This is a genomic window from Haloarcula sp. 1CSR25-25 (genome assembly GCF_032027985.1).
Classification (GTDB): Archaea; Halobacteriota; Halobacteria; order Halobacteriales; family Haloarculaceae; genus Haloarcula.
The window spans coordinates 54497-107268 of the sequence record NZ_JAHYBW010000003.1 but is presented as its reverse complement, the minus strand read 5'-3'; the positions used below and the strand labels follow the sequence as shown (position 1 = coordinate 107268).

The window sequence follows — 52772 nt, the reverse complement described above, 5'->3', positions numbered from 1 at the left end:
GACGACGGCGTTGAACAACGTCACCGTGTCGGCGACACTGAGTCGTCGGCGTACCTCGAAGCCCATGGTTCTCCGGTTGGCCACGGCGTATATGAAGGACTCGAAAACGAACGCCCCGCAGTCCCGACCGTTACTCCTCCGGGAGGTCGTGGCCGACGACGAGGCGAGCGGCGGTGGCGAACGTCCCGACCACCAGAATCACCAGCTCCCAGCCGCTCCGGGCGATGGGGAACACGCGGTCGACGTTGTCCGGTTCAGACTGTCCGGGATTGGGGTCGATGCCCGTACTCATCTGCACCTCGCTTGAGTTGCCCATCGACTGCGTGGTTGAACCGCCGCTGGCGCCAGTTCCACCGGTAGCGCCCTGGGATGTCGGCTGGGGCAGTTCGACGAACGTCTGGACGATTCCGCGCTGGCTCGACAGCTCCAGATGGCCGCTGAGCTGATAGAACTGGTCGTACAGCGGCCAGAACAGGTTCGCACCGCCTGTAATCAGGTCGAGGACGACGTGGCCCACCGCGTACACCACGACACAGAACCAACTGACCCGAACACCGTACGCCCCCCACCGGCCCCTGATATACGAGTCCTCCCGTGCGTACAGGTCGACCCCGATAAGGAGCGCCAGCACCGCCGGGATGACGAGGTTCGTCGTCGCGGCCCGGTGGCCGGCCTGCCAGTAGAGGCCGATGAACGCGTCCACGTCGGGGAACGTGACGACAAGTATCGACAGGAGGAGCGACCGCCTGTCGAATGCGGCGCCCAGCAGCGTCGCAGCGAGCAACCCCACGAAGGCGTAGTGAACCACCAGCGAAGGCATATGGACAGCACTACCACCACAGAAATGAGCGTTGTGGTGGGTGGTATCAGAATTAGAAACCACCCGGCTGATTAATAATGCCGGATAAGTACGTCTGTAATGGGGAGTCTGTGGGATGGTACGGCACCCAGCAGTACCTCTCTCTTCGCGACACATCGGGTCACACTGTGGGCTGTAACTGCTGTACTGTATCCGCCACCCCGGGGTGGCGCAGTTCGTCACAGACGGACAGCTGACACATCAGAAGAGCGGAAAACACGTACCGACGGCGTGCCGTTCAGTCCGCCGTTATCTCTTGCTGTGCGGTGGCGGCTTCGTCTTCAACCGGGGCGACGAGCCTGTAGCCCCCGTACAGGGCCAGGACCAGGATGCCTGCCAGGACCAGCCCGGTCCGGAGCGTCGGGTCGACCATCGGGGTCGCGATGACCTCGCCTGCGTCGTTCGTCAGCGGCGCCGCGCCGTATGGCTTACCCGCCAGTATCTCCACGATGCCGAGGACGACGACGCCCAGCAGCATCAGTCCGCCGCTGAGTGCCATCGCCGCTTTGTCGATGACGGTGGTTTGTTGTTGCATTGGTGGTCACCTCGTCAGCCGAGCAGGTACCTCAGTTTCGGGTTTCGTTCGACCAGTTTGGTCTTCTCGATGATGGCGTCGAGGCCGTAGTAGCGGCCGGTGGCCAGCACGATCATCGTCATGAACAGCAGCAGGCCCATGAAGTCGCTGTTGACCAGCCCGTGGCCGAAGCCCGCGTTGCCGATCCAGAACAGGGCCATGAAGAAGACCCCGAACACGGATGCGAGCCTGACCAGCGCGCCAACCATCAGTCCGAGCCCGATGAGCGTCTCGCCCAGCGGCACCATCGCCTGAATGAGCCAGCCGAGGTGTTCGCCCATCAGCACGGGGATCGGACCGAGTGCCGTGCCAGTCATCTGCCTGAGATACGCCGGCCCGTAGGTGTAGGCCAGCCCGTCCTCGATGAGCTTCGTTACGCCTGCGTGGAAGAACCACCAGCCGGTTACGACACGCAGGAACGCCAGCCAGTACGCGGTCCAGGCCCCGCCGAGCTCTAGCTCGAACTCGTCTGCCAGGGGGTTCGCCGCTTGATAGGACATCTGTGTCACCTCACATATGGAGTTCCGAGTCGGAATGACATATAAGGGAACGTGTGTTCCCAGAGAGTGAAAACACATCTCAACGCCTGAAAAGCCTAGTATCTGCGATTCAGCCTGTCGCCGCCCGTTCGGCTGTCGGTTTTTATTCCCCGTATGGGAGTGCCAGCCGGTCCCGGGCCACCGTGAGGTTCAAACCCTCCATGCGACTACGCTATGACAGCAATGGTACTCGAACTGTCGGGCGAACACACCACGGCGCGGGTGATGGTCGACGACGTATCGCTCGTCGAGGCGGGGTGTCGGGAGCAGATCGAGACGCTCATCGACCATCCCGCGTTCACCGAGCCGGTCCGGATCATGCCGGACACGCACTGGGGGGCCGGCGCGCCAATCGGCTTCACGATGCCGCTGGGCGAGCGCGTCGTCCCCAACATCGTCGGCGTCGACGTGGGCTGTGGGATGGCTGCGACGAACCTCGGGCCGGAGCTCCCGCTGGAGGACGCCGAGCGCGAGCGCCGCGTGCGCGAAGCGGTCCCGATGGGGCGGTCGGTCCACGACTACGACGACGCCGCCCATCTAGTCGAGGCGTTCCCGTTCGAGCGCGCGAACCGCGTCTTCGAGCAGCTCGACGCGGCGTACGCCGAGCGCTTCGGCGAGCACATCGACCCCGTCGAGTTCGACTTCGACGGCTACGACGGGGACTACTTCGAGTCGCTGTGTGACCGCGTCCTGGCCGACCAGCGCCAGGGCATGAGGTACATAATCAGGAGCGCGGGGACGTTAGGCGGCGGGAACCACTTCGTCGAGTTCGGCCGGGCGCGCGAGTCCGGCGACTACTGGCTGGTCATCCACAGCGGCTCCCGTTATCTGGGCAAGTCCGTTGCCGAGTACTGGCAGTCGACGGCGACGGACCGTCGGACCATCGGCGAGATACGCGAGCAGATCCCCGAGGAGTACGTCGAGTACCTGAAGTTCGACCCGGACACCGTCGAATCGCGAGACCTCTACGCCTGGGTCACCGGCGGCATGGGCGAGTCGTACATCCGGAAGGAGCGCCTCCGCCGCGAGCTGGACGGCAAGGAAATCGAGGACGCCTTCGACGCGCTGGGACAGGTCCAGGACGCCATCCACAGCAGCGACGACGAGGACCGCAACACGGACCTGGACTGGCTCGAAGGCCGCGAGTCCCACGGCTACCTCGTGGACATGCTGTTCGCCCAGCAGTACGCCCGCTGGAACCGGGAGCTGATGAGTGACGCTATCTGCGACGCCCTCGGAGTCGAGCCCGTCGACAGCTTTCAGAGCGTGCACAATTATATAGATTTCAGGGACCTCACCATCCGCAAGGGGGCGACTCCGGCACGCGAGGGCCAGCGGCTGCTGATTCCGTTCAACATGGCCGAGGGGTCGGTCATCGCGCGGGGGAAGGGCAACGACGAGTACCACCAGACTGCTCCTCACGGCGCGGGTCGCGTGATGAGCCGCCGGCAGGCACACAGCGATGTCGACATGGACGAGTTCGCCGCGGCGATGGACGGCGTCTACTCGGAGTCCGTCATCGAGGGCGTCCGCGACGAAGCGCCGATGGCGTACAAGGACGCCGAGGCCATTCTCTCGGCCATCCGACCGACGGCGGATGTCGTCGAGTACGTCGACGCAGTCCACAATCTGAAGGCGACGGAGTAGGCGAACCTGTTAGTCTGGCAGAAAGTGATTTGCGGGCGAAGGCCTTCTATCCCGTATGACCATTCTGGTGGCTATCGCCAACGACTCGGTCTCCGCGGCGGTCATCGATACCGCGGTGCGACTCGCCAACGGGCTCGACGAGGAACTGTACGTCGTCCACCTCGTCGACGAGGACACAGCCGACGGCACGGCCAAACAGCTCCGGGACGAGATGCGCGACCGGTTCCGCGGCGCCACCGTCGTCTCGACGGTCGCTATCGAACACGTCGGTCGGTCCGCGATGCGTTCCGGCACACGAGTCGGCAACGAACTGCTCGAACTCGCGGCCGACGTTGACGTCCGCCACATCGTCATGGGCCACGAGCCGAAGGGGCTGACCGGCAGAATCCGGGAGGGCGACGCGGCGGTCGCTGTCATCGATGCCGCCGACGTGCCGGTCACTATCGTCCCCGACACGCCTGACGACGTGTGAGCGCCGGTATCGTTACAGGCCCAGTTCCCGGCCGAGCACCATCCGCTGTATCTCGCTCGTCCCCTCGCCGATTTCCATGAGCTTCGCGTCCCGGTAGAACCGCTGGGGGGCGAAGTCCGTCGTGTAGCCGTAGCCGCCCAGCACCTGGACGGCGTCCTCCGCGACCTCCCGGCAGATCTCGCTGGCGTCGAGCTTCGCCAGCGAGGAGAGACGCGTCACGTCCGCCCCCTGGTCGTACATCGTTGCAGCCTTGTGAGTCAGCAGGCGAGCCCGCTCGATTTTGCGGTCCATCTCGACGATTTTGTCCCGGATGGCGTCGAACTTCGAGATGGGGCGGTCGAACTGTTCGCGTTCGGTGGCGTAGGATTTCGCGGCCTCGAAGGCCCCCTGTGCCAGCCCCGTCGAGAGCGCTGCGATGGAGATTCGTCCGCCGTTGAGCGTCTTCAGCGTCTGTTCCCAGCCGTCGCCCTCCTCGCCGAGCAGGCGGTCCGCGGGAATCCGGCAGTCGTCGAACTGGAGCTCGCAGGTCGGCGAGGCGTTCAGCCCCATCTTCTCCCACTCAGTCGTCACCGCCCAGCCGTCGTCTTCGGGGGCGACGATGAACGTCGAGATGCCGTCGTAACCGGCCTCGGGGTCGGTGACGGCCTTGACCAGCACCGAGCCGGCGACGGACGCGTTCGTGATGAACTGCTTGGTACCGTTTAGCACGTACTCGTCGCCGTCCCGCTCGGCCGTCGTGTCCATGTCGCTTGCGTCGCTCCCGCTGCCCGGTTCCGTCAGCGCCCAGGCGCCGAGTTGTTCGCCGGACGCGAGCGGTGTGAGCCACCGCTCCTTCTGGGCGTCCGTGCCGAACAGCTCTATGGGCTTGCTCCCGAGCGAGGTATGGGCCACGTACGAGAGCCCGATGCTCCCGGAGACGCGCCCGAGTTCCTCGGCTACGAGCGCATACATCAGCGTGTCGCCGCCCAGACCGCCCCACTCCTCGCTGATGGGCACACCCATCACGTCCAGGTCGCCGAGTTCCTCGAATATCTCCGCCGGAAACCGGTGTTCGTCCTCGATATCCTGGGCTATCGGCCTGATCTCGTTCTCGCAGAACTCGCGGACCGAATCTCGGATCATCCGGTGTTCGCCGGGAACCTCGAACTCCATACCGGTCGTAGGCCCCGTGTGACTAAATACCACGGGGGCAGACACAAGCCATTTGCCCGTCCGCGGCGTTCCTTAGGGGGAATGGCGTTCCGTCGACTTCTCCGCGGGACGGTCCCCTGGAAGCAACTTGAAGGCGTGGTGCGGGCGGTCATCGAGCGATACGACGAGCCCGCGGCTCACGTGGCGTTTCTGGAGGCGAACAACTGGCTCTCGACGCCGCTGGTCGTCAACGACCAGTGGTTCGTCAAAGTCATCACGGGGCAGAACTCGCTGGTCCACACGCTGCTTACTGCCGGCCGCAACATCGGCGCGTTCTCGTCGGGGACGGAGGGCTTTTTCGAGCACTTCGGGACGCCCTACGAGATGGCGGAACACGAACTGGCGGCGACCCGGCGGATGCGGGAGATCGGCGTCAACGCCCCCGAACCAATCGAGGCGTTCGAGTACGACGGGATGGGGGTGCTCGTGCTGGAATACATCCCCGACTTCGAGACGCTCGACAATCTCCCGGCCGAGACCGTCGAGCGACACAGCCCGACGGTGTTTGACTTCCTCCACCGGATGCACGAGGACGGCCTGGCCCACGGCGACTTCCGCTGTGAGAACGTGCTCGTGGCCCACGACGACCTGTACTTCATCGACGCTACGAGCGTCCGCGAGGCGGCGATAAGCGACGCCCGCGCGTACGACCTGGCCTGTGCGCTGGGCGCGCTGGAGCCGCTCATCGGTGCGCCGGCCGCCGTCGCCGCCGCCGCACGCCACTACGATACGTCGGAGCTGCTGGCCGCCGAGGAGTTCCTCGATTTCGTCAACATCCGCCCGGACCACGACTTCGCAGCCGCGGAGATCCGCGGGGCCGTAGAGAAGCGCGCGTAGGACGGCTGGACCGGTGTCAGTCCGTCGGCGTCGCCCCGACCGCCCGGCTTCTGGCGACGACGCCGATGCCGACGAGCACGACGGCCCCGCCGGCGACGGTCGACGGACCGGGCGTCTCCGCGAGCAACAGCAACGCAAGCAGCGCGCTCCCGACCGGTTCGCCCAGCAGCGAGACGCTGACCATGCTGGATTCGACGTGTGCCAGCGCCCAGTTGAGGACGGTGTGGCCGAACACGCCGGGGCCGACGGCCATCGCCAGAAACAGGGCCCACTCGCGGGGCGGGTAGCCGGTCACGGGGTGGCCCGAGGCGACGACGAAGACGAGGAGAGATATCGCGGCGACGCCGTAGACGACGGTCACGTAGGGTATGAGGGGGAACCGCTGGCGGAGCGAGCGCCCGGCGAGCACGTAGCCGGCGGCCATGACGCCGCCGACGAGGGCCAGGACGTTGCCGTACAGCGGGCGCGGGCCGACGGCCCCGCCCCCGAGCAGTTCGCCGATGGACATCACGACGATGCCCCCGATGGCGACCAGGATACCCACCGTCGTGCCGCGCGTGACCCGTTCGTCCAGCAGCGCCCACGCCCCAACGGCGACGAACAGCGGCTGACACTGGACCAGCGTGACCGACGCCGCGACACTCGTCCACGCCAAGCTCTCGAACCACGCGGCGAAGTGAACTGCGAGCGCAACTCCCGTCGCCCCGGCCGCCAGGACGTCCCGACGGGAGAGTCGCCCGAACGCCGACCGATGCCGGCCCAGCGCCAGCGGGGCCAGCAGCGCGGTGGTCAGCAGGACGCGGTAAAAGGCCGCGACCGACGCCGCGGCCGCGCTCCAGCGGACGAGAATCGCGCTCGTACTGACCGCGAGCACGGCGACGGCCAGCGCGATTCGCGGGTCAATTCGCGGCTCGGTCACGCCCATTTCGCCCCGTTGTGGCGCGGAGACACCACGGCCTCGTCAGTCACTGCGACGGCGCGTCCACTCATCCTGTGGCAGTATCCGACACGGGAATAAAGAGACACCGGAGACCATAGTCGGGGCCGCGCCGTCCCCGGGCGAGGGTGTGTTACCCTTCGAGCAGTTCCCTCGTCTTCCGATGGCGGTACCGGAACATCGGCTCCATCCCGAGACAGCCGAACGGGCCAAGCGCCCGGCCCAGCGGCCCGCCGGGCAGTTCGAACTCGACGTGGTCGTGGACGAGCGTCTCCCTGTCGCTCAGCGCCCGGAAGGTGTGGGTGTGCTCCCAGTGGGGGAACGGCCCCTCCTCCATCACGTCGCGGAACATCGCCTCGTCCTCGTCCTCGCCCTCCTCGCGCGCGACGATGTTCGAGACCCAGCGCTGGCGCGGCGGAATCCCGAAGGGCTTGATCGAGGAGACGACGACCGACCCGGCGGTCAGCTCTTCCGGGTCCGGTTCGCCGTCCGGCCCCCGCTCCTCCTCGATGCGGATGTTCATCCAGTCGGGGGTCAGCGCGACCAGCCCGTCGCCCGTCGCGTGGAACTTCCAGACCTCGGACAGCGGGGCCTCGACGCGAACCTGCCGCTCGTATACGTCCATACCCACAGTAGGGGAAGCGTCGGCAAAACACCCGCGATAGACGCGACCGATGCCGGGACCGAGTCAGGGCCAGATGCCGCCTTCCTCGGCGGCCGCGACGACGCGCTGGATGGCGACGACGTACATCGCCGTCCGGAAGTTCGGCGCGCCGGTCTCCTCGTAGGTCTCGACGAGGTCGTCGAACGCGTTCGTGATGATGGTCTCCAGTTCGCTGTTGACGCGCTCTTCGGACCAGTAGAACCGCTGGCGGTTCTGGACCCACTCGAAGTACGACACCGTGACGCCGCCGGCGTTGGCCAGGATGTCGGGGAACACGGCCACGTCGCGGTCCGTGAGGACGTCGTCGGCGTTCGGCGTGAGTGGGCCGTTCGCCGCCTCCACGACTATGTCGGCCTGCACGTCCCGTGCGAGGTCACCGTTGATGGCGTTTTCAAGCGCCGCCGGCACGAGCAGGTCCACGTCCATCGTCAGCAGGTCCTCGTTCGTCAGCTCCTCCGTCGCGCCCCCGTAGCCGGTCAGCGACCCGGTCTCGCTTTTGAACGCCTTCGCCTCGCGTGCGTCGAACCCGTCGGGGTTGTAGACGGCACCGGACGAGTCGGACGCTGCGACGATGTTCGCGCCGAGGTCCTCGATGAGTTTCGCCGACACGGAGCCGGCGTTCCCGTAGCCCTGTACGGCCACCGTCGCGTCCTCGATGTCCTTTCCGAGGTAGTCGAACGCCTCACGGGCGGTGAGCATCACCGAGCGGCCGGTCGCTTCGACGCGGCCCGCACTGCCGCCCGACTCCGGGGCTTTGCCGGTGATGACGCCGGGTTCGGTCGTGTTCTCCAGCGTCTCGTACGTGTCTTTGATCCAGTTCATCTCCCGCTGGCCGGTGTTGACGTCGGGCGCGGGGATGTCCTGGTCCTCGCCGATAATCGGCCGGAGCTCCTTCGCGAACGACCGCGTTATCCGCTCGATCTCGCTGGCCGAGAACTGGCGCGGGTCGATCTCGATGCCGCCCTTCCCGCCGCCGTAGGGGATGTTGACGGCGGCGCACTTGTACACCATCCAGCCGGATAGCGCTTTGACCTCGTCGCGTGTGACCTGCGGGTGATAGCGGATACCGCCCTTGTACGGCCCCCTGTCACCGTTGAACTGCGACCGGTAGGCTCGAAACACTTCGACGGAGCCGTCGTCCATCTCCACCGAGAGGTTCGTCTCCAGCACCCGCTCGGGGTGTTTCAGCCGTTCGAGGACGTCGGTCGAATATTCGAGGTAGTCCGCCGCGTCGTCGATCTGCTCCTGTAGACTTTCAAATGGGTTAACCTCGGGAGACATACGAACAATGACTCGCACTGTGGGCAAAAGGGTACCGCCGTCCATGGGATTGCCCAGCCACAGGAATACCCACAACGGAACTACGCCCTCACTCGCGGTCGATACCGGCGCGCTCGAGAACTCGTATCGCCTGTTTGATCTGTGGTGCGTCGACCATCTCTCCGTCGACGACGAACACGCCACCATCGGCGGCGTCTCGGGCATCGAGTATCCGCTTCGCCCACCTGACCCGTTCCTCGTCGGGCGTGAACGTCTCGTTGATGACCGCGACCTGGGCGGGATGGATAGCGAGCTTCCCGTCGTACCCCAGCTCGACGGCCTCCCGTGCGTCAGACCGGAGCCCGTCGAGGTCGTCGAACGCCGGGTAGTGGGTGTCGATGGGCGACACGCCGGCCGCCCGGGCTGCGAGGACGACGTGCTGGCGCGCGTGGCTCACTTCCCGCCCGCCGGTCGTCCGCGTCGCGCCGATGTCGCCGGCGAGGTCCTCGGCCCCGAACACCAGCGCGTCGGTCGCGGCTGCCGTCGCGATATCCTCGGCGTGCAGGACGCCCGCCGCCGACTCCACCAGCGCCAGCACTGGACAGTCGACGCCGCGGGACTCCAACAGCGATGCCAGTCTCCGGACGTCCGACCCGCTACTCGCCTTCGGGAGCATCACGCTGTCCGGGGCGGGCCCGTCGAGGACGACCGCGAGGTCGGCTTCGGCCCCTGACTCGACAGGATTGACCCGGACACACACCTCGGGAGACGCGGGCATCACGTCGGCCAGCGCCTCGCGGACCGTCTCTCGTGCCGCCGACTTGGCGTCCGGAACGACGGCGTCTTCGAGGTCGTACACGATCACGTCGGCCTCGCTCGCGGCGGCTTTCCGCAGTTTCTCCCCCTCATCGCCCGGGGAGAACAGGACACTTCGGCGGGCCATATCAATCCTACGTCCGCATCCGTAGTAAGTGATTGGCGCCTCGCCAGACACCGCAGGAGTCCACGGCGACTGTCACTGTGACGCGGGACGCCCCCACGGCTAAGAGCCGCCCGCATCTGTGCTCACCTATGCCCGGCAAATACTACGAGGAGTTCACTGCGGGGGAAACCATCGCCCACGAGAAGCGCCGGACCATCAGCGAGAGCGACAACCAGCGGTTCTGTGACCTGACGATGAACCAGCAGCCACTGCACCTCGATGCCGAGTTCGCCGCCGAGACGCAGTTCGGCGAGCGCGTAGTCAACGGCCTGTACACGATGTCGCTTGCAGTCGGACTGACGATACCCGATACGACCGACGGAACGATCGTCGCGAACCTCTCCTACGGCGACGTCGAGCACCCGGCACCGGTCGTCCACGGCGACACGATACGCGCGGAAACGACGGTCCTCGACAAGCGGCTGACCAGCGACGAGGACCGGGGAATCGTCACGATGCAGGTCGACGCCTACAACCAGGACGACACGCTCGTCTGTACGTTCGAACGGACGGCGCTGGTCCAGCGAGCGGACGAGTGAATCGCCGGGCGGGACACAGCCCGAACCGACTACAGGCTAAGCAGGAGCGCGGCGTTGATCACGACGGCCCCCGCCCACGGGAGCGCGATTCCCAGCGGAACGACGACACCGCGCTGTTCGCTCAGCTGCCGGCGTGTCAGCCCCGCCAGCCCCAGAACGCCGACCTTCGTCAGCCCGAGAGCGGCGATACCGAAGGTCTCTATCGCGGCCCGCATCACGGGATTGCCCTCGTGCAGGCCGTGCTGGAGGCCGATGTGTGTCAGCCACACGTCGACGACGAGCGTGGCGACGACGACCAGCCACAGTTCTCGCTCGACGGCCGCGATTTCGTCGAACAGGGCGTTACACCAGCCGTCGATGGTCCCTATCGAGACCGTTCGGTCTGTCGTGAACACGGCACCCTCCGCGACCACGCCCCCACGTGGTCTGTGTCGAAGTTTCCGGGAAGCGTATTAGCTACACACCGCGTACTGGTGAAACAGAGCGATTAGGGACTGTTTACTGCCCCAGAAGCGTGATATGCGGGGTCCGGGTCAGAGAATCGTGCCGTGTTTCTTCTCCGGTCGGTCCTTCTCGACGTCCTCGTACAGGTCGAACCGGGCCGCGACCTCGTCGCGCAGGTCGCCCGGCGGCACGATCTCGTCGACGACGACTTCGCTCGCCATCCGGTGAACGTCGATGTCCTCGCGGTACGACTCGCGGAGTTCCTGCTCCCGCCGGGCGCGCTCCTCCGGGTCGTCTATCGCGTCCAGCTTGTTCGCGTACACCGCGTTTATCGCGGCTTCGGGGCCCATGATGGCGATTTCGCTCCCCGGGAGCGCGAGGGTCGCTTCCGGGTCGTAGGCGGGGCCTGACATGGCGTAGATGCCCGCGCCGTAGGCCTTCCTGACGACGACGCACTGCTTCGGGACGGTGGCCTGCGAGGTGGCGTAAATCATCCGCTTGCCGGCCTCGAGGATGCCCTCCTTTTCGACCGACGAGCCGGCCATGAACCCCGGCGTGTCACAGAGGTACAGGAGCGGGATGTCGTAGGCGTCACAGGTCCAGACGAAGCCGGCGGCCTTGCGGGCCGAATCGGGGAATATCGCGCCGGCCCGCTGGCTGGGCTGGTTCGCGACGATACCGACCGGTCGGCCGTCGACCCTGGCGAACCCGGTCAGCACCTCGGTCCCGTACTGCGCCTGCAGTTCGAAGAAGGAGTCGGCGTCGACGACGCGTTCGATGACCCGGCGCATGTCATAGCCCTTGTTCGGCTCGGCGGGGATGACCGAGTCGAGACCAGCGGGGTCGACCGCGGGAGCGGTCCCCTCCCTCTGTGGCGGTTTCTCGTCGGCGTTGTCGGGCAGGTAGGTGATGAGCTGGGCGACCAGCTCCCGGGCATGTTCCTCGTCGTCGGCGACCAGGTCCGCACTGCCGGAGTGGCGGGCGTGCAGGTCTGGACCACCGAGTGTTTCGAGGTCGATATCCTCGCCGGTGACCATCTCGACCATCCGGGGGGAAGCGATCGCCAGCGCGCTCATGCCCCGGACCATGACGGTGAAGTCAGCGAACACCGGCGTGTAGGCCGCACCGGCGATACACGGGCCATAGAGCACGCATATCTGTGGGACCGCGCCCGAGAGCAGCGAGTGGTTGTAGTAGAACTTCCCGATGCCCTCGCGGTTCGCGAAGAAGCCCCGTTGCTGGTCGATCCGGCCGCCGGAGGAGTCGACCAGATACAGCAACGGCTGGCCGCTCTTCAGTGCACGCTCTTGTAGCCGAAGGAACTTCTCGACGCCGTGGCGGGCGATGGACCCCGCCTTGACTGTGTAGTCGTTGGCGGCGACGTGTACCTGTCGGCCGTCGAAAGTTCCCGCGCCGGTGACGAGGCCGTCGGCCGGCAACCGGTCGTCCTCGTCGTCGGCCACGTCGGGACTGTCGGGATGCCACGAATCGAAGTTCGCGAACCGCCCGTCCTCGAAGTCCAGGCCGCCGTCGCCGAACCAGAGCTCGAGCCGGTCGCGGACGAACAGTTTCCCCTGCTCGGCGAGGCGGTCCCGGTACTTCTGTGGGCCGCCCCGCTCGATGTCGTCGATTTCCTCCCGGAGACGCTTCTCACGTTCCGTTGGTGCGGCATTTGTTGTGTCCTCGTCTGCAGCCGTGTCCGGGTCCTGACCCTCGTCAGTTACCTCGCGGACGAGCGTCGGGGTCTCCTCGTCGCCGACGTACACTTCGACGGTTCGGCCGGTGTGTTCGGCGACGGCGGCCGCGATGGCCGATGCCTCGTCGCGCGTGGCCCCGTCCGCGATATGGACTCTCATGACAGGACCAACGGTCCCGGGGGTCACAGTAGTTGCCCCGCCTGCGATTATCACCTCTCGTAATGGTGGCGTACAATTGATAGTGGGTGCCGGAGTAGCCCCACGCGATGAGTGACACCGGCGACTCCCGGGAGACAGCTGTGTCGTTCGGGGGGCAGCGCCGGTGGCTCCCGCTTCTCGTTTTGCTCGTTGCGGTGCCGCTGGTTGCGTCGATGGCAACGGGGACAGTCGCGGCCGAAGACACCGAGCCGCCGGAGTGGGGGAACGCGACACGAGGCGACGACACGACCATCGAACTCACCCTGTACGACGACACCTCGGTAAACACGAACTCAATTCAGGCGGACGACTTCCGGCTGACTGCGGGACGCGTCGAGAACGTCTCTGTCAGCTCTATCAGCGCAGCGGAAGGCAACAAGAGCGGGGCGCGCGTGTCGCTTCTCCTCGCGGACAAAATAGACCAGAACAACGTGACCATCAGCCTCCGGGCCACCGGCAACATCACGGATGGCGCGGGCAACGAACTCCCGGACGAGTCGGTCACCGTGACCGGGATGGACGCCGTCACCCCGAAGTACAAGGATTTCAACGTCACCCGGGTCAACAGTTCGACCGCCGAGATCGTCGTCGAGACACACGAGCGGCTGGGCCAACTTCGTATCTCCGTCGGCGGGCCATCACTCGACACGCTCAACATCTCCGGGTTCACGGAGCGAACCGGTAACACGGCCACCTACACCCGGGAGTACACGTTCACCGAGGAGGGGGAGTACTCGCTGCTGCTGATGTCGGTGACCGACAGGAACGGGAACAACAACTCCTTCAGCCGACAGCGGACGTTCCTCTATGACGGGTCCGCCCCGAACGTCACCGTCGCCGGCCCGGGGAACGCGACCGTCGGGGAGCAGGTGACCTTCTCCGCAGCGGGGACGACGGACGACCAGGGCGTCGAATCTATCCAGTGGCAGGTGGGGGGCGACACGATTCTGACCGGCGAGAACATCACCGTGGCCTTCGCATCGCCCGGCAGTCACGAGGTCACGGCGACGGCCACGGACCCGTTCGGGAACACGGGGCAGGTGACCAGAATCGTGTCCGTGGGCGGGCCGGGAGCCGGCGGGAACGTGACCGTGCGGCGGGTGAACGCGACGACGGCGAACGTGTCGGTCAACGGGACCGGCCAGCCACAGCGTATCCAGCTCGATTCGGGCGCGCTCGTCAGCGGTCAGAACGGAACGCTACTCCGGATGGCGGCGGCGTTCCCGCGTAACGAGTCCGCTACGCTCACCGTCCGCTTCCGCCGCCCCGCGCCGTCGTTCGCGGCTGCGACCGGCCACACCGGCGTCGGCCGGTTCGACGTCGACCACGGCTCTGTCCCGGCCACGGACGCGACGTTTACTTTTACCGTGGACCGGCCCACGCTGGCAGCGGCCGGCGTGGAGCCCGCCGCCGTGACACTGTTCCGGAACGCCGGCGGGTGGACGCCACTGGCGACTGACGTGGTCGGTCGGACCGACTCACACATCGTCTACCGGGCCGACTCGCCGGGCCTCTCGACGTTCGTCGTGGGAATCGAACGGGAGACGGCGGAGGACACGGAGACGGAGACACCAACCGAGTCAGAGACGCCGACGCCCGAACCCGAGACGGCGACGGAAGCGGCCGGGCAACCGGACATCGTGGTCACGAACGCCACGGCCGTCCCATCGGCGCTCGGCCCGGGTGAACGGACCGTCATCACCGTCGAACTGGAAAACAGGGGCACCGCGAGCGGCGACCACCGGGTCGTCGTCTCGCTCAACAGGTCGGTACTGGCGACGCGAACGGTCACGGTCCCTGCCGGCGAGACACGAACGACGGAGTTCGCGCGCTCGGTGCCCGAGACCGCCACCGGGAACCTGACCGTCGACGGGCGACGCGTCGGGAACGTGACGGCCGCCGACGACGGCCTTCCGATTCCGGCGCTGCCGTCGGTCGGGGTTCCGAACCCGCTCTCGCTGTGGCCCGACGGCATCGTCGGAACGGTACTGGGCGGGTTACTGGGCGTCGCTATCGGGCTGTACGGCGTTCTCAAAGCGCTGGCGATCTATCTCGGGTACTGAGCCCCGCGCCGTCAGTCGGTAGTCGCCTCGAGCCGGTCGATGAGGTCGTCGTTTCCGAGATACAGCGGCGTCCGCTCGTGTAGCTCGTCGGGCTCGACCTCGAGTAGCGACGTGTCGCCGTTGGAGGACCGGCCCCCGGCGGATTCGAGGATGTAGGCCATCGGCTGGCCCTCGAACTGGATCCGGAGTTTCCCCTCGGGACGTGACTCCAGTGCGGGGTAGGAAAAGATACCGCCGTAGGTGAGTACCTGATTGATGTCTGCGACCATCGCCCCGCCGTAGCGGAGTTTCAGCTCGTGGCGGATCTCCTCGGCGTAGGACTCGAACTCCTCGGTCCAGGAGTCGACGCCGCCGCCGAACCCGAACACTGTGGGGTCGTCCGGGACCGTCACTTCGTCGTCGACGACCCGCTTGTCACCGTCTTCGAGGATGTACTCGCGGACGCGGCCCTTCCGGGCGACGACCATCGAGGTGATCGGGCCGTAGATGACGAAACCGGCGGCGAGCAGGTTGGTGCCGACCGTCGGCGGTCGCTCGCTGTAGACGCCGAAAATCGTCCCCATCCCGCTGTTGGGCTCGAGGTTGCTCGACCCGTCCAGTGGGTCCATCGCGACGTGGAGACGACCGTCTGTCGTTTCCACGTCCGCGCGTTCCTCGCTGGCGTAGCTGGCAACCCCATCGACGTCCAGCAGCCGCTGCTCGAACAGTTCGTCGGCTCGCAGGTCTGCCGCGAGCTGGTCGTCGCCGGTGGGGTTGACGGAGTCGCTCTGGCCACGGTGGTCAGCGATAGCGCGGCGGACGTCCGGTGTCGTCGCGGCGATGGTTTCGATGACTTCCGTGACTGTCTGCTCGGCTTCTGTGGTCGAGATGTCGAGTGACTTACTCATTTGTCAGATGTAGGGGCAGAGACTGGCCATTCGGTGACCAGTCGAATTTGTCTCCGAGCCTGCTGCCCGCAGGGTCTTTCATCATCAGTCCGTTCTCCGGCACACCATAAGTATCTTTTTGCTGACATTTACTACATTTCGAGTGAATCTTCGGCCTGGCAGGCGTCGTTTGCCGCTAAGTGTGTGACCGGCTCGCTCGGCGGAATCCCGCTACCCGCGACGGGCCGCTTCCGTCGGCAGACTTACACGACCGCCGGACGAAAGTGGGACCATGCACCTCGAAGCAGTCGATACCGTCGGCGTCGTGGGGGCCGGGACGATGGGCAACGGCATCGCCCAGGTGGCGGCGACGGCCGGCTACGACGTCGTCATGCGCGACGTGTCAGAAGAGCTGGTCGCCGCCGGGTTCGATGACATCCAGGCGAGCTTCGAGACGCTCATCGCGCGCGAGACAGTGACAGAACAGGAGGCCGAGGCCGCACGGGCCCGTATCACGGGAACGACCGAGATGGACGACCTCGCAGGTGCCGACCTCGTCGTCGAGGCCGTGACGGAGGACATGGAGATCAAGCAGTCGGTGTTCGAGGAGCTCGACGCCGTCTGCGGGCCGGATGCGGTGCTTGCCAGCAACACGAGCACGCTGTCGATTACGACCATCGCCAGCGCCACCGACCGGCCCGGACAGGTCCTCGGACTGCACTTCATGAACCCCGTCCCGGTGATGAAAGGCGTGGAACTCGTCGTCGGTGAGAAGACCAGCGACGAGACGGTGACGCTGGGCCGGGAGTTCGCACACGACATCGGCAAGGAGACCTGGGCGGCCGACGACAAGCCCGGCTTCGTCGTGAACCGCGTGCTGATGCCCTGGATAAACGAGGGCATCCGGGCCTACGACGAGGGTGTCGCCGACAAGGCCGACATCGACCGCGGGCTCACCCTCGGAACAAACGTCCCGATGGGGCCGCTGGAACTGGCCGACCACATCGGCCTCGACGTGGTGCTCGACGCCTCCGAAACGCTCCACGAGGAGCTGGGCGACCGCTACAAGCCGGCGTATCTCCTCAAACGGAAGGTCGCGGCGGGCGACCTCGGGAAGAAGTCCGGCCGTGGCTTCTACGACTACGACTGACGGCGTTCGGTGACAGCGGCGCGTCGAGTACGATACCCAGCAACGGGCCGGGCGTTGGCGAACAGTAAAGACCCGACCAACGCTAGAGCCGGACATGGATTTCAGCCCCACACAGGAACAACGCCAGATACAGGACATGGTCGCGGAGTTCGTCGACGAAGAGGTCAAGCCGCGGGCGGCGGAGATAGACGAGACCGACGAGTTCCCGTGGGACCTCGTCGACGAGATGGCCGATCTGGGCCTGATGGGCATGCCGATTCCGGAAGCCTACGGCGGGGCCGAACTGGACTACCACAGCTACGCGATGGCCCTCGAAGAGATTTCCCGGGGCAGTGGCGGGCTCGGCACGATCGTCGCCGCACACATCTCGCTGGCCTGCAACATGATATACGAGTTCGGCGACGAGACACAGAAAGAGACCTTCCTCACGCCGCTGGCCGCAGGCGAGGAAATCGGCGCGTTCGCTCTCTCCGAGGCGGGCGCGGGCAGCGACGTGCCGGCGATGGACACCACCGCCCGACCGGTCGACGGCGGGGACGCCTATCTGGTCAACGGCGGCAAGCTCTGGATATCCAACGGGTCCGTCGCCGATACCGTCGTCCTGTTCGCCAAGACCGACCCCGAGGCCGGCAACAAGGGCATCTCGTCGTTCATCGTTCGCCCCGAAGAGGACGACGGCTTCATCGTCGAAGGGACCGAGCACAAGCTCGGCGACAAGGGGTGTCCGACGGCGGAGCTGCGGTTCGACGACATGCGGATTCCCGCGGACCGCCGACTCGGCGAGGAAGGCCGTGGGTTCGTCCACGCGCTCAAGACGCTCAACGGCGGGCGAATCACCATCGCGGCCCGCGGCGTCGGTATCGCCCAGGCCGCGCTGGACGAGGCCCTGCGCTACGCCCAGGACCGCGAGCAGTTCGACCAGCCCATCAGCGACTTCCAGGCTATCCAGCACAAGCTCGCCGACATGGACACGAAGACCCAGGCCGCCCGCCTGCTGATGCACCAGGCGGCCGATAAGAAGATGGCCGGCGAGTCCTTCGTCAAGGAGGCCGCCCAGGCCAAGCTGTACGCCTCCGAGGTGTCCCGCGAAGTGGCGAACGAGGGCATCCAGGTCCACGGCGGCTACGGCTACACGAAGGACTTCCCGGCCGAGCGGTTCTACCGCGACGCCAAGCTCAACGAGATCTACGAAGGGACCAGCGAGGTCCTGCGCAATACGATTGCCAGCGAGCTCCTCGATTAGGGTACTGAGAGGAGCCCTTCGACGACGACCGCACGGGTAAAGTAGAACGGTTTTCCGTTCGCACGGTGGCGGTTCGCGCTGACGGTTCCGAGCGCGAGGAACACCACCACGCCGACGGTCCCGGCGACCGTTCCGACGATTTCCGACGGCTGGATGGTCGTGCGAGCGAACACGTACGTTGCGACACCGGCGAGCACCGCGAACGGGAGGGCGTCCAGAGCTGCCAGGAGGAGTGACCGAGACAGTGACATGGCTGTATTCTGTGGCTGACTGCTAAAAAAGAATATCCCCACGCCGGGAGAAATCCATCAGGGACCGACAGTCTGTGGCGTCAATCGTCCTCGTCGAGCGCCTCACGCATCCACTCGAACTGGTCCCGGAGCCGTCGCTTGCCGGCGTCGGTCAGCGAGTACTTGTCGGCGATGCCGTCCTCGCGGTGTGCGACGAACCCGGCCGACTCCAGCGCGTCGAGCGCGCCGTAAAAGCTCTTGGGTTCGATTCGCGTCCCGTAGCGGCTTTCGAGCCGCGTCTTCAGCCGCTGACCGGAGAGTTCCCCGTCCTCGGCGGCAGCCAGCAGGACGCACATGTCGCGCCGGCGGCCGCTCTGGAGCAACTTCGCCATGGGCATCGCTGGTACTCCGGTCGCTTCGCGTTTGCGGTTTCGGTCGGACCGTCAGGTTCGCATACCCCCGTTCCCTAGAGCCGCCGATGACCGACTCCGAACTCCCCGTCGAGGCGTCGGCCGACGGTATCACGGGCACCTACCGAGAGACGGACGAGGAACGGCTACTGATCTTCGAGAGCGACAGCGGGAGCGCCGCGGTCGCCCAGAACATCGAGGGGTACGCCATGCTGAAGGTCCGGCCGACTGCTGACGGCGACGAACTGGAGCGGTACTACGGCTTCGACATGGCACTCGACCACGCGGCAGAGTTGCTGGGCGTGTCCCCGAACGCGCTTCCGGTACCCGATGCTGCGGCCGATATGGGAATGTAGCCACCGGTCGCCGGCAGATACGTGTTGATTGACAAATCAGACCCCTGTTTTGTCAGGTACTATTTATATAATCTCTGTGAACCTTCTCCTCTACCGGCGAGGGAAATCGAATGAGAACCATGAATTTTCACGGGTATTAGCGTCTCTTGTTACTATATATCGTTCCAAACAGTGACACCTGCTATATATAAGTAAGTAGTATATAATGAACTAGTATAAAAAATTTTAAAATACCCCTTCTTTGTCGAGTCTGCATGGTCGACTTTACTCGACGGCAGGTACTCTCGCAATCGGTGGCGGCTGCGCTTGGGGCCAGCGTCATCGGCGTGGCAAGCGGTGAAGAGGTCGAAGAATCCGATACTCCCGGCGCACCGAGTGTCGAGGGGGAGCTCAAGCGCTTCTCCACGACGGCGTTCGGTGCCGAGGTGACGGGGCCGTTCGTCTTCCAGGACGGGTCACTGCTGTACAGCCTCCAGCACCCCGAAGAGGAGAACCCGGACCCGTTCGGCACCGCCGGAATCGGGTATTTCAGCGGCTTCCAGTTCGAACTCGACGGGAACAACGACGACTTCGACGAGCTGTCGACGCCACAGACCGAGGCAGAACAGCGCCGGGTCCGCTCGGGCAACGGCGACTACACGGTCTTCGCCCAGGGCCGGGACGAGATCAACGGCGGCGAGGAGCGTCTGGGCGTCACACAGACGCCGGACGGCACCGACATCACGCTGGACAATTTCGAGGGGACACAGTACGGAGCCGCCGCGACGAACCCCGACTGCAACCAGTTCGTCCCGACAAACGAGGCGGGGACCGAAGGCTACCTGTTCACCAACTGGGAGAACAGCCCGGGCAACGTCAGCCGAATCCCGCTGAGCCAGACAGAGGACGGCGAGTGGGAGGCCGACCTTGTAAACGCCATCAATCTGGCGAACACCGAACCACTCCGCGAGCTCGGCGGCACGCGGATCAACTGCTATGGCGACCTCAGCCCGTGGAACACGATGATCTCCTCAGAGGAGAACTACGCCCACCCCCGCGTCTCGTTGACCAATCAGGTCGGCGACATTCTCGACGCGGGCACTGGGAAGGGAATCGTCGGCGGGGCGCAGTTCTGGAACCGACCGAACCCGAACGGCATCCAGAGGGCCGTCGATGACTATTACGGCGACGAGTCCTGGGGTATCCAGGGGTACTGGGCGCTGACCGGCGTGGAGTTCCTCGCGTACTATCTCGGTGCTGAGCAGGCTGACCAGACCGACTACCTCAACACAATCGAGCCAATCGCCGACGTGTACCCGAACCCGTACCGCTACGGCTACCACGTCGACTTCCGAGAGCCAGCAGCTGACCCGCCACAGCCGGTCAAGTACTACGTGATGGGGCGGGCGTCCTGGGAAGCGCCGAACATTCAGGCCGACGAACAGACCGCCTACGGCTGTTCCGACGGGGACAGCAAGGGCATCTACAAGTTCGTCGCCGACGAGCCCATCCCGAGCTACGAGGACCCGATGGAGGTGTCGGGCACGCTGTACGCCCCGAAGATCACCAACCCACAGGCCAACGCGTCCAGGGTCGGCACGCGGAAGTCACCGGCGCAGTATCCGCTGGAAGTCGAGTGGATGCCGCTTGGCTCCGCGAGCAACGCGGAGATCGAGGAGTGGATCGCCGAATACGACGACGTCACGCAGGCCGACTACCTCGAAGCGCACGCCGAAACCGACTGGGAGGACGACCTCGAAGCGGCCCTCGAAGAAGCCGACCGGGCTGTCGTCGAGAACGGGAACCAGAACTACATCACGAACGAGGAGATAGTCGAGTGGGCCGACCAGTACTACTCCGAAGGCCCCGACAACGTCGACGAGGAGCTCCGCCGCGTTCCGTTCCTCGAGACCCGCGCGGCCGCCAAGGAAATCGGCGCGACCATCGAGTTCAACAAGGCAGAGGGCGTCGACAGCAAGGACGGCGCCGGCCCGGGCGACCCGGTGTACTTTGGCATCTCCGAGTTCAACGACGACCTGGCGGACGACACCGGCGACATCCAGATGGACCGCGTCGACGGCGGAATCGTCTACCGCGGCGAACTGGAGGAGGACTACAACATCTCGACGCTCAAACCGGTCATCGTCGGCCCGGACTTCACCGACGAGCCGGAAGACGCCGACGACGCGCTCCGCAACGTCGACAACGTCTACGTGATGGACGACGGCCGCGTGCTCTGCTGTGAGGACGGCTTCGGCGGCCCGGCGCGGTCCTATCCCAACGACGGCCTGTACGTCTACGAGCCACCGGCATCCGAAGAGGAGCAGACCGAGGACGGAGACGACGGGACCGAAGGTGGAGACGACGGGACCGAGGACGGAACCGACGGGACTGAGGGTGGTACCGAAGAAACCGAAGACGGCACCGAACAGACTGAGGACGGTACCGAAGAAACCGAGGACGGTACCGAAGAAACCGAAGACGGCACCGAACAGACTGAGGACGGTACCGAGCAGACCGAGAACGGAACCGACGAGACTGAGAGCGGTACCGACGGCAACGAGAGCGACGGCAACAGCAACGGTAACTAAGGAGGCGGGTCGACGACGCAGCACCGCTCGGGCGACACAGACTACAAATATTTCCACCAATACATGGCTCAGACCGACAATTCAAACACTGTGACTGATTTAGAGACGTATCGCGAGTACATCCTCGGCGTGCGAATCACCGAACGAACCACGGCCGACGGCGAGGGCCGGTATCGGTTCGAGGCCCCCGACCACCAGGGCATCGAGTTCGATGACCCCGAGATGGCGACGCTGTACGCCGACGTGTACTTCGACGTGAACGGGTTCCAGGAAGCCGGAACCGGCGAGCGCGGCGTTCCGCCGACGGTTATCCAGGCCGGCCGGGACACGCTCGTCGCCTACTTCCTCACACAGGACGGCGTCGACATCCACTGGGCCGCGTCGTTCTACGGCGAGAAACCGGAGAAGATCGAGCGGTACGTCGCACGCGTCCGCAAGCGGTCGAAGAAGATCCGCGACGGGGCGAGAGAACAGGGCCACGCCTGAGAGACGACTCTGTTTGCGCCGCCGCGTAAAGATAGCTCGTCTGGACGGTGTGTCTCGTTCACTGAATCCAGGAATTCCGAAGGGAAGAGCCTCACCAGACGCCACGACTGCGTACGCGTACTCTGTGCGCTGTCAGGAGAACTTGGAACCCATCAAACCAACGCTGTTCCCGGGAAAATTCGCCAGAAGCGGCGCTGTCGGAACGTGAGGCTTTTTCATATCCGGAGTGTGAGCGTCTGTTAATGGTCGGTGTTCAGTGATGTCGATTCGCGTCGACTGGCGACAGAGCGTCGCCTTGACCGGCACTGTGATCAAGTATCTCGCCGTAGCAATGCTGGTCCCGCTGGGGATCAGTCTCCTGTACGGAGACGATACCGTTGTCTTCCTGATCTCTATCGCGATTGCCATCACGTTCGGCGTGGCGCTGGAGCGAGTCAGCGACGGCCACGACCTCGGGCCACGTGAAGCGCTGTTGTTCGTCGGTCTCTCGTGGGGTGCCGTCGCGGTTATCGGCGCGATTCCCTACGTCATCGCCGGGTACGGGACCGAATCGGCGCTCGGCCAGCCCGTGAACGCGCTGTTCGAGTCGATGTCCGGGTTCACGACCACCGGAGCGACGGTCACCGAGGAGATATCGTTTGCCCGCCACTCCCACGCGCTGTTGATGTGGCGACAGGTCACCCAGTGGCTCGGCGGGATGGGTATTATCGTCCTGATGGTCGCTATCCTTCCGGAAGCGGCTGTCAACGGCGCACAGTTGATTGAATCGGAAGCGCCCGGCCCCGAACTCCAGAAGCTGACCCCGAAGATAGCCGAGACTGCGCGGCTGCTCTGGCTGTTCTATCTGGGCTTTACCGTCCTGCTCGTCCTCATTCTGCTCGGTCTCCATTACACGGGATACGCCCCGAACATGAACGCTTACAACGCCGTCGCACACGGCTTCACGACGCTGCCGACGGGTGGATTCTCGCCACAGGCTGCCAGCATCGCGGCGTTCTCACCGGCCGTCCAGTGGGTCATCATTCCGTTCATGCTCGTCGCCGGGATGAACTTCGCGCTGTTTTACCTGCTGTTGGAGGACGACTACGCTGCCTTCCTCCAGGACCGCGAACTCCAAGCGTACCTCGGCGCGAACGCCGGCATGGCGGTCATCCTCTGGGGGCTTCTCTTTACCGGGTCCGCTCCGCCGCTTGAGCTCGGCGGCGTCACCCAGGGGGCCGTGGAGAACTCGCTCCGGCAGGCGACCTTCCAGGTCGCCTCGCTGCTGAACTCGACTGGATACGCGACGAGTAATTTCGTCGACTGGGGCAACACTGCGAAGGGACTCCTGCTTTTCACGATGTTCATCGGCGGGTCCGCAGGGTCGACCGGTGGCGGCATCAAGGTCGTCCGGTGGCTCGTCGTCCTCAAGGGTATCCGACGCCAGCTGTTCACGACAGCCCACCCAAGCGCCGTCAAACCGGTTCGGCTCGGCGGGCAGGTCATCGGGGAAGACGTTATCAACGCCATATACGGATTCACACTGCTGTACCTGCTCGCGCTCGGTGCCGCGACAGTGCTTCTCCTCCTCGATGCAGGCCGTGTCGGGCTCGAACTGACTGTCCTCGAGGCTGTGAGTGCGAGCCTGGCGACAATCGGAAACATCGGCCCCGGGTTCGGGTTCCTGGGGCCGTTCGGGAGCTACCTCGACTTCCCGGACACCAGCAAACTGCTGATGATATTCCTGATGTGGATCGGTCGCCTGGAGATTATTCCGGTGTTCGTGATCTTCACCGGTGCGTTCTGGAACGAGTAACGGCGGGCCACTCGCTGCGCCGGTCGTTCTATTCCCCAGTTCAGTTATGTAGGTCCCCGACGGAGGTGTCGATATGTCCAGTCCTGAAAACGGACCGACACCACCCGAGGGGGTTCCGGACCACGTGGCGGCGGAACTGCCCCAGTTGACTCCGGATGAGCTCCGCAATACGATACTCTACGCGCAGGAACTGCTGCAGTTCCACGACGAGACGGAATCGCCGGTGGAGCCAAGTCCCAATGAAGACATCATCCGGGCAACCGAACGCGACGGCTACACTGAGGTGGTAAAGCGGACTACCTGTGCCGAGGGCTGTGATGACTGTCCACACGGCCCGTATCTCTACCACGTCAAAGAGGAGTCCCGACCTGAAGGCGGAACGAAGGTACGCTGGCTGTTCCTCGGCGAAGTGTATCCTGACGAAGAGTGAGGGCGGGAGGTGCCCGTGCCGCTCCCGAACCACTATACCGTCCCCGATTGACTCTCTCGGTATGACACACCTCACCGAACAGTTCGAACATCCGGCCTGGCTGACAGCCGCCGGGACGCTGGCCGGCTACGGTCTCGTCCTCCTGTTTATGTTCCTGCTTCTGTTCGTCGTTCCGTACCTCCTGTTCCCGGCCTGAGCGGAGCCAGTACCGCCTGACCCGGCTCGTATCGAATGCTACGCAGTCGCTGTGGCAGCCACAGCCCACGCGACCCACAGGGGTATCGCAGTTAGTAAATAGGTCCGGGAGGGAGTACACGTCGATGGAAGGGAAGGCAGCAGCGCCGGCAGCAGGGACGGTCCTCAACGCGCTCGCGACCGGCCGCGGTGCGGCGTTTGCTATCGACGAGTACACGACTGCAACCGTCACGCTCTCGACTGAGACCGACGGCGTCACCGGCGAGGTCGCCGGCGCTCCGGACGCCGACACGCGGCTCATCGAACGGTGTGTCGAGTACGTCATCGACGCCCACGGTGGCCCACAGAACGTCGGTGTCCCGGCAGTTTCCGGCGGAAACGTCCGCACGGAGAGCGAGGTCCCGATGGCGTCGGGCCTCAAAAGCTCCAGCGCGGCCGCAAACGCGGCTGTCATGGCAACGCTCGACGCGCTCGATGCGACCGAGCGGATGAGCCGCGAAGACATGGCCCGCCTGGGCGTCATGGCCGCCCGCGACGTCGGCGTCACTGTCACCGGGGCCTTCGACGACGCGTCGGCGTCGATGCTTGGCGGCGTCACTGTCACCGATAACGAGGACGACACGGTCCTGGCCCGCGAGGAAATCGACTGGGACGTACTCGTCTGGACGCCGCCGGAGCAGTCGTTCAGCGCCGACGCGGATGTCGACCGGTGCCGCCAGATCGCGCCGATGGCCCGCCTCGTCGAGGACCTCGCGCTCGACGGCGACTACCAGCGGGCCATGACGGTCAACGGCCTCGCGTTTTCGGCCGCACTGGACTTCGAGACGGACCCGGTACTCGACGCGCTCGGGCACGTCGAGGGCGTCTCGCTGTCCGGGACAGGCCCGTCGTTTACCGCCGTCGGCGAACGGGCAGCACTCGAAGCCGTACAGGACGCCTGGGACGAGCGACCCGGCGAGACCTGGCTGACGACGACACAGACCGAGGGAACACACATAGTATGAGCACGAACCCGAACCCAGAGGACATGTCGCTGGACGAACTGCGCGACGAGATCCGGACTATCGACCGCGAGATCGTCGAGAAGATCGCACAGCGAACCTACGTGGCCGACACCATCGCACAGGTCAAAGACGAGAAGGGGCTGCCGACCACCGACGAACAGCAGGAACAGGCCGTGATGGACCGGGCCGGTGGTAACGCGAAGCAGTTCGACGTCGACGCGAACCTCGTGAAAGCCATTTTCCGGTTGCTTATCGAACTGAACAAGGTAGAGCAACGGGAGAGTCGGTAGGGGAAAAGACGGGTGTTAGAGCGGTTCTAGCCACGTACTGGTGTAGTGTGGTGTCAGTTCTCGAGCACCTTGGGAATTTTTGGTCTCGACGAGCAACCGGAAGATCCGACCAAATCTATCGCACTCGGGGTCACGACAATGGCTACGAGCATCACGCCTCGTTCGGGTGGTGCTCTCTCCTCAGTCCGAGTTATTCCTCGTCGGTCGGTTCAAGCGGGACTCGTTCTACCTCGATGTCTTCGTAGTCTTTCTCGGAGGAGAGGACGTCCATCCCCCGCGTTTCCGCAGTCGCTGCGTGGAACGCTTCGAACGGCGTCATTCCCTCGTCGTAGTAGTTGACGGCTTTCAGCACGACCTGTTTCTCTTCCTCGTTCCGCACGGGGACGAGTTCGAGCAGGTTCGCCACCAGCGGAACGTAGTCGAACTCGTAACGTTCCCGAGCGAGGAGGAGTTCGAGGTACGAGAACGGTGACGTTTCGACGTCGTACTCCACGAGGGCGTCTTCTGTGGAGCCCTGTAACCAATCGGAATCTTTGGCGAGTGCGAGCACAAAATCCGTCTCGACGTACACCGTCATCTGTCGCCGCCGGCTTCCTCAGCTTCGTTTTTCGCTTCTGCCTCGATGTCCTCTCGAATTTTTTCGACGGATGCATCGTGAAGCTCACCTGCCGCTTCGCGGACAGCGGCGAGTGGGTCGTCCGCGACCGGAATCAGCTCAAGTCTATCCTCGTACATGACGATATGATACTTCTGGCCGTACTTCTCGCGCACCTCCTTCGGGATGTACAGCCGTCCCTGTGCATCCGTCTCTGCTGACATAGAGAAGACTATGATACCATAGACAAAGAATCTTACCAATAGAGTGTAGTTGATGGTGACCACAAAACCGTTTCACTAGTGTGTATGGTGTATTTTATTTATCTGAACAAAGTTGAACAAAGAGATTAGATAGCTGAATTTAACCGTTTCAATGCTTCTATTGCGGTTCGGGTTGCAAAATTCTCTTCCGGTAGTTGTTCTTTCGTTCCTGGCTCGGTGAACGACGATATAGATTCGTCGGTGTCAGGGACACGGATTCAAAACAGAATTTGGGGCGAGTGACGAGATGTGTGAGGGCACTTGCTCACGAAGCAATTAACTGTCGAGAATCGCTACTCGGTCGATACGTCTAGATAATCATCGTTCAGTAGTCTGTCAGATAACAGGCGTCGCGAGCTGCATAGAGAGGGTGTATGTAGCAACGATTCGGAGGACGGCTGATCGACCGTTCTACATCTGGAGGTCGTACTTTTCGAGGAGTGCCGGGACACTCTCAAGGTCGGCCTCGAAACCGTAGCGTTCGCCGATCGCTAGGAACTGCGAGACCCATTCCTCGTCCGTCGGGTCGGGTGGCCCGAGTCGTGCGACTTCCTCAAAGTACTCCGAGAACTCACCTGGGGCGATGATTTCGAGGAACTGGAGCGGTTCGTCGCCAGCGTTCCAGAATGTGTGCCAGACTCCTCGGCCTTTCACGACCGACTCCCCCGCTTGAACGGTCGTCAGTTCCTCGTCCGCCAGTACTGTCATCTCGCCCTCCAGCACGTAGGAAATCTCGTCCTCATGGCTGTGGCGGTGGAGCGGTGCCGCCAGCGTCTGCGGCGGTAGCGTGTGCTCAACGACGGCCACGTTCGCCTCGTTCTCCGTCCGAGAAACGTCCAGTCGTGCACTGAGATTTCCGAGAGAAACGTCGTACTTTCCTGAGGATGTGGTTGGTGAACTCATCAGTAATTATTATATCCTCACTGATATAAACTAGCAGAGAAACGTGCTATCATATCCGTTGGAAGCTGTTGGAAGCCGTGAATTGAGAGAATATATTCCGGCGAAGCGTGATGAACTGATCTTCTGGACGTCACTGACCGATTCGCGCTGTGTATCCAGCACGCCTACTAAAACCAATCACTGATTGAGGGGTTCAACAAGGCCGCGTTTTCACTATCACCGTTTCTTTATATACAATTCTCTTTCGAGAGCTATGGCGGATGATATAGGCTTCCCTGGAACTGAAATACCTCTATTTACACGAGAATCCATCATGGATTTCAGCTACCTGAACAAGGTGGAGCAACCAGAGAGCAAGGAGTCGTATTCGAGTGTTTCAGCCAACACAGGAGTGCCAGGCACCGAGGTCAGTGAGTGCAATGTTCTCGGAATCTCCGGGGGAGAGAGTCTATCGAGTTGACTGAGTTCCGACGAATGCCAACCCGAAACTTGACAACGGGAACGAAGAAACTCTAACCGGAATGACCGAGCCGGCCACCAGCTCGCTCTTGACACTCTCATTCCGTGTCTTCGTTGCGTTTGCTATCGGGGGACTCATCGGCCTCGAACGCGAAAAGGCGGAATCCGGCGGCACATTTGCCGGCAGTCGCACGTTCCCCCTGTTTGCAGTCATTGGTGCGCTCGTTTACGCGTTCTTCCCTGCAGTGTTACCTGTCGCAGTGGGTGCCCTCGCAGTCCCGTTGACCGTCGCGTACGGCGGAAAGATCTGGATTGAACAGGATATCGGACTGACGACCCTGACGGCTTCGATTCTCACTGTCATCCTCGGGGCGTTGACGACGCATTCACAACGGGGTGCAGAGCTGGCCGTCGTCGTTGGCGGGGCGGTCACAGTCCTCCTCTCCGCCAAAGGAGTGATTCACGACTTCGTCGACCGAATCGGAGAGGACGAACGCCGTGCAACGAGCAAATTTATTCTGGTGGTGGTGGTCATCCTCCCGCTGTTACCGGATCGGGAACTCGACGTGTTGGCGGGACTCAATCCGCAGTTCGTCTGGCTCATGGTCGTTTTCGTCACAGGGTTGAGTTTCGCGGCCTACATCCTTAGCCAGATTGTCGGCTCAAAACGGGGAATTGCGCTGACTGGAATCGTAGGTGGCTTTATCTCCTCAACAGCAACCACAGTGTCGGTGGCCGAGCAGACAGCGGATGCCCCGTCGCTTTATCCTGTGTCGACCTTCGCAATAGTTTCCGCTTCGGTGATCATGTTTCCACGGGCGCTGATCGAAGTCGCGTTCCTCAATCCGGCGCTTCTGTCACAGGTGGTCGTTCCGTTGGGCGCGATGACGGCCACGGGCGCACTTGCTGGGGCTGTCCTTTACTGGCGATCGACCGACGAGAACGCCGTTGAGACAGAACTCACAAATCCATTTCGACTCCGGACAGCACTGTTTTTCGGAGTGGTTTTCGCGGTGGTGCTTCTCGTCTCTGAGTCGGCCAACACGTGGTTTGGGGTGTCAGGCGTGTACGCAACTGCGTTCGTCTCTGGTCTCGCCGACGTCGATGCAATAACGATCACGCTGAGCACACTCGCAGCGGAGGGGTCGATATCTCCCGCGGTTGCAACGACAGGGATTGTCATCGGTGCTATCGCGAACACGATGGTGAAAGCCGCGCTCGTGTGGATTCTCGGAACACGCCAACTCGGCAAACTTGTCACGGGTGTCCTCGGTATCGTTTCAGCTGTCGGTATCGCAGTGGTCCTCACCCTGTAAGTTCGCGCTGTCTACTCAGTGCTACTGTGACGACATCGCTCTGAGAGGGACTCGACGACTCTCTCCCACCGGTGCCGAACGCTCGGTTACCGGGGGCTCATGAACGCATCTCTACCGTCTTTCTCGACAGTCCGAACGCTCGAAAGTGGATTCGGCCCACTGAGTTGTGTTACGGATTTCAGCTGCCTGAACAGCGACGTACAGCGGGCGAGACAGTAGCGGCACTAGTACTCCCAGAGACGGTTGATCCGTGATTCGATATCCGGATGTGCCGCCCGGAGTGCGTCGACGTCGGTTTCGCCGCCGGCGTTGATAACGTGGACTTCGCCCCGTTGGCCGCCGTACACGTCCTGGAAATCGTAGACGACACCGAACACGTCGACAGCGTCGGGAACGTCGTCGCTGTCCCGGAGGAACTCGACTTGCCTGTCGACGTTGTACTCGACGAGTCGGTTGATAGCCACCGCCCGCTCGATGTCCTCGGGGAGGTGGTCCAGCGCCGGTTCGAGGTGGGGCTTGAGGACACCGAGACAGTGTTCGATACCCGCCGGTTCGTCGAGCCCCTTCGTCAGGTCGTCGTACGTCGCTGTCACCGCACCACAGCCGGTGTGTCCGACGACGACTGCGGTTTCGGTCATCGTGTGTTCGATGGGGTACAACACGTCACCGGACACCGCCTCGCCGGACGCGGTCCGCTGGATGACTCTGTTCCCGATGTTGCTACACGTAAAGAGGTGCCCCGGCTCGCTGTTGTCCCACATGTGGTCCTGGAGGACCCGCGAGTCCGAGCAACACACCGTGACAGCATCTGGCGTTTGGGAGTTCTGGACGCTGTCGAACCGGTCCCGGAACTCCGCCGCGTGGTCGGCGTTCCCGGCGAGTAATTCCTGCAGTAGTTGGCTCATGCGTGGGGAGATAGCCGCCACGAAGTAAACTCATTGGGCTTGGGTGATAAGCGGCAAGCGGCCCAACTCAACAGCGACTACACTCTGGTCAGCCCACGGAAAGCTCTGGACGAGCTATGTGATTCCTCTAAGAGCAGTTTATACCTTTCAGGCATACACTGCGGTAGAAACCCACAAACAGATAGTTCTGAACGAGTAACAGTATGGGGTCGGAGGGATTTGAACCCCCGATCGGCTGATATCTCCGTCCTGCGCCTCGGAACTCCAGAGGGTCATCGTCGCGAACCGGTGATCAGCCGGCCGCTCAGTATATCAGCCCTCGAAGTGTCGTCCCAGGCGCGTGGCCTCTGGAGTCAGCCGCCTTCCCGGACTAGGCCACGACCCCGCACTCCGGCGTAAGCCGACTCGCATTAAAGGGATTTCGATTGGCAGACGGCGCTCAGTCGCGGTCGGTGTCGGCCCAGTCGCACTCCTGGCATTTGTAGCCCGTCACGAATTCTAGTGCAGAGGGCATGTACCCCACAGAGATGACGTTCTCGCCGCACTCCGGGCAGTCGTCGGCGGCGTCTTCGATGGGCTCTGCGTCCATGACGCTCTCGCCTTCGATGAGTTCGGCCAGGCTCTCGGGAGTTTGCATCCGTCCCTGGACCACGCGGTTGTCGCTCATACCTGACAGCCGGGCCTGACGGGCCTAAAAGTTCTCCCTCGTCACAGCCACGGGGCGCGTTCCTGGTCGGGCTCGTACTCGACCGCGGCCCCGTCGTCGGTCTGCTCGTCGGCGGCGACACCCTGGGACGCGCCGCCGTCGGAGAAAGCAGCGGTGAGGTCCACGGCGTCGGGGCGGTACTCCGTGTGGCGCGTGCGGACGTTCTCCGGGTCGAACGACAGCAGCGCCGTGACCGCGAGGACGGCAAGCGCCACCGGGGCATCAGTCGGCATCAGGCCGAGGACCGAGAGGGCGAGCACGCCGAGCGCGACAGCGCTGCCAAAGCGGAAGCGGTCGATGTCGACGGCGTTGCGGAGCCACGGACTCGCCAGCGCGACGGCAAGGGCGAAGCCGATGCCGACGCCGGTGGTGGCGGCGGCCCGCAGCAGCATTCCCATGTCGATGTTCGTGACGAGCCTCGCGCCGGCGGGGTCGAGACTCGCCAGTAGGCCGAGCACGACGATGATGGCCGGTCGCGGCAGGTACTCGCCGATCCGAGCGCTTGCGGTCTGTGCCGCGATGGCGAGGATGACGAGGCCGGCGAACCGCTGAAGGGTTCCCAGGTTGACGACCTCGGCAATCGTCGGCGCGAGCGCCGCTTCGATGAGCGCAATCGGCAGCAACACGGCTCCGATGAGCAACACGGACCGGGCCTGCTGTCGGGGGCCGCCCTCGAGTTCGGCCAGCACGACAGCGACGGTAGCCGACCCGCCGAAGACGAGCAAGCCGACCTCGAGGACGCCGGTCCAGGTCGAAAGTGCCCCCGCGAGGACGAGCACCGGGAAGATGCCGTCGACGAGCGGGAGGCCCATGACAGTCGCCAGAAGCCGGCCGCCGCGGCCGACCTGCTGCTCGATGTCGAGTGCGATCGGGTGTCTGGAGATACTCATGTCGTGTTACGGTCGAGCGTGACCCAACTCCCGTCGGGGGGTTCTCGCTCGGTCCTGACGGACACGACAGCACTGCCAGAACTGTTTACCGAACCGCGTGAACGTTGTGTTGCCCGACGCTATAGGCGTCGTCTGACGGGCAGTGCCGTTCCGGGCGGGTTCGGTGAGTCGCATGTTTTTAATTATCCTTCATTCCCACATAACCGTTGCGTGAGAACTGGGCACACGCGCCACCGTTTCTCCGGAATCGAGCGCCGTTTGTGGACGAATGTCTCGCCCTCGAGGGAAAGACCTGACAAGTGAGGCACCAGGGGGAGATTTCTGGAAGGGGTGGCTGGTGCGAGTGTGGCACCGAACCCCACGTAGCGCCGAGTCTCGCAACGCTTTTGCCGGGCCGTCGTGGACGATTTACATGGCGAACGATTCCGAGCCTTTCTCAGAGAAGCTCCGAGTGCCGGAGGCGCTGACCTTCGACGACGTCCTCCTCAGACCGAAGGAGTCCCGCGTCGAACCAGACGAGGCAGACACGACGACGCGGGTCTCGAAGTCGGTCGAACTGACCGTTCCCGTCGTCTCCGCGGCGATGGACACCGTCACAGAGAGCGACATGGCCATCGCGATGGCGCGACAGGGCGGTATCGGCGTCCTCCACCGCAACATGAACGCCGACCAGATGGCGACCGAGATCGAGCGTGTCAAACGCGCCGACGAACTCATCATCCGCGACGTCGTGACGGCCAGCCCGACCCAGACCGTCCGCGAGGTCGACGAGCTGATGGAACGCGAGGGCGTCTCCGGCGCGCCGGTCGTCGACGACGACAACGGCGAAGTGCTTGGCATCATCTCCGGGACTGACATCCGCCCGTATCTGGAGGTCGGCGAGGACGACGCCGTCACAGACGCGATGACCGACGAAGTCGTCACTGCCCCCGAGGACGTGACGCCCCGAGAGGCCCTGGAACTGATGTACGACCACAAGATCGAGCGCGTCCCCATCGTCGACGCCGAGAACCGGCTCGTCGGACTGGTCACGATGCAGGGCATCCTCCAGCGCCGCGAGTACGACCAGGCCGCTCGCGCGGACGACGGCTCGCTTCGCTGTGGTGCCGCCGTCGGTCCCTTCGAGATGGACCGCGCGCAGGTCGCGGACGAGGCCGGCGCCGACATCCTGTTCATCGACTGTGCGCACGCCCACAACGCGAACGTCATCGAGAGCGCCCGCGAGATCAAGGCCGAGGTAGACGCCGACGTGGTCGTCGGCAACGTCGGGACCCGGGAGGCCGCCGAGGCCGTCATCGACTTCGCCGACGGCGTCAAGGTCGGTATCGGTCCCGGCTCCATCTGTACGACCCGCGTGGTCACCGGCGCCGGCATGCCACAGATCACCGCCGTCGCGCAGGTCGCCGACGTGGCGAGCCAGCACGACGTGCCGGTCATCGCCGACGGCGGCATCCGGTACTCCGGCGACGCCATCAAGGCTATCGCCGCCGGTGCGGACGCGGTGATGCTGGGCTCGTACTTCGCCGGAACCGACGAGGCCCCGGGCCGCGTCATCACGATGAACGGCAAGAAGTACAAGCAGTACCGCGGGATGGGCAGCGTCGGCGCGATGAACGAGGGTGGCGGCGAACGCTACCTCAAAGACGACGAGGAGGGCGAGGAGTTCGTCCCCGAAGGCGTCGAAGCCGCGACGCCGTACAAGGGCTCGCTGGCCTCCGAACTCCACCAGCTCGTCGGCGGAATGCAGTCCGGCATGGGCTATGTCGGGGCCGAGACGATTCCCGAGTTCAAACAACGCGCCGAGTTCGTGCGGGTCTCCGCGGCCGGGCAACAGGAGAGTCACCCCCACGACGTGATGATTACCGACGAAGCGCCCAACTACAGCCCCGACAGCTAGCGCTGACGGCCGCCAGAAGACAGAAAACCGCACCCGGTTACAACGCGGTTTCGCAGGCCGGGCTACACGCCTCTTTCTCCGCCGCGTTCGCGTCGGGATACGCTTTGAACGACTCGCCACAGTTCGAACACTCGAACGTATCGAAGTCGGACATCGCGGGCAGTCGTACTCGCGCCGCGGAAAAAATTATTGCGGGGCCGTCAGTCGTAGTAGTCCTCGTCCAGCGGCAGCTCCGTCCCAGAGGACGTGACTTTATCCACGGTGGTTTCTAAACGGAGTGTCTCGCTGCATTCGGGACAGATGACAGCCACGTCGACCTGTAGCGTGTCGTCGGACTCGTAGATACCCAGAACCTCCGCGTCAGAGGCGTACAGATACTCCGCCGAGAGTTCGTGCTCGTGGTCGCGAGCGTAGTCGTAGGTCATGCATGCTCGCTACACCCGCATCCGTGTTGATGGTTTCGGCAGGTCCCAGTAACAGCACATACAGGGGACCCGCCCGAAGCCGCGGGCATGAGCGACTACGCTGTCGAGGTCGGGACCTGGGACGAGTTCGCAGACGCGGCAACGGCCGTCCGAACCGCGGTGTTCGTCGAGGAACAGGGCGTCTCCGAGGACGAGGAACTCGACGGCAAGGACCCGGACGCCGTCCAGTTTCTGGCCCGTGACGGCGAGTACCCGGTCGGGACCGCCAGACTCCGGTTCCCCGAGTCCGCAGTGGGAAAGGTCGAACGGGTCGCGGTCCGCGAGCCCTATCGGGGCACTGGCGTCGGCTCGGCGCTGATGCGGGCCGTCGAGGCGGCCGCTCGCGAGGACGGGGCGACGGAACTCACGCTCCATGCACAGACTCAGGTCGAGGCGTTTTATCGGCACCTCGGCTACGAGACGGTCAGCGACGAGTTCGAGGAGGCCGGCATCCCACACGTCGAGATGCGAAAGCGACTGGACGGCTGAGCTGTTCAGGGCGATAGACGGACCGAACAGCAAAGTCGGCCCCAGACGAGAGAACCGGATATGAGCTACGAGCTACAGGCCCACACCGCAGACGTGGCCGTCGAAGCCACGGGCGAGACCCTCGGTGACGCGTTCGCCGCCGCTGCCGACGGGATGGCCGCAGCACAGTGTGACGACATCCCCGACGCTGGTGAGCGGTTCTCGCTATCGGTCACCGCGGAACGGGTAGAGGCGGCTCTACTCGAGTATCTGGACGAGCTCATCCTCGAGCGGGACCTGCGAAACCAGCTCCCGGTCGACAACGAGGCGACCGTCTCGGAACTCGACGGGGAGTGGACCGTCGACGCCACGGCACGGGGCGTTCCACTGGCGCAGGTGACCGCCCGCGAGATAAAGGCTGTCACGTACTCGGATATGGCGGTCGAGGAGATGGGCGCTGGCTGGCGGGTGTACGTCGTCTTCGACGTGTGACGGCCGCTCGGTTCGGGGAGACCACCGCTACCGTCGACCGGCCGGCTGGCTCGGCGAAAGGATTACTCCCCTGTGCGGTCCAGCTAGACGCATGTCAACGTTCCAGGCGAACGGCATCACGCTGGAACAGGTCAGCGAGAACGTCTGGGAGTTGCCACGCGAGGGGGAGATGCGCGTCGCCGGCCGGGTGTTCGCAAGCGAGGTCCTGCTCGAAGAGATCGCCGAGGACAAGACGCTCCAGCAGTTGCGGAACACGACGCACCTCCCCGGGATTGTCGAGCCGGCCATCTGCATGCCGGACGGCCACCAGGGCTACGGCTTCCCCGTCGGCGGCGTCGGGGCGACGGACGCCGAAGACGGCTGTATCTCGCCGGGCGCAGTCGGGTACGACATCAACTGCGGCGTCCGGATGGTGCGGACGAACCTCACGTACGATGACTTGCGCGGCCGGGAGGACGAACTGGTAGCCCGGCTGTTCGATGCCGTCCCGTCGGGTCTGGGCGGCGGTGGCGTCGTCGAGACCGACAGGGAAACCATCGACGAAATCCTCGACCGCGGCGTCGAGTGGGCCGTCGAGAACGGCTACGGCGTCCCGGACGACCTGCGCCACTGTGAAGACGAGGGCCGCAGACCGGATGCGGACCCGACGGCGATTACAGCTGACGCCAAGGACCGCGGGAAGAGCCAGGTCGGGAGCCTCGGCAGCGGCAACCACTTCCTGGAAGTCCAGCGCGTCACCGACGTCTACCGCCAGGACGTGGCCGAGGCGTTCGGCCTCGAACCTGACCAGGTGGTCGTCCTTATTCACTGCGGCTCCCGGGGGCTGGGTCACCAGACCTGCAACGACTACCTCCGGCGAATCGAGCAGCGCCACCAGTCTCTCCTACAGCGCCTGCCCGACAGAGAGCTGGCCGCGGCCCCGGCCGGGTCGGAACTCGCCGAGGAGTACTACGGCGCGATGTGCGCGGCGATAAACTTCGCGTGGGTGAACCGCCAGCTGGTCATGCACCAGACTCGGCAGGTGTTCGCGGACGTGTTCGGCCGGCCCTGGGAGGACCTCGGGATGGACCTGCTGTACGACGTGGCCCACAACATCGCCAAGAAGGAAGCCCATACTGTCGACGGCGAGAACCGAGAGCTGTACGTCCATCGCAAAGGCGCGACGCGGGCCTTCCCGGCCGGCCACCCCGAAGTCCCAGCGGCGTACCGGGAGGTCGGCCAGCCGGTCATCATTCCCGGCAGCATGGGGGCCAGTAGTTACGTCCTCCGGGGCGGTGCCCGCTCGATGGACCTGTCGTTCGGCTCGACGGCCCACGGCGCCGGTCGCGTGATGAGTCGCACGCAGGCGAAAAACGAGTTCCGGGGCGGCGACGTCCAGGACGCCCTCCGGAGCCAGCAGGTGTACGTCAAGGCCCGGAGCGGGGCGACCGTCGCCGAGGAGGCCCCCGGGGTCTACAAGGACGTCGACGAGGTGGTTCGGGTCTCCGAGGCACTGGGCATCGGCGACACGGTGGCCCGGACGTATCCGGTGTGCAACATCAAGGGCTAATCCGGGGAAGCCGATTCAGCTGAGCCGGCGCCGTCTCGACGCTTCCCGCTAGTGAGATACTGACTCCGTCGGACCCTCGCAGTCATCCAGTAGCACCGTGCGCCGGTCGCCAGGTATCTCGGCACAAACATGTTTCCCTGCGTCCACCCTGGTCGAGGTATGGCGCGACGAGCCGAGTGGGTCGCAAGCGCGAAGGCAGTCGCCAGTATCGCCTACGAGAGCGATATCAGGTACATCGCGACGTCGCTTGCCTACTACGCGTTCATCTCGCTCATGCCGGTCATGTTGCTCTTCTTCGTCGTCTTCGGCCGGCAACTCGCCGGCATCATCTCGGCCTCGGAGGCGCAGTTTCTCACCCCCGACACGCAACGACTGGTGTACGAGAGCCTGACGACAGCCACGGGGCGGACGGCAGCGACTGTCCTCTCCGTGGTCGTCCTCGCCTGGAGCGGTGCGAACGTCGGTGTCGGCTTCCTGACCGTCGTCGAGCGTATCGAGGCGGCGACGGAACAGCCCCTCGGGCGGCAGGTGTACGAGGCCGTGGTCGTCCTCGTGACGCTCTCGGCCACAATTTTCGTGGTTATCACCCAGAGCGTGTTCCTGGCCCTCTTTTCGACCGGTCTGTTGAGCGTCGTCGCCGGGTTCGGGGTCCTGTTCGTCGCTCTGACCGTGACGCTACTCCCACTGTATTTCGTCCCGTCGCGGGTCGCGACCTCGCCGCAGGATGCTCTCCCCGGGGCGATAACGACCGCTATCGGTTGGACGGTTCTCCATGCGGCGATACAGTTTTTTGTCGCGAACGCCAGCCAGTACGCGATTTACGGCGTCCTGAGCGGGCTCATCCTCATCCTCACGAGTACATACGTGGCCGCGGTTGTCCTGATGCTCGGTGTCGTCGTCAACGCGGTGCTCGCCACCGACACGGACGAGTTGTACGACGTGAGCGGCTGATACTGTCGGACGGTATCGGAATCCCGACCCGCCGGTGAGCCCGTCGACAGCGCCGTTTTACCGAGACGTCTCTCGCTGTTTGCTACTACGATTGTGGCTGTAACAGGGACGATTTGAACGACGGTCGGACGTGACCGCTTCGCTGTGTACACTCCGCTCAACAGCCGCTTTGCTCCTTCACGAACCGTTCGTCACAGAAGCGGGCCGGAAGGGATTTGAACCCTCGACCGACGGCTTAAGAGGCCGTCGCTCTACCAGACTGAGCTACCGGCCCAGTGCACTCGTTCCTCTGGACGGCCCGGTAAAATAGGTTTTCATTCGGACGCCTCGTGTCGGTCGGTCTCACGTTGCTTGCACACACCACGCCAGTTAGCACGGCTGACAGTCACAGGGGTTTTGCGGGAGTCGGCTGTTCCCGCGCTCGTCGGCGTCTGACGGAGCTTCGAACAACCTGTATACGAGAGTCTCTACAGTCGTTTGGAGAAATAGCTGGCATTAAAGAGGCTTGACGCCAAGCGATACAGACACTAATGAGTACAGCCAGCGGCATCACGATGGCCTCTATGTCGACCTACGCCATCCTCGGGTGTGGGAGTGTTGGCCACGCCGTGGCGGAAGAACTCGTCGAGGAGGGGAAAGACGTTCTCATCCTCGACGCGGACGAGGGGCGGGTAGAGGCGCTCCGTGACCAGGACCTCAACGCACAGCATGCGGACATCTCCGAGACAGACATCGTGGAGACAGTCGCCGACCGGGACGTGGTGCTCATCATGTCCTCGGACGTCGGTGCCAACGCCGAGGCGGTCCGGAACATCCGTGGGGCCGGCGGCGAGCAGTTCATCGTCGCCCGCGCCGACGACCCCGTGTCGGCCGACGAACTCACTGACCTCGGTGCGGACGTGGTCATCAACCCCTCCGCAGTCATCGCGGACTCGGCGCTTCGGGCGCTTGAGACCGGTGAACTGGAGTACAGGGCCTCCCAGCTCGGCGATGTCATCGACGGGACCGAAGAGCGCATGGCGATACTTATTCACCGGTCGCCGGACCCGGACTCCATCGCCTCGGCGGCCGCGCTGCGGGCCATCGCCGCGAGCCGCGACGTGGAAGCCGACATCATCTACGAGGGCGAGATCGGTCACCAGGAGAACCGCGCGTTCGTCAACCTCCTCGGCATCGAACTGACCTCGAACGAAGAGGTCGACCTCGGGGAGTACGACACGTTCGCGCTGGTGGACGTCGCCAAGGGCGGCGAACCGGCTGTCGATTCGGTCGATATCGTCGTCGACCACTACGAGCACGAACACGAACTGGAACACGACGCCGCCTTCTCCGACATCCGGCCGAACATCTCGGCCACGTCGACGATTCTCACGAAGTACATCCAGGAACTGGACCTCAATCTCGACCAGAGCGTCGCCACGGCGCTGCTGTACGGTATCCGCGCCGAGACGCTGGATTTCAAGCGGGACACGACGCCGGCGGACCTGACCGCCGCGGCGTACCTGTATCCCTTCGCGGACCACGACACGCTCGAACAGGTCGAATCACCGTCGATGAGCCCGGAGACGCTGGACGTCCTCGCCGAAGCCATCCGGAACCGCGAAGTACAGGGGAGCCACCTCGTCTCCAACGCCGGGTTCATCCGGGACCGCGACGCCCTGGCGCAGGCGGCCCAGCACCTCCTCAATCTCGAAGGAATCACGACCACAGCGGTGTTCGCCATCGCCGACGACACCATCTACCTCGCCGCGCGGTCGAAGGACATCCGGATGAACATCGGCAAGGTGCTGTCGGACGCGTTCGGCGGAATGGGCGAGACAGCGGGCCACTCCACCGACGCCAGCGTGGAGATACCGCTCGGAATCTTCACCGGTCTGGATACGAGCGACGACAACAGAGATACCCTGCTGGAACTCACCGAAGAAGCGGTCAAACGGAAACTGTTCGAGGCGATGGGCGTCGACAGTATCGGTAGCGAGGGTTCGAACGGAAACTAGGCCGGGACTTCCTCTTCCTCGTCGCCGGCCTCGGGCTGGCGAAGCCGTTCCACGATGTCGCTGACGATGACGACGTCGCCGACGGCCTGGACCCACCGGTACGGAATGATGACGCCCCGTGCCGCGTTCACGTCTTCGTCGAACAGTTCCGAATTGAGCTGGTGGAGTGCAAGCCCCGTCACTTCCTTACGGTCGAGTTCCAGCCGGAGGTCCTCTACCTCGCCGACGAACACACCGTTTTTCGAGTATACCTCACGACCCACGAGGGCTGTGATCTCCTGTGGCAGATTCTCCATTCCCATACGACGGTGGTTGGTCGGACGGCTTATAAAGCTTCTTTGCCACTAAGCGGCCGGGTTTCGGGGAGTGTGCGCCACGTGGTGCACCCGGGCAGCGACTGCTGGGTCAACTCTATCCCGTGGTATCGCCGTCCTCGCATGGGCAGCAGTCAATTGCACGGGCCGCGGGACTTTTAGTCCGCTTCCCCGTTCGCTCGGTATGCTCGACTCTGGCGACCCCGCCCCGGACTTCGACCTGCAAGGGACCGCAGACAGCGGTGTCGGTGCCTATCGGCTATCCGCTGCGACGAACCGCGCACCGGCGGTCGTGGCCTTCGTTCCCGGCGATGACCCCTATTCGCGGGCCCTCCTCGGCGAGCTAGCCGAGACAGACTGGGCGAGCGTATCGGACGCCGTGGCAGTCTTCGGCATCTTTCAGGCGCATATCGACGACTGTCAGGCGCTCGCCGCGTCGCTGTCGCTGCCGTACCCGCTGTTGTCTGACACGGCCGGCGTCGCCGAGCAGTTCGGCGTCCGGAGACGGGACGGGAGCGTCCAGCGGGCGGCGTTCGTCGTCGACCGGCGGTGCCGCGTTCAGACGGCGACGGCGTTCGAGGATTCGGGCGGGACCGAACCGGACCTCGAGACGATTCTGCACGGCCTCGCCGAGCTGTAGCTACTCGCCGCGGTCCAGTTCACCGGCCAACAGCCCGTACACGTACACGTCTTCGTGGCGGCCGTCGCGGAACCAGTGGTCCCGCAGGGCCCCTTCCCGCTCGAAGCCCGCCTTTTCGAGCACACGCTGTGACCCCTCGTTGCCGGCGAGGACCTTCGCGTACACCCGGTGGAGCCGCCGCTCCTGAAAGCCGTATGCGGCGAGCGTTCGAGCGGCGTCAGTCGCGTAGCCGTTGCCCCAGGCGTCCGGTGCGAGGAAGTATCCGATCTCGGCGGTTCCTGCCTGGGTCGAGACGGAAATCAGGCCGACCGTTCCGACCGGGTCGCCGTCGACACAGACCAGCAAGTGGACGTGCTCCGAATCGAGAGCGGTCTCGGATTCGAGCCACTCGCGCTCGGCCTGCTCCGTCTTCGGCTGGGACGCCGAGAGCCCGTGTCGCACGTCGGGGTGGTTGACTGTCTCCTGCAGGAACGGTACGTCCTCGTCTGCTATCGTCCGCAGCGTCACCGTTTCGCCGCGGAGGAACACTGGGCCGGACATACCCGAACGCACACACAGTCGACACAAGACTGTTGCCGTGGTGTGGGTAATGGTAGCACGCATAGATCGTTCGTCAGCGCTGGTGCTCGGGCCAGAGCGACACGCCAAAGGGAACTCAGCACTGCCCTGGGGTATGGGAACGCCGCTGGACTCACGCGAGGAACAGGCGACGGAGGTCGTCGACCGACTGCACGAGGAATACCCCGATTCGGCTATCTCGCTGAACTACAGCGACCGTCTCGAACTACTGGTCGCTGTCGTCCTCTCCGCGCAGTGTACTGACGAGCGGGTCAACGAGGTCACGGCGGACCTGTTCGAGAAATATCATGGCCCAGAGGACTACGCCGCGGCCACCGAGGAGCAACTCGCAGAGGACATCTACGGCATCACGTTCCACAACAACAAGGGCGGGTACCTCAAGGGCATCGGCGAGATTCTGGTCGAGGAACACGGCGGCGAGGTCCCCGACACGATGTCGGCGCTGACCGACCTCCCGGGCGTCGGCCGCAAGACGGCGAACGTCGTCCTCCAGCACGGCCACGACGTCGTCGAGGGCATCGTCGTCGATACGCACGTCCAGCGGCTCTCGCGGCGACTGGGGCTCACCGAGGAAGAGCGGCCGGAGGCCATCGAGCAGGACCTCCTCGACGTGGTGCCCAGCGGCGAGTGGCAACAGTTCACGCATCTGCTCATCGACCACGGGCGAGCGGTGTGTGGCGCGCGCTCGGCCGACTGCGAGGCGTGCGTGCTCGCGGACATCTGTCCCTCGGAGAAGGGCGACAGCGCGGTCGACCTCGCCAGCGGCGAGGCGTGGTAGGTCCGCGGCGAGTCGTTCAGCTGTCCTCGTCTCCCAGACGCACGGTGAGGACGGGCACGTCGGACGTCCTGACGACTTTTTCGGCGACGCTGCCGAGCAGATACCGCTCGACGCCCGTTCGGCCGTGGGTCCCCATGACGATGAGGTCGATGTCGTTGTCGGCGGCGTAGTCGAGGATCGCGCTGTGCGGGGGGCCGCGTTCGACGGCGGTGACGGTGTCGACTCCGTCGACCTCGTCTGCCGCCGCGTCGACGATGGCCTGTGACCGCTCCTGAAGCGACGACTCGATATCGTGTTCCTCGCCGACCATGCCCGGCTCTGACGCGTCGTGCTCCTCGGCAATCATGCCAGTGGTCGCCCCCTCCGGGCCTGCGGAGGTCATCCCGATGTGCGGTGACGACGTATCGAGGACGGTCATGATGTGTAACGTCCCGTCGTTCGTTTCGGCGAGGTTGCGTGCATGGGCCAGTGCGGCCGCTGCTCCGTCACTACCGTCCGTCGGAAAGAGGATGTGTTCGTACATTGGAACCACAGCTAGCCATGGACATGCAATACTAATGAAACGTCTAGTCCGTTCGCAGAAACCGAGAATCAGACCCGCTTTCGACGGCGCTTACGCCACGTAGCGGAGGGCGTACCGAGTGACGCCGACCAGATACGCCAGCAGCCAGAAGATGACGTATCCGAACACGCCGATACGGAGCCGCGAGCGCCAGTGACTGAACGTCTCGTCGCCGATCTCGTCCAGCAACAGGTCTTCGTCGTACTCGTTGTAGAGGTCGTGCTCCCGCTTCGCACGGAAGATGCGCACGATACCCGTCCCGCCGAAGGCAAGCAGCGCGTACGCCTGGAGGCCGAGCATCGCGTGGACGGCCGACAGGCCACCGAGCTGGTCCGGGAGGCGTGGCATCATCCACGCCACCATCGGGACGGTAGTCAACACCAGTCCGGTCGTGACGAACTTCAGGTGATGCACGAGCACGTCCCAGGTGACCGGCTCCGTCTCGATGATGTAGTACGCGCCGTACAGGAAACAGGGGAGGCTAAGCGTCACCGACAGTAACACGACTGTGGCCACGAGGCCGTCCGACACCATGGACCGACCTAGGGGCAGTGTTCGCTAAAGACTGCCGGATGCAGAAGGTCAGAACTTGTAAGCCATCGCGGCCCCTACACCCGGGCAATGGCTGACCCGGACTCGACGTCTCCCACGGAGGACGAGCGCGGGAACACCCCTGCGGACGCCGTAGCTGCCGAAACCGAACCCGGGACCGAGGGCGGCGTCGGTGAGACGGACGACGGCGAGTCGGGCGAGGAACTCGACACAGAGGCACTCCGGAAGCAGGTCGAGGAGAAGTACGACTTCGACAACTTCGGCCCGGCGGACATGGCCGAGATGACCGCCGAGGAGTGGGACGTCGCCTTCGACGAGGACTCCTGGATAACCGGCGACGAACTACTGGACCGGGTCGCGCGGGACCTCCGGAACCGCGTCGCAAACCGCGACGTGTTCGCACGCATCGAGCGCCACCGGGACCCGCCGCGGGTCCTCGCGTACTCCGATGAAGGCTACGCGGTCGTCTATCCCGATGGGAGCCTCGAAGGGGAAGGGACTGTCATGCGTGACGTGAAACCCACGGTCGCGCTGTGTTCTATGGACTCCTACGAGGTGGCAGAGAACGTTCCCGACAGGCCACTGCCCGACCCCGAAGAGGTCCCCGAAGGCGGGGGCGAACTCGGCAACTGGATGCTACAGGCCATCGCCGGGGCCCAGTTTCTGGCCGGGGTTGCGCTGCTCGGGGGCGCAGTGCTTGCGGCCGCTGGCATCATCGGCAACGCCGGAACCAGCATTGCGCTGCTGGTCGTGGCCGGCGTCGCCTTCATCGCCGTGTCACTCGTCCTCTTTTTCACCGTCGCGAACGCGCGGCTCTCGGACACGTTCCGCGCCGAGGAGTACCGGGACAGACTGCGGGCCATCGGCCTCGAGGACGGCGAACGACCGGAGTTCGTGCCGGAGCTCGACCCGCAGAACTCGGGGTCTGAAGACGGGGCGAGCGAGACTGACGAAGCCGGGTAATGACGGTTCCTGCGGGTGGTATTCGGTGGGTTTATACAAACTCAGTCCTGATTCCAGAGTGTATATGAATAGACGGGAGTTCGTCCGGACAGCAGGGGGGGCCGCCGGTGCTGCGGCGACCCTCAGCGCCACCGGCGCAGCCGCCGCACAGGAGGACGGTGGCGGAGGTGGCGAAACCGTCCCGGACTACGGCGGTTTCCTGGACCAGGTCGGGAACTTCGACGGGTCGACCGTCGACGCGACCGGACAGGACACGGTAACTGTCGAGGTCGGCGTGCAAGCCAACGGCGGCGCGTTCGGATTCGGTCCGCCCGCCGTCCACGTTGACAACGGCGCGACCGTCCAGTGGGAATGGACGGGCAACGGCGGCGGCCACAACGTCGTCTCGGACGGCGAGGGGCCGCTGGACTCCGGGAGCGCCGTCTCCAGTGCCGGCGTCAACTACGAGCACACCTTCGAGGAGGACGGTATCTACCCCTACGTCTGTGTCCCCCACGAAGGACTCAACATGAAGGGCGCTGTCGTCGTCGGCGAGGAGTACCCGACGCAGACGATAGGTGGCGGCGGCCCGGTCGAAGTGGACCCGCACTACGCCGGCGTCCCGATTCAGCCCCACTTCGTCGGGTTCGGCGCTGGACTCGCAGTCATCATCCCGCTCATCTTCACCTTCTTCCAGCTGAAGTACGGTGAGTCACCCCACACCAGCGGAGGGAACAACTGATGGCATCCGAAGGCTCCACCTACGGTGATATCCACCGGTACGAACCGCCACGCGAGAGCACGGCGGCGGCGGTCGGCATCGTGCTCCTGACCATCATTCAGGTCGGCCTCGTCGGTCTCTTCACCTACGGCATGATCGCCGGCTGGGCGTCCGGAATCGGCACGACGCTGACGGTGCGGCTCATCGAGGCCAACATGTTCCTCGGTGGCGTCCTGACGGCGATTTTCATCGACCTGGCGTTCATTATGCTGCTGTACCGCAAGGAGTTCCTCCCCGACGTGATGATCGTCAAGAAACGCCGCCGGAAGTGGGAGGACCTCTACATCCGTCAGGAAGACGTCGACGGTACGACGATGGCGGACGGCGAGGAGTTCGCAGAGACATTCAAACGCGCTGTGTACCCATACTACAAGAAATAAGATGCCACTTGATGAAGACAAATATCCGGCTGAAACAGGCCGTCGTCGCTTCGTAAAGGGCGTCGTCGGGAGTGCTGCCCTCTCCGGCGTCGGCGTCGGCGGCGCTGCAGCCGTCGACGCGACGACAGACGCCGCCGGCGAAGGTGGCGGGACGACCCCGTTCGTCGCCGTCGAGAACACTGATGGACCGGCCCCGCGGGGGATGCCGATCATCCCCATCGAAATCAACGGCGGCGAGATAAGCGGCCTCTGGCCCGAGTACGACGAGGCGGCCGGCGCAGCCGTCGCGCCGGACTTCGGCGGGAGCGGTATCGACTACTCCTCGCAGTGGTTCCAGTACTGCGGTATCCAGAGCACCGCAGCTATCTACCCGCAATCAGAGCGGAACAACGCGTTCCTCAACGACACTGGGACCTTCACCTGGCAGGGTGAGTACGAGTCCGGCGCACCGATCACAGTCGACATGTTCGACGACTACGAGGAGTGGGGCAACGGCATCGGCAACCCCGGCGTCGGAAAGCCCGCAAGCGTCGTCTGGCGGACCAACAGCGAGGGGAAGAACGGCGCTCCGGTCCAGATAATCAGGTCGGTCGAAGTCGAGAAGATGGCCAACGGCGAGGGCAAGTACGCGGACCTTCCGGGAAGCGTTCAGTCGTTCGTCTCCGAAGCTACCGACCAGGGCTTCATCGCCTGGCTGAACAAGTGCACGCACTTCTGCTGTGTGCCCGGGTTCAAGACCCAGGAAGGGAGTGCGAACTTCGGCGGCGCAAACGCTATTTACTGTCAGTGCCACCAATCAGTGTACGACCCGTTCAGTCCCGTGCAATCGACGTTCGTGGCGCTGCCACGCCCACCACAGACGGAGTAATAAATGAGTCTCGAACGCAAAGACGAACACGACCACAAAGGCTGGATGGAATCGCGCGAGCTGACGCCGATCGAATCGGTGTACCTGACCGTGCTCGTCTGGCTCGACAGGCGGCTGCGCGTCGTTGACTACCTGGAGGTCCTCGAGGACCTCTACTACAAGGTCAACATGCAGATGCCCAAGAGCCACACGGAACAGTACAACCTCGACAACAAGTTCTGGTACTGGTACCCGCTGTACGCGCTGGGGTCGTTCTCGACGGTCGCGTACATCGTCGCCGCGATATCCGGCGCGCTACTTGGCTTCTACTACGCACCGGCCGCAGCGGCTGCCGACGGGTCGCCGACGGTCGCGTACGACTCGGTGCTGCTCATCATGGGCCAGCTCAACCTCGGCTACTTCCTGCGTTCGGTCCACCGCTGGTCCGCGCAGATCATGGTCGCCGCCGTGTTCCTCCACATGCTCCGCGTGTACTTCACCGGAGCGTACAAGGAACCGCGCGAGCTGAACTGGCTCATCGGCATCGTCCTGATCTCGCTGACGCTGGTGTTCGGATACACCGGCTACCTGCTGCCGTGGAGCCAGCTATCCTTCTGGGCCGGCCAGATCGGCGTCGAGATGTCCCTCTCTATCCCGCTCATCGGTGAGTGGGTCGCACAGCTGATGTTCGGCGGGTTCACGCTCTCGCAGGCCACGTTACAGCGGATGTACATCCTGCACGTGTTCTTCCTGCCGTTCATCACGACTGCCATCATCGCGGTCCACATCGGCATCGTCTGGATGCAGGGGATCGCTGAACCACACTGATACTATGAGCGACAACGACACAGACGACGTTCGCACGGACGGTTCCGGCACCGGTATCGTCTCGCCGGACGACGAGACCCCCGCATGGTCCGAACGCAAGGAACGGACACAGGGGCTCTCCCGGCTGACCTACGAGTACTTCGAGCGGGCGCGCCGCGAGGACCAGGACCTCCGCCAGGAGTCCGACTACATCGAGCGTGACGTGCTCGCGTTCCCGGCCTGGCCCCACGAGATGATGCGCAACATCGCGCTGACGTCTTTCTTCGTGGGCATGATCCTGTTCGTCTCGGCGACGCTGCCCCCGGAGATGCCGAACCCGGCCAACTCCAGCGTGACGCCGGCGATTATCCTGCCGGACTGGTATCTCTACTGGTCCTTTGGCCTGCTCAAGCTCGGTCCGTTGAATCCGGACCTGAGCATCCTCGGCGGCTCGAAGCTCATGGCCGACCGGACCTACGGTGTGCTTGCAAACGTCGTGGTCGTCGGCTTCGTCGCCATCGTCCCCTTCCTGAACAAGGGGTCGGCCCGCCGTCCTGTCGAGCAGCCGTTCTGGGCTGCGGTCGGGATGTCCGGCGTCATCTTCAGCCTGACCATCGCCGCACTGTCCATCAAGAACCTCGTCCCGATGGATTCGCACCTGCTGTTTGACCTGACGTTCCTCGTCCCCATCGTCAGCGCCACCATCACCTACGCGGTGCTCAAGACGATGCGCGAGGGCTACATGTTCGACCTCAACCGACGGTACTACCGGCTGCGGCCGCCGAAGTAACCCGACCGTAGGTTTCGCCGTCGCTTTTCTCCGTCGTCCGCTCACTGTGGCCGCTACTCGTGACCGCGTCTCGCCGCAGTAAAGTGGCTCCCGCCCCTACTAGTGACGATGACAGAGGACCAGTCAGCGGGGACTGAAAGCGGTTCGGAGCGGCGGGACGTCGTGGTGCCGCTGCGCGTGTACAAGGCCGTGACGGTGTTTTCGACGCTGTTTGCGGTCGTCAGCGTCGTCGCCGGATTCATCCTCGTCGACGTCGCGACACAGCGGGCGTCAGCGCCCGCCTCGGAGATCGATGTTCCGGTGGGCATCGCCGGAATCGCGTGCATCCTCGCTGGCACAGTCGTCTACGCGTTCTCGACGCGCTTCCGTACCGAGGAAATGGGAAAGTCTAAAGACGACGCTACCTAACGTTCGGATAATGGCTGACGAGTTCATGAAGGGGTTCGCGTGCCTCATGGTCGGCGGACTGGGCTGGATGACCATCAAGGGCTGGTACAACACGCCGAGTTTCGAGGGGGCACAGCTCACCGGTGCACTCACCATCGAGGAACCGACCACGTTCGACCAGATTGCCCTGTTTATGGGCGACGCGTTCTTCTGGTTTGCCGTGCTGGGCGCGCTGACCTTCTGGGTCGTGCTCCCACTGATCAGTGAGTTCCAGACGTACCTCGACGAGCGGTCGGCATAAGAGTCCGTCGCAGCCGCGTTTTTGAAGTGAGACCGGTGCCGTTCTCAGTTCGCAGTCCGCTCAACCGGTGCGGGGTCTTCCTCGCGAACCTGGATTCCGCGCGAGCGCAGCGCCGAAGCGAATTTTGTCGGTGACACCCCGCCGTAGGTCGCCGCCTCTTCGAGTGTGAGTGTTTTCCCGCGATACAGTGTCAGTGCCGTTGTGAGGGACCTGTGTGACATCTTCGTCTACACCGAGACGGACACGGTGTAGGTACTAAACTATTTCGGCTATTTCTAGATCAATCAGTCGACTGATTCGGATAGAACTGAATAGAAGTTCTAATATCTGTCTTAGAATTAAACAATATCTAAATCCTGGCGTAGCGACTAGCCGACTGGAGACCCAAGGCTGCCGGTAGGCGTGGCCAACGACTCAGCTACTCAGGGGTCGGCAAAATGAGAGGCCGTGTTCAGACGATGGCGCTCCAGGGCCCCTTGATGACCCAGAACAGGCTCTGATAGCCCGCGTACATGAACACCACGAGGGCGGCGACGATGGCTCCCTTCGGCCGTTCCAGCGGCATGTCACGGCGTGCTTCGACTTTTCGGGACTCGAACTCGAAGAAGTCAGTGACGACTGCGCCGAGGACGAGCACGGACAGGACCATCCCACCGTGATGGTGAAGCGTCATGTAGAAAAACGACAGCACGACCAGTGCGATGTTGGTGAACGTGTGTGCCGGATGGCGGCTGATCGCGTCCGCGCCGTCGTTCTCGTACTGTTTGACGTGGCTTCTGTGGGCGAGCTGCCGAGTCAGGAAGTTGACAACCACCACTGCGAAGATGATGTATTCGATGAGGAGCGCGCCACCGACTGTGGGACTCCCCAGAATGGTATCAAGTGGCCCAAAGAGCGTTACGGATGGCTGCATACCCAACGCTCCGTCCACCGTCCATTAGTGTCTTTCCAATCTCACTCGAATCTGGACTGGCTCTCGTCGACGACGGCGGTCCGAACAGAGGACCCGAGCGAAATCGTGATAGCCTCCTGATAGCTGACGGTCCGCGATACCCTGTCGTCGACCAGTAACTCGACAGTCGCCTCGTCGCGCTCGATTGAGGCACTGAGTCCGGCGACCGGCAACACCCAGTGGTCCGGGTCCGTCGCAAACGGAGCGATCGGTGCAACCACCGCCTGGACCGACGGCGCCAGAATCGGACCGCCGACGCGGTGGGCGTAGCCCGGCGAGCCGGCGGCTGTGGCGATGACGACGCCGTCGGCCCGGAACTGGCCGATTCGGTCGGCCGTCGACGCGATAGTGAACTCGGAGATGCGGGCGGCGTCGGCAGTGACGAGAGTCACGTCCCAGAACGCCTGTTCGACCGTGCCGTCAGGCATCGTCACACGGAGCACCGGATGCGTCTCGACGCGGGCGTCCGCCAGCCCCGACACAGCGGCGACAGCGTCGTCGCGTGCTACTGACCGCACACCCCGACCAGCCGCGACCGGCAACACGAGCGGGTCGCCACCTGCCCGTGCCACAGCGGCGACGGCGTCCTCGCCGACGGCGACGACCCGGTCGGTCTTCGGGACTGCACCGTCACTCCCTCGCTCGACAGCCACGCCGGCGTCTCGAAGCATGTCTGTCAGGGCGTCGTCACCGACTACACCAACGGGGGTTCCCATCACCTGACACTCCGGGCCGGCGGAAAAAAACCTGCCGCACTTCGCTCTCAGATATCGAGGCGACGGCGCGCGTATTCGACGAGGATCGGGACGTCGGAGAGATGAGTGAGCTTCGCAATCGCCCGCCGGTCGCCGCTGTTGATCTGCCTGAGCGTGTCCTGCCCGGTGCTCTGGAGGTCGTCCATCAGCTGGTCGTACCGCTCGTTCGGGGCGAGATACAGCAGTTCCGTCATCATCAGACGGGCGTTGTGTTTCGGTGCCACGTCGCTGTGCCAGAGTTGGTCGTAGACGGACAGGCTCTCGGCGGACGTGTCAGGTTCATCAGGCGTCAGTGCGGAATCGGCCGTCGCAGCAGCGGCGCGGGCTGACTTCATCCCCTTGTGAATGCCCTCGCCCCACAGCGGGTCGATGGTCGGGACGGTGTCGCCGATGGCCATGAAGTTGTCCGTGCTCATTGAATCGGGGGGCTGGATGTGGGCCGACCCGCGGTGGGCCTGCGTGCCCTCGATTCGCTCGGCATCGTCGAATCTCGGGTCGGAATCGAGCCAGTACTCCAGGTAGTCGTCGATGCCCATCCCGTCTTTCGCGTACTTGCTGTGTGATTCGTTCTGGATGTAGCAGAGCCCGACCTTCGCCGTGTCCTCGCCAGTGTGGAAAATCCAGGAGTACCCGCCCGGGGCGAGGTCGTGGTCCAGGCGGAGCATCATCGCGTCCCGGAGGTCGGCGTAGTCGTCGTGGTCGATATCGATCCCCTCGAACTCGTACTCGACGCCGATAGCCTGGTGGTCCCGCTGGAGGTCACACACGTCGAGTTTCTTCGCCAGCGGTGCGGCGGGACCCGTGGCGTCGATGACGATGTCCGCGTACACCTCCTCGTCGCCGTCGTAGCGGACGCCGACGATCTCACCGTTCTCCATGATGGGGGCCGAGACGCGTGAGTCAAAGCGGTAGGTCGCGCCGTTGTCCCGGCCTGCCGAGACCAGCCACTGTTTGAACTCCGCGAACTCCAGTACGGCTCCGGTCTGGTTGCGGACGTAGTGGTCGTTGGGGGACTCGAGCACGACGTCGTCGGTGTAGTTCATCACCACGTCATCGGGAATCGCAAAGCCCGTCATCGCCGACATGAAGGTCCCGGCGGTGGACTTGTTGCTCTGACGCGGGAACCCGTCTTCGGACTCCGTCTCGAGAACGAGCACCTCGTAGTTTCGTTCCGCTAGATCACGGGCACACTGCGCCCCCGCAGGCCCGGCTCCGGCTATCACCACGTCAAAGCGCTCGCGCATGGTTGTGGGTGTTGCCTGTCGGTAATCAGTCTTTCCGAATACACCGACGGCCGCTCTCGAAAGGGTAAAGACGGCCCCACTACCATGACGGGAACACCCGGGGCGACATACAATGGTTCTCAAGACAGGCGCGGGCGTGCTCGCGGACAGGCGACGGCTTCCCACGGCGCTACGGGCAGTGCTGGGCTACTACGCGGACACCGGCGTGTTCGACGCCGCCAGCCTCTCGCTGAAGTCCGAGATCGACGACCGCACCGAGGCGATGGTCGACGACGTGACCGACCGTATCGAAGACGCCCTCGAAGACGAGTTCGGCCGTCCGGTCGAGTTCTCCTACGATACGAAACTGATTCTGCCCGCACAGTTGACGCTCGGCTACGTCTACCGCAAGGCCCGCCAGAAGGCTCCCGGTGACCCCGTCATCGACGCCATCGCCGACGGCGTTCCGACCGTCGACGAGACGGCGCTGGAACAGGGCCCGGCCCAGGACCTCGCGCCCCGCGAGATGGTCGTCCGCGCCGAGCAGATGACCCGCCTCTCCATCGAGGCGCTCATCGACGGCGACATGCGCGACGCTATCAACGACGACGAGTTCGAGGACTTCGAGGTCGAGTTCAGCGAGGGCGCCCCCTCGAAGCGACACGGTGAGCGGAGCGAGCCGTGGAGTGGGAACGAAGCGGACCGCCGCCGGGTCGCCGAGGTCGCCCAGTCCGCGTTGCAGTCCCACCTCGACGGCCTGTTGGCGGACATGCCGCCCGTCGTAGAGGACGCCTATCAGTGGGCCGTCGACTACAGCGAGGCCCACCAGGACCGGGACGACCACTTCCGGGAGCTGATGACCGCGGCAGCGGACGGCGACGAGGACGCGCTGGACGCCATCCGCGAGGAGTACAAGCTCGCGGCGTACGACGAGGAACCGGCGACGTTCACCGAGGCGGAGAAGGAACTCCCCTACAGCAAGACCCAGTACGCACGCGTCGGCGTCCTCTACGACGGCATGCTCGACCTCTACCGGCTCGCCGGCCTGGACATCGACGACGAGTTCGCGAAGGCCATCGTCCTCGCCATCATCGGCGCACAGGTGTGGCTCGATGACGTGGACGACTACGACGACGACCGCGCGGAGGGGCAACTGACGCCCGTCACCGCCGAGTACCTGCTCGCGCCCGATGACGAGGCCGCCTACCGGCGCGTCGTCGACGTGACTGAGCAGTACCTCGACCTGGCAAAGACCTACGCGACGGCCGCCGACTCGCCGCTGACCGGCGTCGCTGTCGAGTACATCTACCGCTCCGGCGACCCGGGCGTCCTGCCCGGCAAGCCCGAGTAGACCGGCGAGCGACAGCGACTCGACCCAAGCGCCAGAGTTTATATCCCG

Annotated in this window: 63 protein-coding genes and 2 tRNA genes (1 of these 65 cut by a window edge); 34 read left to right on the top strand and 31 right to left on the bottom strand. The window is 64.2% G+C overall.

What is annotated here, in order from left to right; genetic code table 11:
* From KZ498_RS10375 to KZ498_RS10360, 4 genes are all read right to left on the bottom strand, one after another.
* Window positions 1-66, bottom strand: the 5' end (the start) of a protein-coding gene (locus KZ498_RS10375) for a protein sorting system archaetidylserine synthase (RefSeq protein ID WP_312618654.1). It extends 621 nt beyond the left edge of the window; the window shows 66 of its 687 coding nt (coding positions 1-66); it begins with the start codon at window positions 64-66; its stop codon lies beyond the left edge, outside the window.
* A gap of 64 nt (window positions 67-130) precedes the next feature.
* Entirely contained in the window at window positions 131-820 is a 690-nt protein-coding gene (locus tag KZ498_RS10370) for a metal-dependent hydrolase (RefSeq protein WP_312618653.1), read from the bottom strand.
* Between the two features lie 277 nt (window positions 821-1097).
* The gene (locus KZ498_RS10365; protein ID WP_312618652.1) at window positions 1098-1394 is read right to left on the bottom strand and encodes a hypothetical protein; all 297 of its coding nucleotides are present in this window, start codon (window positions 1392-1394) and stop codon (window positions 1098-1100) included.
* A gap of 14 nt (window positions 1395-1408) precedes the next feature.
* A complete protein-coding gene (locus tag KZ498_RS10360; RefSeq protein ID WP_312618651.1) occupies window positions 1409-1933 on the bottom strand; it encodes a DoxX family protein in 525 nt (174 codons plus the stop codon).
* Window positions 1934-2155: 222 nt separating this feature from the next.
* Here KZ498_RS10360 and KZ498_RS10355 point away from each other — a divergent pair, with 222 nt between their 5' ends.
* Both KZ498_RS10355 and KZ498_RS10350 read left to right on the top strand, forming a co-directional pair.
* Window positions 2156-3619, top strand: coding sequence for an RtcB family protein (locus KZ498_RS10355; RefSeq protein ID WP_312619313.1), 1464 nt, complete (start codon window positions 2156-2158; stop codon window positions 3617-3619).
* A gap of 55 nt (window positions 3620-3674) precedes the next feature.
* Window positions 3675-4091 carry a universal stress protein gene (locus KZ498_RS10350; RefSeq protein ID WP_312618650.1) on the top strand — a complete coding sequence of 139 codons (417 nt, stop codon included), beginning with the start codon at window positions 3675-3677 and terminating at the stop codon, window positions 4089-4091.
* 12 nt (window positions 4092-4103) lie between these two features.
* Here the strand turns inward: KZ498_RS10350 and KZ498_RS10345 are convergent, their stop codons facing one another.
* Complete coding sequence (locus KZ498_RS10345; protein WP_312618649.1) at window positions 4104-5243, bottom strand: acyl-CoA dehydrogenase family protein; 1140 nt, start codon at window positions 5241-5243, stop codon at window positions 4104-4106.
* A gap of 81 nt (window positions 5244-5324) precedes the next feature.
* On the opposite strand from KZ498_RS10345, the gene KZ498_RS10340 reads away from it, so the two are divergent.
* Window positions 5325-6119 carry an RIO1 family regulatory kinase/ATPase gene (locus KZ498_RS10340; RefSeq protein WP_312618648.1) on the top strand — a complete coding sequence of 265 codons (795 nt, stop codon included), beginning with the start codon at window positions 5325-5327 and terminating at the stop codon, window positions 6117-6119.
* A gap of 16 nt (window positions 6120-6135) precedes the next feature.
* Here the strand turns inward: KZ498_RS10340 and KZ498_RS10335 are convergent, their stop codons facing one another.
* From KZ498_RS10335 to KZ498_RS10320, 4 genes are all read right to left on the bottom strand, one after another.
* Entirely contained in the window at window positions 6136-7044 is a 909-nt protein-coding gene (locus KZ498_RS10335) for a DMT family transporter (protein WP_312618647.1), read from the bottom strand.
* A gap of 145 nt (window positions 7045-7189) precedes the next feature.
* Window positions 7190-7681 carry an SRPBCC family protein gene (locus KZ498_RS10330; RefSeq protein ID WP_312618645.1) on the bottom strand — a complete coding sequence of 164 codons (492 nt, stop codon included), beginning with the start codon at window positions 7679-7681 and terminating at the stop codon, window positions 7190-7192.
* 63 nt (window positions 7682-7744) lie between these two features.
* Window positions 7745-9001 carry a Glu/Leu/Phe/Val dehydrogenase gene (locus KZ498_RS10325; protein WP_312618643.1) on the bottom strand — a complete coding sequence of 419 codons (1257 nt, stop codon included), beginning with the start codon at window positions 8999-9001 and terminating at the stop codon, window positions 7745-7747.
* Between the two features lie 88 nt (window positions 9002-9089).
* Complete coding sequence (locus KZ498_RS10320) at window positions 9090-9923, bottom strand: CoA ester lyase (RefSeq protein WP_312618641.1); 834 nt, start codon at window positions 9921-9923, stop codon at window positions 9090-9092.
* A 128-nt stretch (window positions 9924-10051) separates the two neighbouring features.
* On the opposite strand from KZ498_RS10320, the gene KZ498_RS10315 reads away from it, so the two are divergent.
* Window positions 10052-10501 carry a MaoC family dehydratase gene (locus KZ498_RS10315; RefSeq protein ID WP_312618639.1) on the top strand — a complete coding sequence of 150 codons (450 nt, stop codon included), beginning with the start codon at window positions 10052-10054 and terminating at the stop codon, window positions 10499-10501.
* 29 nt (window positions 10502-10530) lie between these two features.
* Here the strand turns inward: KZ498_RS10315 and KZ498_RS10310 are convergent, their stop codons facing one another.
* The gene (locus KZ498_RS10310; protein WP_312618638.1) at window positions 10531-10914 is read right to left on the bottom strand and encodes a DUF5658 family protein; all 384 of its coding nucleotides are present in this window, start codon (window positions 10912-10914) and stop codon (window positions 10531-10533) included.
* Between the two features lie 120 nt (window positions 10915-11034).
* Entirely contained in the window at window positions 11035-12801 is a 1767-nt protein-coding gene (locus KZ498_RS10305) for an acyl-CoA carboxylase subunit beta (RefSeq protein WP_312618637.1), read from the bottom strand.
* A 107-nt stretch (window positions 12802-12908) separates the two neighbouring features.
* On the opposite strand from KZ498_RS10305, the gene KZ498_RS10300 reads away from it, so the two are divergent.
* A complete protein-coding gene (locus KZ498_RS10300; RefSeq protein ID WP_312618636.1) occupies window positions 12909-14903 on the top strand; it encodes a PKD domain-containing protein in 1995 nt (664 codons plus the stop codon).
* Between the two features lie 11 nt (window positions 14904-14914).
* Here the strand turns inward: KZ498_RS10300 and KZ498_RS10295 are convergent, their stop codons facing one another.
* Window positions 14915-15790, bottom strand: coding sequence for a class 1 fructose-bisphosphatase (locus tag KZ498_RS10295; protein ID WP_312618635.1), 876 nt, complete (start codon window positions 15788-15790; stop codon window positions 14915-14917).
* A gap of 271 nt (window positions 15791-16061) precedes the next feature.
* On the opposite strand from KZ498_RS10295, the gene KZ498_RS10290 reads away from it, so the two are divergent.
* Window positions 16062-16919, top strand: coding sequence for a 3-hydroxyacyl-CoA dehydrogenase NAD-binding domain-containing protein (locus KZ498_RS10290; protein ID WP_312618633.1), 858 nt, complete (start codon window positions 16062-16064; stop codon window positions 16917-16919).
* Between the two features lie 94 nt (window positions 16920-17013).
* Window positions 17014-18162: an acyl-CoA dehydrogenase gene (locus KZ498_RS10285; protein WP_312618632.1), complete on the top strand. Its 1149-nt coding sequence runs from the start codon at window positions 17014-17016 to the stop codon at window positions 18160-18162.
* On the opposite strand, the gene KZ498_RS10280 is transcribed toward KZ498_RS10285, so the two are convergent.
* Both KZ498_RS10280 and KZ498_RS10275 read right to left on the bottom strand, forming a co-directional pair.
* The gene (locus tag KZ498_RS10280) at window positions 18159-18413 is read right to left on the bottom strand and encodes a hypothetical protein (protein WP_312618631.1); all 255 of its coding nucleotides are present in this window, start codon (window positions 18411-18413) and stop codon (window positions 18159-18161) included. The two genes, KZ498_RS10285 and KZ498_RS10280, sit on opposite strands and share 4 nt — an antisense overlap.
* An 80-nt stretch (window positions 18414-18493) precedes the next feature.
* Entirely contained in the window at window positions 18494-18784 is a 291-nt protein-coding gene (locus KZ498_RS10275; protein ID WP_312618630.1) for a helix-turn-helix transcriptional regulator, read from the bottom strand.
* An 86-nt stretch (window positions 18785-18870) separates the two neighbouring features.
* On the opposite strand from KZ498_RS10275, the gene KZ498_RS10270 reads away from it, so the two are divergent.
* The 8 genes from KZ498_RS10270 to KZ498_RS10235 all read left to right on the top strand — a co-directional run bounded on the left by KZ498_RS10270 (window position 18871) and on the right by KZ498_RS10235 (window position 25928).
* Entirely contained in the window at window positions 18871-19158 is a 288-nt protein-coding gene (locus tag KZ498_RS10270) for a hypothetical protein (protein WP_312618628.1), read from the top strand.
* Window positions 19159-19412: 254 nt separating this feature from the next.
* Complete coding sequence (locus KZ498_RS10265) at window positions 19413-21728, top strand: alkaline phosphatase PhoX (RefSeq protein WP_312618626.1); 2316 nt, start codon at window positions 19413-19415, stop codon at window positions 21726-21728.
* 63 nt (window positions 21729-21791) lie between these two features.
* A complete protein-coding gene (locus KZ498_RS10260; RefSeq protein WP_312618624.1) occupies window positions 21792-22214 on the top strand; it encodes a hypothetical protein in 423 nt (140 codons plus the stop codon).
* A 259-nt stretch (window positions 22215-22473) separates the two neighbouring features.
* On the top strand, window positions 22474-24009 hold the full coding sequence (locus tag KZ498_RS10255; RefSeq protein ID WP_312618623.1) for a TrkH family potassium uptake protein: 1536 nt from the start codon (window positions 22474-22476) through the stop codon (window positions 24007-24009).
* 73 nt (window positions 24010-24082) lie between these two features.
* Window positions 24083-24439 (top strand): hypothetical protein, encoded by a 357-nt coding sequence (locus tag KZ498_RS10250; protein WP_312618622.1) that lies wholly within the window; start codon window positions 24083-24085, stop codon window positions 24437-24439.
* Between the two features lie 61 nt (window positions 24440-24500).
* On the top strand, window positions 24501-24635 hold the full coding sequence (locus KZ498_RS10245) for a hypothetical protein (RefSeq protein WP_312618621.1): 135 nt from the start codon (window positions 24501-24503) through the stop codon (window positions 24633-24635).
* A 124-nt stretch (window positions 24636-24759) separates the two neighbouring features.
* The gene (locus tag KZ498_RS10240; RefSeq protein ID WP_312618620.1) at window positions 24760-25638 is read left to right on the top strand and encodes a shikimate kinase; all 879 of its coding nucleotides are present in this window, start codon (window positions 24760-24762) and stop codon (window positions 25636-25638) included.
* On the top strand, window positions 25635-25928 hold the full coding sequence (locus tag KZ498_RS10235; RefSeq protein ID WP_312618618.1) for a chorismate mutase: 294 nt from the start codon (window positions 25635-25637) through the stop codon (window positions 25926-25928). Before KZ498_RS10240 ends, KZ498_RS10235 begins: the two co-directional genes overlap by 4 nt.
* Before the next feature lie 190 nt (window positions 25929-26118).
* On the opposite strand, the gene KZ498_RS10230 is transcribed toward KZ498_RS10235, so the two are convergent.
* The 3 genes from KZ498_RS10230 to KZ498_RS10220 all read right to left on the bottom strand — a co-directional run bounded on the left by KZ498_RS10230 (window position 26119) and on the right by KZ498_RS10220 (window position 27689).
* The gene (locus tag KZ498_RS10230) at window positions 26119-26505 is read right to left on the bottom strand and encodes a PIN domain-containing protein (protein ID WP_312618617.1); all 387 of its coding nucleotides are present in this window, start codon (window positions 26503-26505) and stop codon (window positions 26119-26121) included.
* Complete coding sequence (locus tag KZ498_RS10225; RefSeq protein ID WP_312618616.1) at window positions 26502-26747, bottom strand: AbrB/MazE/SpoVT family DNA-binding domain-containing protein; 246 nt, start codon at window positions 26745-26747, stop codon at window positions 26502-26504. The genes KZ498_RS10230 and KZ498_RS10225 overlap by 4 nt, the downstream gene beginning before the upstream one ends.
* Before the next feature lie 450 nt (window positions 26748-27197).
* On the bottom strand, window positions 27198-27689 hold the full coding sequence (locus KZ498_RS10220) for a cupin domain-containing protein (protein ID WP_312618615.1): 492 nt from the start codon (window positions 27687-27689) through the stop codon (window positions 27198-27200).
* A gap of 253 nt (window positions 27690-27942) precedes the next feature.
* On the opposite strand from KZ498_RS10220, the gene KZ498_RS10215 reads away from it, so the two are divergent.
* Together KZ498_RS10215 and KZ498_RS10210 are read left to right on the top strand one after the other, a co-directional pair.
* Complete coding sequence (locus KZ498_RS10215) at window positions 27943-28149, top strand: hypothetical protein (RefSeq protein ID WP_312618614.1); 207 nt, start codon at window positions 27943-27945, stop codon at window positions 28147-28149.
* Between the two features lie 61 nt (window positions 28150-28210).
* A complete protein-coding gene (locus KZ498_RS10210; protein ID WP_312618613.1) occupies window positions 28211-29464 on the top strand; it encodes an MgtC/SapB family protein in 1254 nt (417 codons plus the stop codon).
* A gap of 224 nt (window positions 29465-29688) precedes the next feature.
* On the opposite strand, the gene KZ498_RS10205 is transcribed toward KZ498_RS10210, so the two are convergent.
* The 4 genes from KZ498_RS10205 to KZ498_RS10190 all read right to left on the bottom strand — a co-directional run bounded on the left by KZ498_RS10205 (window position 29689) and on the right by KZ498_RS10190 (window position 31965).
* Complete coding sequence (locus KZ498_RS10205) at window positions 29689-30369, bottom strand: carbonic anhydrase (RefSeq protein ID WP_312618611.1); 681 nt, start codon at window positions 30367-30369, stop codon at window positions 29689-29691.
* A 204-nt stretch (window positions 30370-30573) separates the two neighbouring features.
* A tRNA-Trp gene (locus KZ498_RS10200) sits at window positions 30574-30754 on the bottom strand.
* Between the two features lie 54 nt (window positions 30755-30808).
* On the bottom strand, window positions 30809-31036 hold the full coding sequence (locus tag KZ498_RS10195) for a DUF5795 family protein (protein ID WP_121512366.1): 228 nt from the start codon (window positions 31034-31036) through the stop codon (window positions 30809-30811).
* Window positions 31037-31077: 41 nt separating this feature from the next.
* A complete protein-coding gene (locus tag KZ498_RS10190; protein ID WP_312618609.1) occupies window positions 31078-31965 on the bottom strand; it encodes a DUF5794 domain-containing protein in 888 nt (295 codons plus the stop codon).
* A 412-nt stretch (window positions 31966-32377) separates the two neighbouring features.
* Between KZ498_RS10190 and guaB the strand changes: the two genes are divergently transcribed.
* A complete protein-coding gene (guaB, locus tag KZ498_RS10185) occupies window positions 32378-33862 on the top strand; it encodes an IMP dehydrogenase (protein WP_312618608.1) in 1485 nt (494 codons plus the stop codon).
* A gap of 200 nt (window positions 33863-34062) precedes the next feature.
* On the opposite strand, the gene KZ498_RS10180 is transcribed toward guaB, so the two are convergent.
* Window positions 34063-34287 carry a hypothetical protein gene (locus tag KZ498_RS10180; protein WP_312618607.1) on the bottom strand — a complete coding sequence of 75 codons (225 nt, stop codon included), beginning with the start codon at window positions 34285-34287 and terminating at the stop codon, window positions 34063-34065.
* Between the two features lie 87 nt (window positions 34288-34374).
* On the opposite strand from KZ498_RS10180, the gene KZ498_RS10175 reads away from it, so the two are divergent.
* The 4 genes from KZ498_RS10175 to KZ498_RS10160 all read left to right on the top strand — a co-directional run bounded on the left by KZ498_RS10175 (window position 34375) and on the right by KZ498_RS10160 (window position 37786).
* A complete protein-coding gene (locus tag KZ498_RS10175) occupies window positions 34375-34815 on the top strand; it encodes a GNAT family N-acetyltransferase (RefSeq protein WP_312618605.1) in 441 nt (146 codons plus the stop codon).
* Window positions 34816-34875: 60 nt separating this feature from the next.
* Window positions 34876-35286 (top strand): archease, encoded by a 411-nt coding sequence (locus KZ498_RS10170; RefSeq protein ID WP_312618603.1) that lies wholly within the window; start codon window positions 34876-34878, stop codon window positions 35284-35286.
* A 91-nt stretch (window positions 35287-35377) separates the two neighbouring features.
* Complete coding sequence (locus KZ498_RS10165) at window positions 35378-36835, top strand: RtcB family protein (protein ID WP_312618602.1); 1458 nt, start codon at window positions 35378-35380, stop codon at window positions 36833-36835.
* A 159-nt stretch (window positions 36836-36994) separates the two neighbouring features.
* Window positions 36995-37786: a YihY/virulence factor BrkB family protein gene (locus KZ498_RS10160; protein ID WP_312618601.1), complete on the top strand. Its 792-nt coding sequence runs from the start codon at window positions 36995-36997 to the stop codon at window positions 37784-37786.
* A gap of 200 nt (window positions 37787-37986) precedes the next feature.
* Here KZ498_RS10160 and KZ498_RS10155 read toward each other — a convergent pair.
* A tRNA-Lys gene (locus KZ498_RS10155) sits at window positions 37987-38060 on the bottom strand.
* Window positions 38061-38316: 256 nt separating this feature from the next.
* Here KZ498_RS10155 and KZ498_RS10150 point away from each other — a divergent pair.
* On the top strand, window positions 38317-39783 hold the full coding sequence (locus KZ498_RS10150) for a DHH family phosphoesterase (RefSeq protein WP_312618600.1): 1467 nt from the start codon (window positions 38317-38319) through the stop codon (window positions 39781-39783).
* Here the strand turns inward: KZ498_RS10150 and KZ498_RS10145 are convergent.
* A complete protein-coding gene (locus KZ498_RS10145; protein ID WP_312619312.1) occupies window positions 39780-40079 on the bottom strand; it encodes a PRC-barrel domain-containing protein in 300 nt (99 codons plus the stop codon). The two genes, KZ498_RS10150 and KZ498_RS10145, sit on opposite strands and share 4 nt — an antisense overlap.
* Window positions 40080-40281: 202 nt before the next feature.
* On the opposite strand from KZ498_RS10145, the gene KZ498_RS10140 reads away from it, so the two are divergent.
* Window positions 40282-40737, top strand: coding sequence for a redoxin domain-containing protein (locus KZ498_RS10140; RefSeq protein ID WP_312618599.1), 456 nt, complete (start codon window positions 40282-40284; stop codon window positions 40735-40737).
* Here the strand turns inward: KZ498_RS10140 and KZ498_RS10135 are convergent, their stop codons facing one another.
* Window positions 40738-41277 carry a GNAT family protein gene (locus tag KZ498_RS10135; protein WP_312618598.1) on the bottom strand — a complete coding sequence of 180 codons (540 nt, stop codon included), beginning with the start codon at window positions 41275-41277 and terminating at the stop codon, window positions 40738-40740. It abuts the gene before it with no gap.
* A 133-nt stretch (window positions 41278-41410) separates the two neighbouring features.
* Between KZ498_RS10135 and nth the strand changes: the two genes are divergently transcribed.
* Window positions 41411-42094, top strand: coding sequence for an endonuclease III (gene nth / locus KZ498_RS10130; RefSeq protein ID WP_312618597.1), 684 nt, complete (start codon window positions 41411-41413; stop codon window positions 42092-42094).
* Window positions 42095-42110: 16 nt separating this feature from the next.
* Here nth and KZ498_RS10125 read toward each other — a convergent pair whose 3' ends face one another.
* Together KZ498_RS10125 and KZ498_RS10120 are read right to left on the bottom strand one after the other, a co-directional pair.
* The gene (locus KZ498_RS10125; protein WP_312618596.1) at window positions 42111-42617 is read right to left on the bottom strand and encodes a universal stress protein; all 507 of its coding nucleotides are present in this window, start codon (window positions 42615-42617) and stop codon (window positions 42111-42113) included.
* A 90-nt stretch (window positions 42618-42707) separates the two neighbouring features.
* Complete coding sequence (locus tag KZ498_RS10120) at window positions 42708-43190, bottom strand: hypothetical protein (RefSeq protein ID WP_312618595.1); 483 nt, start codon at window positions 43188-43190, stop codon at window positions 42708-42710.
* A gap of 87 nt (window positions 43191-43277) precedes the next feature.
* On the opposite strand from KZ498_RS10120, the gene KZ498_RS10115 reads away from it, so the two are divergent.
* The 8 genes from KZ498_RS10115 (at window position 43278) to KZ498_RS10080 (ending at window position 48443) form a co-directional block, all read left to right on the top strand.
* Entirely contained in the window at window positions 43278-44171 is an 894-nt protein-coding gene (locus KZ498_RS10115) for a hypothetical protein (protein ID WP_312618593.1), read from the top strand.
* 64 nt (window positions 44172-44235) lie between these two features.
* Entirely contained in the window at window positions 44236-44892 is a 657-nt protein-coding gene (locus KZ498_RS10110; protein WP_312618592.1) for a halocyanin domain-containing protein, read from the top strand.
* Complete coding sequence (locus KZ498_RS10105; RefSeq protein ID WP_312618591.1) at window positions 44892-45311, top strand: hypothetical protein; 420 nt, start codon at window positions 44892-44894, stop codon at window positions 45309-45311. Before KZ498_RS10110 ends, KZ498_RS10105 begins: the two co-directional genes overlap by 1 nt.
* 1 nt (window position 45312) lies before the next feature.
* Window positions 45313-46179, top strand: a complete 867-nt coding sequence (locus KZ498_RS10100) for a Rieske 2Fe-2S domain-containing protein (RefSeq protein WP_312618590.1) — start codon at window positions 45313-45315, stop codon at window positions 46177-46179.
* A 3-nt stretch (window positions 46180-46182) separates the two neighbouring features.
* On the top strand, window positions 46183-46986 hold the full coding sequence (locus KZ498_RS10095; RefSeq protein WP_312618589.1) for a cytochrome bc complex cytochrome b subunit: 804 nt from the start codon (window positions 46183-46185) through the stop codon (window positions 46984-46986).
* 4 nt (window positions 46987-46990) lie between these two features.
* On the top strand, window positions 46991-47755 hold the full coding sequence (locus tag KZ498_RS10090) for a cytochrome bc complex cytochrome b subunit (RefSeq protein ID WP_004517814.1): 765 nt from the start codon (window positions 46991-46993) through the stop codon (window positions 47753-47755).
* Between the two features lie 108 nt (window positions 47756-47863).
* Window positions 47864-48163 carry a hypothetical protein gene (locus tag KZ498_RS10085; protein ID WP_312618588.1) on the top strand — a complete coding sequence of 100 codons (300 nt, stop codon included), beginning with the start codon at window positions 47864-47866 and terminating at the stop codon, window positions 48161-48163.
* A 10-nt stretch (window positions 48164-48173) separates the two neighbouring features.
* Entirely contained in the window at window positions 48174-48443 is a 270-nt protein-coding gene (locus KZ498_RS10080) for a hypothetical protein (RefSeq protein ID WP_312618587.1), read from the top strand.
* A gap of 44 nt (window positions 48444-48487) precedes the next feature.
* On the opposite strand, the gene KZ498_RS10075 is transcribed toward KZ498_RS10080, so the two are convergent.
* The 4 genes from KZ498_RS10075 to KZ498_RS10060 form a co-directional block, all read right to left on the bottom strand.
* A complete protein-coding gene (locus KZ498_RS10075; protein ID WP_312618585.1) occupies window positions 48488-48664 on the bottom strand; it encodes a UPF0175 family protein in 177 nt (58 codons plus the stop codon).
* Between the two features lie 230 nt (window positions 48665-48894).
* Window positions 48895-49356 (bottom strand): hypothetical protein, encoded by a 462-nt coding sequence (locus KZ498_RS10070; protein WP_312618583.1) that lies wholly within the window; start codon window positions 49354-49356, stop codon window positions 48895-48897.
* Between the two features lie 41 nt (window positions 49357-49397).
* Window positions 49398-50111: an ATP-NAD kinase gene (locus tag KZ498_RS10065; protein ID WP_312618582.1), complete on the bottom strand. Its 714-nt coding sequence runs from the start codon at window positions 50109-50111 to the stop codon at window positions 49398-49400.
* A 47-nt stretch (window positions 50112-50158) separates the two neighbouring features.
* A complete protein-coding gene (locus KZ498_RS10060; protein ID WP_312618581.1) occupies window positions 50159-51394 on the bottom strand; it encodes a digeranylgeranylglycerophospholipid reductase in 1236 nt (411 codons plus the stop codon).
* Between the two features lie 112 nt (window positions 51395-51506).
* Here KZ498_RS10060 and KZ498_RS10055 point away from each other — a divergent pair, with 112 nt between their 5' ends.
* On the top strand, window positions 51507-52724 hold the full coding sequence (locus tag KZ498_RS10055) for a hypothetical protein (RefSeq protein ID WP_312618580.1): 1218 nt from the start codon (window positions 51507-51509) through the stop codon (window positions 52722-52724).
* Window positions 52725-52772: the final 48 nt, after the last annotated feature.

What these genes read in the sequence shown, in the direction of transcription:
- KZ498_RS10325 (WP_312618643.1), bottom strand. Translation starts at nt 9,001, where the DNA reads ATGTCTCCCGAGGTTAACCCATTTGAAAGTCTACAGGAGCAGATCGAC.
- KZ498_RS10090 (WP_004517814.1), top strand. Translation starts at nt 46,991, where the DNA reads ATGAGCGACAACGACACAGACGACGTTCGCACGGACGGTTCCGGCACC.
- guaB (WP_312618608.1), top strand. Translation starts at nt 32,378, where the DNA reads ATGGCGAACGATTCCGAGCCTTTCTCAGAGAAGCTCCGAGTGCCGGAG.
- KZ498_RS10055 (WP_312618580.1), top strand. Translation starts at nt 51,507, where the DNA reads ATGGTTCTCAAGACAGGCGCGGGCGTGCTCGCGGACAGGCGACGGCTT.
- nth (WP_312618597.1), top strand. Translation starts at nt 41,411, where the DNA reads ATGGGAACGCCGCTGGACTCACGCGAGGAACAGGCGACGGAGGTCGTC.
- KZ498_RS10355 (WP_312619313.1), top strand. Translation starts at nt 2,156, where the DNA reads ATGGTACTCGAACTGTCGGGCGAACACACCACGGCGCGGGTGATGGTC.
- KZ498_RS10075 (WP_312618585.1), bottom strand. Translation starts at nt 48,664, where the DNA reads ATGTCACACAGGTCCCTCACAACGGCACTGACACTGTATCGCGGGAAA.
- KZ498_RS10320 (WP_312618641.1), bottom strand. Translation starts at nt 9,923, where the DNA reads ATGGCCCGCCGAAGTGTCCTGTTCTCCCCGGGCGATGAGGGGGAGAAA.
- KZ498_RS10095 (WP_312618589.1), top strand. Translation starts at nt 46,183, where the DNA reads ATGAGTCTCGAACGCAAAGACGAACACGACCACAAAGGCTGGATGGAA.
- KZ498_RS10305 (WP_312618637.1), bottom strand. Translation starts at nt 12,801, where the DNA reads ATGAGAGTCCATATCGCGGACGGGGCCACGCGCGACGAGGCATCGGCC.
- KZ498_RS10280 (WP_312618631.1), bottom strand. Translation starts at nt 18,413, where the DNA reads ATGTCACTGTCTCGGTCACTCCTCCTGGCAGCTCTGGACGCCCTCCCG.
- KZ498_RS10315 (WP_312618639.1), top strand. Translation starts at nt 10,052, where the DNA reads ATGCCCGGCAAATACTACGAGGAGTTCACTGCGGGGGAAACCATCGCC.
- KZ498_RS10225 (WP_312618616.1), bottom strand. Translation starts at nt 26,747, where the DNA reads ATGTCAGCAGAGACGGATGCACAGGGACGGCTGTACATCCCGAAGGAG.
- KZ498_RS10190 (WP_312618609.1), bottom strand. Translation starts at nt 31,965, where the DNA reads ATGAGTATCTCCAGACACCCGATCGCACTCGACATCGAGCAGCAGGTC.
- KZ498_RS10290 (WP_312618633.1), top strand. Translation starts at nt 16,062, where the DNA reads ATGCACCTCGAAGCAGTCGATACCGTCGGCGTCGTGGGGGCCGGGACG.
- KZ498_RS10300 (WP_312618636.1), top strand. Translation starts at nt 12,909, where the DNA reads ATGAGTGACACCGGCGACTCCCGGGAGACAGCTGTGTCGTTCGGGGGG.
- KZ498_RS10245 (WP_312618621.1), top strand. Translation starts at nt 24,501, where the DNA reads ATGACACACCTCACCGAACAGTTCGAACATCCGGCCTGGCTGACAGCC.
- KZ498_RS10345 (WP_312618649.1), bottom strand. Translation starts at nt 5,243, where the DNA reads ATGGAGTTCGAGGTTCCCGGCGAACACCGGATGATCCGAGATTCGGTC.
- KZ498_RS10250 (WP_312618622.1), top strand. Translation starts at nt 24,083, where the DNA reads ATGTCCAGTCCTGAAAACGGACCGACACCACCCGAGGGGGTTCCGGAC.
- KZ498_RS10150 (WP_312618600.1), top strand. Translation starts at nt 38,317, where the DNA reads ATGAGTACAGCCAGCGGCATCACGATGGCCTCTATGTCGACCTACGCC.
- KZ498_RS10195 (WP_121512366.1), bottom strand. Translation starts at nt 31,036, where the DNA reads ATGAGCGACAACCGCGTGGTCCAGGGACGGATGCAAACTCCCGAGAGC.
- KZ498_RS10065 (WP_312618582.1), bottom strand. Translation starts at nt 50,111, where the DNA reads ATGGGAACCCCCGTTGGTGTAGTCGGTGACGACGCCCTGACAGACATG.
- KZ498_RS10110 (WP_312618592.1), top strand. Translation starts at nt 44,236, where the DNA reads ATGAATAGACGGGAGTTCGTCCGGACAGCAGGGGGGGCCGCCGGTGCT.
- KZ498_RS10340 (WP_312618648.1), top strand. Translation starts at nt 5,325, where the DNA reads ATGGCGTTCCGTCGACTTCTCCGCGGGACGGTCCCCTGGAAGCAACTT.
- KZ498_RS10330 (WP_312618645.1), bottom strand. Translation starts at nt 7,681, where the DNA reads ATGGACGTATACGAGCGGCAGGTTCGCGTCGAGGCCCCGCTGTCCGAG.
- KZ498_RS10350 (WP_312618650.1), top strand. Translation starts at nt 3,675, where the DNA reads ATGACCATTCTGGTGGCTATCGCCAACGACTCGGTCTCCGCGGCGGTC.
- KZ498_RS10080 (WP_312618587.1), top strand. Translation starts at nt 48,174, where the DNA reads ATGGCTGACGAGTTCATGAAGGGGTTCGCGTGCCTCATGGTCGGCGGA.
- KZ498_RS10135 (WP_312618598.1), bottom strand. Translation starts at nt 41,277, where the DNA reads ATGTCCGGCCCAGTGTTCCTCCGCGGCGAAACGGTGACGCTGCGGACG.
- KZ498_RS10115 (WP_312618593.1), top strand. Translation starts at nt 43,278, where the DNA reads ATGGCTGACCCGGACTCGACGTCTCCCACGGAGGACGAGCGCGGGAAC.
- KZ498_RS10120 (WP_312618595.1), bottom strand. Translation starts at nt 43,190, where the DNA reads ATGGTGTCGGACGGCCTCGTGGCCACAGTCGTGTTACTGTCGGTGACG.
- KZ498_RS10240 (WP_312618620.1), top strand. Translation starts at nt 24,760, where the DNA reads ATGGAAGGGAAGGCAGCAGCGCCGGCAGCAGGGACGGTCCTCAACGCG.
- KZ498_RS10145 (WP_312619312.1), bottom strand. Translation starts at nt 40,079, where the DNA reads ATGGAGAATCTGCCACAGGAGATCACAGCCCTCGTGGGTCGTGAGGTA.
- KZ498_RS10085 (WP_312618588.1), top strand. Translation starts at nt 47,864, where the DNA reads ATGACAGAGGACCAGTCAGCGGGGACTGAAAGCGGTTCGGAGCGGCGG.
- KZ498_RS10105 (WP_312618591.1), top strand. Translation starts at nt 44,892, where the DNA reads ATGGCATCCGAAGGCTCCACCTACGGTGATATCCACCGGTACGAACCG.
- KZ498_RS10140 (WP_312618599.1), top strand. Translation starts at nt 40,282, where the DNA reads ATGCTCGACTCTGGCGACCCCGCCCCGGACTTCGACCTGCAAGGGACC.
- KZ498_RS10180 (WP_312618607.1), bottom strand. Translation starts at nt 34,287, where the DNA reads ATGACCTACGACTACGCTCGCGACCACGAGCACGAACTCTCGGCGGAG.
- KZ498_RS10220 (WP_312618615.1), bottom strand. Translation starts at nt 27,689, where the DNA reads ATGAGTTCACCAACCACATCCTCAGGAAAGTACGACGTTTCTCTCGGA.
- KZ498_RS10175 (WP_312618605.1), top strand. Translation starts at nt 34,375, where the DNA reads ATGAGCGACTACGCTGTCGAGGTCGGGACCTGGGACGAGTTCGCAGAC.
- KZ498_RS10230 (WP_312618617.1), bottom strand. Translation starts at nt 26,505, where the DNA reads ATGACGGTGTACGTCGAGACGGATTTTGTGCTCGCACTCGCCAAAGAT.
- KZ498_RS10160 (WP_312618601.1), top strand. Translation starts at nt 36,995, where the DNA reads ATGGCGCGACGAGCCGAGTGGGTCGCAAGCGCGAAGGCAGTCGCCAGT.
- KZ498_RS10370 (WP_312618653.1), bottom strand. Translation starts at nt 820, where the DNA reads ATGCCTTCGCTGGTGGTTCACTACGCCTTCGTGGGGTTGCTCGCTGCG.
- KZ498_RS10205 (WP_312618611.1), bottom strand. Translation starts at nt 30,369, where the DNA reads ATGAGCCAACTACTGCAGGAATTACTCGCCGGGAACGCCGACCACGCG.
- KZ498_RS10070 (WP_312618583.1), bottom strand. Translation starts at nt 49,356, where the DNA reads ATGCAGCCATCCGTAACGCTCTTTGGGCCACTTGATACCATTCTGGGG.
- KZ498_RS10260 (WP_312618624.1), top strand. Translation starts at nt 21,792, where the DNA reads ATGGCTCAGACCGACAATTCAAACACTGTGACTGATTTAGAGACGTAT.
- KZ498_RS10100 (WP_312618590.1), top strand. Translation starts at nt 45,313, where the DNA reads ATGCCACTTGATGAAGACAAATATCCGGCTGAAACAGGCCGTCGTCGC.
- KZ498_RS10295 (WP_312618635.1), bottom strand. Translation starts at nt 15,790, where the DNA reads ATGAGTAAGTCACTCGACATCTCGACCACAGAAGCCGAGCAGACAGTC.
- KZ498_RS10170 (WP_312618603.1), top strand. Translation starts at nt 34,876, where the DNA reads ATGAGCTACGAGCTACAGGCCCACACCGCAGACGTGGCCGTCGAAGCC.
- KZ498_RS10215 (WP_312618614.1), top strand. Translation starts at nt 27,943, where the DNA reads ATGGCGGATGATATAGGCTTCCCTGGAACTGAAATACCTCTATTTACA.
- KZ498_RS10210 (WP_312618613.1), top strand. Translation starts at nt 28,211, where the DNA reads ATGACCGAGCCGGCCACCAGCTCGCTCTTGACACTCTCATTCCGTGTC.
- KZ498_RS10165 (WP_312618602.1), top strand. Translation starts at nt 35,378, where the DNA reads ATGTCAACGTTCCAGGCGAACGGCATCACGCTGGAACAGGTCAGCGAG.
- KZ498_RS10235 (WP_312618618.1), top strand. Translation starts at nt 25,635, where the DNA reads ATGAGCACGAACCCGAACCCAGAGGACATGTCGCTGGACGAACTGCGC.
- KZ498_RS10365 (WP_312618652.1), bottom strand. Translation starts at nt 1,394, where the DNA reads ATGCAACAACAAACCACCGTCATCGACAAAGCGGCGATGGCACTCAGC.
- KZ498_RS10270 (WP_312618628.1), top strand. Translation starts at nt 18,871, where the DNA reads ATGACCGACTCCGAACTCCCCGTCGAGGCGTCGGCCGACGGTATCACG.
- KZ498_RS10285 (WP_312618632.1), top strand. Translation starts at nt 17,014, where the DNA reads ATGGATTTCAGCCCCACACAGGAACAACGCCAGATACAGGACATGGTC.
- KZ498_RS10255 (WP_312618623.1), top strand. Translation starts at nt 22,474, where the DNA reads ATGTCGATTCGCGTCGACTGGCGACAGAGCGTCGCCTTGACCGGCACT.
- KZ498_RS10060 (WP_312618581.1), bottom strand. Translation starts at nt 51,394, where the DNA reads ATGCGCGAGCGCTTTGACGTGGTGATAGCCGGAGCCGGGCCTGCGGGG.
- KZ498_RS10335 (WP_312618647.1), bottom strand. Translation starts at nt 7,044, where the DNA reads ATGGGCGTGACCGAGCCGCGAATTGACCCGCGAATCGCGCTGGCCGTC.
- KZ498_RS10275 (WP_312618630.1), bottom strand. Translation starts at nt 18,784, where the DNA reads ATGGCGAAGTTGCTCCAGAGCGGCCGCCGGCGCGACATGTGCGTCCTG.
- KZ498_RS10265 (WP_312618626.1), top strand. Translation starts at nt 19,413, where the DNA reads ATGGTCGACTTTACTCGACGGCAGGTACTCTCGCAATCGGTGGCGGCT.
- KZ498_RS10125 (WP_312618596.1), bottom strand. Translation starts at nt 42,617, where the DNA reads ATGTACGAACACATCCTCTTTCCGACGGACGGTAGTGACGGAGCAGCG.
- KZ498_RS10360 (WP_312618651.1), bottom strand. Translation starts at nt 1,933, where the DNA reads ATGTCCTATCAAGCGGCGAACCCCCTGGCAGACGAGTTCGAGCTAGAG.